General features: G+C 61.9%; 43 protein-coding genes and 1 pseudogene (1 of these 44 running past the window's edge). 25 read left to right on the forward strand and 19 right to left on the reverse strand.

Annotation, left to right across the window (positions count from 1 at the left end; genetic code table 11):
• Window positions 1-473, forward strand: the 3' portion of a protein-coding gene (locus tag C41B8_RS06450) for a hypothetical protein (RefSeq protein ID WP_037335671.1). Its footprint begins 49 nt before the window's first position; only the last 473 of its 522 coding nucleotides appear in the window; its start codon lies beyond the left edge, outside the window; it ends in the stop codon at window positions 471-473.
• 721 nt (window positions 474-1194) lie between these two features.
• Entirely contained in the window at window positions 1195-4275 is a 3081-nt protein-coding gene (locus C41B8_RS06455; protein WP_051883181.1) for an efflux RND transporter permease subunit, read from the forward strand.
• Window positions 4276-4465: 190 nt separating this feature from the next.
• Here C41B8_RS06455 and C41B8_RS06460 read toward each other — a convergent pair whose 3' ends face one another.
• Together C41B8_RS06460 and C41B8_RS06465 are read right to left on the reverse strand one after the other, a co-directional pair.
• On the reverse strand, window positions 4466-5098 hold the full coding sequence (locus C41B8_RS06460; RefSeq protein WP_037335673.1) for a glutathione S-transferase family protein: 633 nt from the start codon (window positions 5096-5098) through the stop codon (window positions 4466-4468).
• Between the two features lie 163 nt (window positions 5099-5261).
• Window positions 5262-6287 (reverse strand): restriction endonuclease, encoded by a 1026-nt coding sequence (locus tag C41B8_RS06465; protein ID WP_156962445.1) that lies wholly within the window; start codon window positions 6285-6287, stop codon window positions 5262-5264.
• A gap of 192 nt (window positions 6288-6479) precedes the next feature.
• Between C41B8_RS06465 and C41B8_RS06470 the strand changes: the two genes are divergently transcribed.
• From C41B8_RS06470 to C41B8_RS06485, 4 genes are all read left to right on the forward strand, one after another.
• Window positions 6480-7340, forward strand: coding sequence for an HNH endonuclease (locus C41B8_RS06470; RefSeq protein WP_198025079.1), 861 nt, complete (start codon window positions 6480-6482; stop codon window positions 7338-7340).
• A 216-nt stretch (window positions 7341-7556) separates the two neighbouring features.
• Window positions 7557-8828: an O-acetylhomoserine aminocarboxypropyltransferase/cysteine synthase family protein gene (locus tag C41B8_RS06475; protein ID WP_037335677.1), complete on the forward strand. Its 1272-nt coding sequence runs from the start codon at window positions 7557-7559 to the stop codon at window positions 8826-8828.
• A gap of 283 nt (window positions 8829-9111) precedes the next feature.
• Window positions 9112-9933, forward strand: a complete 822-nt coding sequence (locus C41B8_RS06480; protein ID WP_037335680.1) for a sulfurtransferase — start codon at window positions 9112-9114, stop codon at window positions 9931-9933.
• 175 nt (window positions 9934-10108) lie between these two features.
• Complete coding sequence (locus C41B8_RS06485) at window positions 10109-10321, forward strand: hypothetical protein (RefSeq protein ID WP_037335681.1); 213 nt, start codon at window positions 10109-10111, stop codon at window positions 10319-10321.
• An 82-nt stretch (window positions 10322-10403) separates the two neighbouring features.
• On the opposite strand, the gene C41B8_RS06490 is transcribed toward C41B8_RS06485, so the two are convergent.
• Window positions 10404-10778 carry an FKBP-type peptidyl-prolyl cis-trans isomerase gene (locus tag C41B8_RS06490; protein ID WP_198025088.1) on the reverse strand — a complete coding sequence of 125 codons (375 nt, stop codon included), beginning with the start codon at window positions 10776-10778 and terminating at the stop codon, window positions 10404-10406.
• A gap of 658 nt (window positions 10779-11436) precedes the next feature.
• The gene (locus C41B8_RS06495; RefSeq protein WP_037335684.1) at window positions 11437-12762 is read right to left on the reverse strand and encodes an MFS transporter; all 1326 of its coding nucleotides are present in this window, start codon (window positions 12760-12762) and stop codon (window positions 11437-11439) included.
• A gap of 292 nt (window positions 12763-13054) precedes the next feature.
• Here C41B8_RS06495 and C41B8_RS19480 point away from each other — a divergent pair, with 292 nt between their 5' ends.
• On the forward strand, window positions 13055-13819 hold the full coding sequence (locus C41B8_RS19480; RefSeq protein WP_232226007.1) for an outer membrane beta-barrel protein: 765 nt from the start codon (window positions 13055-13057) through the stop codon (window positions 13817-13819).
• 220 nt (window positions 13820-14039) lie between these two features.
• Here C41B8_RS19480 and C41B8_RS06510 read toward each other — a convergent pair whose 3' ends face one another.
• From C41B8_RS06510 to C41B8_RS06530, 5 genes are all read right to left on the reverse strand, one after another.
• Window positions 14040-14273: a DUF5062 family protein gene (locus C41B8_RS06510; protein ID WP_037335813.1), complete on the reverse strand. Its 234-nt coding sequence runs from the start codon at window positions 14271-14273 to the stop codon at window positions 14040-14042.
• A gap of 141 nt (window positions 14274-14414) precedes the next feature.
• Window positions 14415-15335: a nuclease-related domain-containing protein gene (locus tag C41B8_RS19485; RefSeq protein WP_051883185.1), complete on the reverse strand. Its 921-nt coding sequence runs from the start codon at window positions 15333-15335 to the stop codon at window positions 14415-14417.
• Window positions 15336-15961: 626 nt separating this feature from the next.
• Window positions 15962-17143 (reverse strand): C45 family autoproteolytic acyltransferase/hydolase, encoded by a 1182-nt coding sequence (locus C41B8_RS06520; protein WP_051883186.1) that lies wholly within the window; start codon window positions 17141-17143, stop codon window positions 15962-15964.
• A 52-nt stretch (window positions 17144-17195) separates the two neighbouring features.
• Entirely contained in the window at window positions 17196-17585 is a 390-nt protein-coding gene (locus C41B8_RS06525) for a hypothetical protein (protein WP_198025080.1), read from the reverse strand.
• A 367-nt stretch (window positions 17586-17952) separates the two neighbouring features.
• Window positions 17953-18795, reverse strand: a complete 843-nt coding sequence (locus tag C41B8_RS06530) for an REP-associated tyrosine transposase (RefSeq protein ID WP_037335699.1) — start codon at window positions 18793-18795, stop codon at window positions 17953-17955.
• Between the two features lie 56 nt (window positions 18796-18851).
• On the opposite strand from C41B8_RS06530, the pseudogene C41B8_RS21120 reads away from it, so the two are divergent.
• The 3 genes and pseudogenes from C41B8_RS21120 to C41B8_RS20420 form a co-directional block, all read left to right on the forward strand.
• Window positions 18852-19442: pseudogene (locus C41B8_RS21120) on the forward strand (IS30 family transposase); the annotation flags it as partial.
• 146 nt (window positions 19443-19588) lie between these two features.
• A complete protein-coding gene (locus tag C41B8_RS20055; protein ID WP_198025082.1) occupies window positions 19589-20572 on the forward strand; it encodes a DGQHR domain-containing protein in 984 nt (327 codons plus the stop codon).
• A 230-nt stretch (window positions 20573-20802) separates the two neighbouring features.
• A complete protein-coding gene (locus C41B8_RS20420) occupies window positions 20803-21411 on the forward strand; it encodes a KH domain-containing protein (RefSeq protein WP_156962446.1) in 609 nt (202 codons plus the stop codon).
• Here the strand turns inward: C41B8_RS20420 and C41B8_RS20060 are convergent.
• The 3 genes from C41B8_RS20060 to C41B8_RS06545 all read right to left on the reverse strand — a co-directional run bounded on the left by C41B8_RS20060 (window position 21408) and on the right by C41B8_RS06545 (window position 26675).
• The gene (locus tag C41B8_RS20060) at window positions 21408-22241 is read right to left on the reverse strand and encodes a DNA adenine methylase (protein ID WP_198025083.1); all 834 of its coding nucleotides are present in this window, start codon (window positions 22239-22241) and stop codon (window positions 21408-21410) included. The two genes, C41B8_RS20420 and C41B8_RS20060, sit on opposite strands and share 4 nt — an antisense overlap.
• Window positions 22242-22321: 80 nt before the next feature.
• Window positions 22322-23530, reverse strand: a complete 1209-nt coding sequence (locus C41B8_RS06540) for a ribonucleotide-diphosphate reductase subunit beta (protein ID WP_037335703.1) — start codon at window positions 23528-23530, stop codon at window positions 22322-22324.
• 139 nt (window positions 23531-23669) lie between these two features.
• Entirely contained in the window at window positions 23670-26675 is a 3006-nt protein-coding gene (locus C41B8_RS06545) for a ribonucleoside-diphosphate reductase subunit alpha (protein ID WP_051883193.1), read from the reverse strand.
• A 516-nt stretch (window positions 26676-27191) separates the two neighbouring features.
• Here C41B8_RS06545 and sixA point away from each other — a divergent pair.
• A complete protein-coding gene (gene sixA / locus C41B8_RS06550) occupies window positions 27192-27701 on the forward strand; it encodes a phosphohistidine phosphatase SixA (RefSeq protein ID WP_037335829.1) in 510 nt (169 codons plus the stop codon).
• A gap of 36 nt (window positions 27702-27737) precedes the next feature.
• On the opposite strand, the gene C41B8_RS06555 is transcribed toward sixA, so the two are convergent.
• A complete protein-coding gene (locus tag C41B8_RS06555) occupies window positions 27738-28439 on the reverse strand; it encodes a VIT1/CCC1 transporter family protein (protein WP_037335705.1) in 702 nt (233 codons plus the stop codon).
• A gap of 264 nt (window positions 28440-28703) precedes the next feature.
• Here C41B8_RS06555 and C41B8_RS06560 point away from each other — a divergent pair, with 264 nt between their 5' ends.
• Both C41B8_RS06560 and C41B8_RS06565 read left to right on the forward strand, forming a co-directional pair.
• Window positions 28704-29855, forward strand: a complete 1152-nt coding sequence (locus C41B8_RS06560) for an FAD/NAD(P)-binding protein (protein ID WP_037335707.1) — start codon at window positions 28704-28706, stop codon at window positions 29853-29855.
• A 15-nt stretch (window positions 29856-29870) separates the two neighbouring features.
• Window positions 29871-30476 (forward strand): DedA family protein, encoded by a 606-nt coding sequence (locus C41B8_RS06565; protein WP_198025084.1) that lies wholly within the window; start codon window positions 29871-29873, stop codon window positions 30474-30476.
• Between the two features lie 227 nt (window positions 30477-30703).
• Here C41B8_RS06565 and C41B8_RS06570 read toward each other — a convergent pair whose 3' ends face one another.
• The 3 genes from C41B8_RS06570 to C41B8_RS06580 all read right to left on the reverse strand — a co-directional run bounded on the left by C41B8_RS06570 (window position 30704) and on the right by C41B8_RS06580 (window position 33427).
• Window positions 30704-31861 (reverse strand): NAD(P)/FAD-dependent oxidoreductase, encoded by a 1158-nt coding sequence (locus tag C41B8_RS06570; protein WP_037335709.1) that lies wholly within the window; start codon window positions 31859-31861, stop codon window positions 30704-30706.
• A 112-nt stretch (window positions 31862-31973) separates the two neighbouring features.
• Window positions 31974-32141 (reverse strand): rubredoxin, encoded by a 168-nt coding sequence (locus C41B8_RS06575; RefSeq protein WP_037335711.1) that lies wholly within the window; start codon window positions 32139-32141, stop codon window positions 31974-31976.
• A gap of 116 nt (window positions 32142-32257) precedes the next feature.
• Window positions 32258-33427: an alkane 1-monooxygenase gene (locus C41B8_RS06580; protein WP_037335712.1), complete on the reverse strand. Its 1170-nt coding sequence runs from the start codon at window positions 33425-33427 to the stop codon at window positions 32258-32260.
• Between the two features lie 275 nt (window positions 33428-33702).
• Here C41B8_RS06580 and C41B8_RS06585 point away from each other — a divergent pair, with 275 nt between their 5' ends.
• The 7 genes from C41B8_RS06585 (at window position 33703) to C41B8_RS06615 (ending at window position 41550) form a co-directional block, all read left to right on the forward strand.
• Window positions 33703-35160 (forward strand): aldehyde dehydrogenase family protein, encoded by a 1458-nt coding sequence (locus tag C41B8_RS06585; protein ID WP_037335715.1) that lies wholly within the window; start codon window positions 33703-33705, stop codon window positions 35158-35160.
• Between the two features lie 1106 nt (window positions 35161-36266).
• A complete protein-coding gene (prpB, locus tag C41B8_RS06590; protein ID WP_037335718.1) occupies window positions 36267-37139 on the forward strand; it encodes a methylisocitrate lyase in 873 nt (290 codons plus the stop codon).
• A complete protein-coding gene (locus C41B8_RS06595) occupies window positions 37105-37827 on the forward strand; it encodes a hypothetical protein (protein ID WP_198025085.1) in 723 nt (240 codons plus the stop codon). The genes prpB and C41B8_RS06595 overlap by 35 nt, the downstream gene beginning before the upstream one ends.
• Before the next feature lie 101 nt (window positions 37828-37928).
• Window positions 37929-39146, forward strand: a complete 1218-nt coding sequence (locus tag C41B8_RS06600) for an MlaE family ABC transporter permease (protein WP_051883188.1) — start codon at window positions 37929-37931, stop codon at window positions 39144-39146.
• A complete protein-coding gene (locus C41B8_RS06605; protein ID WP_037335722.1) occupies window positions 39143-39937 on the forward strand; it encodes an ABC transporter ATP-binding protein in 795 nt (264 codons plus the stop codon). The genes C41B8_RS06600 and C41B8_RS06605 overlap by 4 nt, the downstream gene beginning before the upstream one ends.
• 1 nt (window position 39938) lies before the next feature.
• On the forward strand, window positions 39939-40850 hold the full coding sequence (locus C41B8_RS06610; RefSeq protein WP_037335725.1) for an MlaD family protein: 912 nt from the start codon (window positions 39939-39941) through the stop codon (window positions 40848-40850).
• A 10-nt stretch (window positions 40851-40860) separates the two neighbouring features.
• On the forward strand, window positions 40861-41550 hold the full coding sequence (locus C41B8_RS06615; protein WP_198025086.1) for an ABC-type transport auxiliary lipoprotein family protein: 690 nt from the start codon (window positions 40861-40863) through the stop codon (window positions 41548-41550).
• 54 nt (window positions 41551-41604) lie between these two features.
• On the opposite strand, the gene C41B8_RS06620 is transcribed toward C41B8_RS06615, so the two are convergent.
• Window positions 41605-42489: a phosphoribosylaminoimidazolesuccinocarboxamide synthase gene (locus C41B8_RS06620; protein ID WP_037335728.1), complete on the reverse strand. Its 885-nt coding sequence runs from the start codon at window positions 42487-42489 to the stop codon at window positions 41605-41607.
• A gap of 78 nt (window positions 42490-42567) precedes the next feature.
• Complete coding sequence (locus C41B8_RS06625) at window positions 42568-43023, reverse strand: CopD family protein (protein ID WP_037335731.1); 456 nt, start codon at window positions 43021-43023, stop codon at window positions 42568-42570.
• A 149-nt stretch (window positions 43024-43172) separates the two neighbouring features.
• Between C41B8_RS06625 and rpe the strand changes: the two genes are divergently transcribed.
• Window positions 43173-43877 carry a ribulose-phosphate 3-epimerase gene (gene rpe / locus C41B8_RS06630; RefSeq protein ID WP_037335734.1) on the forward strand — a complete coding sequence of 235 codons (705 nt, stop codon included), beginning with the start codon at window positions 43173-43175 and terminating at the stop codon, window positions 43875-43877.
• A gap of 38 nt (window positions 43878-43915) precedes the next feature.
• Here rpe and C41B8_RS06635 read toward each other — a convergent pair whose 3' ends face one another.
• A complete protein-coding gene (locus tag C41B8_RS06635) occupies window positions 43916-44107 on the reverse strand; it encodes a hypothetical protein (protein WP_037335737.1) in 192 nt (63 codons plus the stop codon).
• Between the two features lie 246 nt (window positions 44108-44353).
• On the opposite strand from C41B8_RS06635, the gene trpE reads away from it, so the two are divergent.
• From trpE to C41B8_RS20425, 4 genes are all read left to right on the forward strand, one after another.
• On the forward strand, window positions 44354-45889 hold the full coding sequence (gene trpE / locus C41B8_RS06640; protein WP_037335741.1) for an anthranilate synthase component I: 1536 nt from the start codon (window positions 44354-44356) through the stop codon (window positions 45887-45889).
• A 179-nt stretch (window positions 45890-46068) separates the two neighbouring features.
• Complete coding sequence (locus C41B8_RS06645) at window positions 46069-47337, forward strand: tyrosine-type recombinase/integrase (protein ID WP_037335744.1); 1269 nt, start codon at window positions 46069-46071, stop codon at window positions 47335-47337.
• A gap of 1052 nt (window positions 47338-48389) precedes the next feature.
• Window positions 48390-49142, forward strand: a complete 753-nt coding sequence (locus C41B8_RS06650) for a hypothetical protein (RefSeq protein WP_037335745.1) — start codon at window positions 48390-48392, stop codon at window positions 49140-49142.
• Window positions 49143-49260: 118 nt separating this feature from the next.
• Window positions 49261-49416, forward strand: a 156-nt coding sequence (locus C41B8_RS20425; RefSeq protein WP_156962449.1) for a MerR family transcriptional regulator, incomplete at its 3' end; no start/stop codon positions are given.

The following is a 49416-nucleotide window of genomic DNA, read 5'->3' on the forward strand; positions in this document are numbered from 1 at the left end:
TCGCCGGTCTCATGGCCGGGTGTTCATCGCCCCAGCACGGCTCATCGACCGCCCGCTCGACGAACAGCGCCTCGAGCACAGAAACGACCGATCATCCGACACCAGCGGCATCGTCGACCCAGAGCGCTGCGGATGTGCTGGCCCAATATTTCAAGGCGATAGACGCCGGGCAATTCGATCAGGCGTACGCGCTGTGGCGCACGCAAAGCCACCAGGCGCCGGCCTCGGCGGCCGCTCTGAAATCACAGTACCCGGGCGTCTCATCGATCCGGATGAAAGTCACCGGCAATACCCGCACCGAAGGCGCGGCCGGCACGATTTACGCCACGGTGCCGATCACTGTCACCGAGCACACGCGCGACGGAACCGACAAGTCGCGAACCGGACAATGCGTGCTGGCACGCTCGAACAACGTGCCGGGCAGTTCCGACAAGGCGCAGCACTGGCACCTGCACTCCTGCGATCTGTCGTAGCCTACGAATCCGGCGCACACGGATGATGTCTCGGGCTCATCACGCGAGTACGCCATCGAATGTGCACCGGAAGCCGCAAAGGCCATGGACAACATCGGATGCAGCCGGCTGTTTTGGTACCGGATTGATTAGCCGGCGACGCCGCTGCCTCCGGTTCGTCTTCGACCCGTCCACTCAAGCGGTATCAACAGCCGCGTATTCTGTCGCCGCGCGGCGACGGCGCCCGTATCTGTTTGATTCGAGGCCTTCTCTTACGAAGCTTATACGCGGTATCCGGCTAATCTAGGGCGTGTTCACACGATTGGCGCGCGCCGCGTCTTACCCGACACGATTTTGGGTAGCAACGCGGCCATGGCGGTCGGGGAAACACGCTGCAAAGGATCATGACCGTCACGATTCCGTGATTCGCCGCTAAGCGAGTCGCGCCTGGCGATGCCGGCCTGCGCCGACAAGGGCCGCCCATGCCGGCGAACGGCGAACGGCGAACGGCGAACGGCGAACGGAACAACCGAAACCGAATGCACGACACCAGACCCAACCCATTGGCTCGCGACGACGGGTATCGGCCGCGGCAGCACAACGCCGACCGGGTGCATGCATGGCGCGATCGAGCAAATCGCGCACGGTTTGACGGGCCCAACGATCTCTGCCGTGGCCATCACCTCGCGGCGACAAACCGCCACAGCCTCGGCACCGCCCGCATCGCGCCTCGTTCGGCTGCATGAATTTCGCGGCCTGGGTTCAGAACCATCGCCGCTCGGTTCTGTTTCTGCTGGCGCTGCTGACGCTCGGCGGCGCCGCCAGCCTGCTGCAATTGCCCTCGGCGCTGTTCCCGGAAGTCTCGTTCCCGCGGGTCCGGGTGAGTCTCGATGCCGGCGCGCGTCCGGCCAAGGAGATGATGCTGCAGGTGACGCGCCCGGTGGAACGGGCCGTACGCGCGGTGCCCGGCGTGCGGTCGGTGAGTTCGACCACCAGCCGCGGTTCGACCGATATCTCGGTCAACTTCGATTGGGGCCACGACATGGTCAACGCCCTGTTGCAGCTGGAATCGGCGATCAATCAGATCAAGCCCGATCTGCCGCCGGGCACGCGGTTTACCGCCAAACGCATGTATCCGGCCAACTACACCGGCGTAATCGCTTACAGCCTCACTTCGGATACGGTGAGCCAGGTCAAGCTGCGCGATCTAGCCGAACACCAGATGGTGCCCTATTTATCCAGCGTGACAGGTGTGGCCAAGGTCACCGTCCAGGGTGGCGATCGGGCCGAGTACCGGGTGAGCGTGAACCCGGCGCGGCTGAATGCGCTGGGCCTGTCGATCGACGATGTCGCCAAGGCCGTGTCGGCCGCCAATGTCCTCACCGCGGTCGGCCGTGTCCAGGATCATTACAAGCTGTATCTGACCGTTTCCGATACCCGCTTCAAGAACCTGTCGCAGATCCGCCATACCGTGCTGCGCAGCGGCTCGGACGGGCTGGTGCAACTCCAGGATGTAGCCACGGTCCGGCTGGCGACCGCACCGAAATACACACGCTTTACCGCCGACGGCAAACAGGCCGTGCTGCTCAACGTCTACCAGCAGCCCGGCGCCAACGTGATCAAACTCTCACACGATCTCAAGGCGCGCCTGGCCCAGTTCCAGCCCCACATGCCCAAAGGCGTGACGCTGCATCAATGGTACGACCAGAGCGTGCTGGTCAGTGTCTCCCGAACCAGCGTGGTCGAAGCCATCGTGATTGGGATCCTGCTCGCGGGCGTGGTGCTGTTCGTGTTCCTGCGCAGCCTCAAGATCACGCTGGTCGCCATTATCGCGGTGCCGGCCGTGCTCGCGGCGACGATGTTGCTGCTCTACGTGTTCGGCATGACGCTCAATATCATGACGCTCGGCGGCATGGCCGCGGCGGTGGGGCTGATCATCGACGACGTGATCGTGATGGTCGAGCAGGTGGTGCGCCGGGTGCAGGAGACGGGCGAACACGACACGCAACGCGTTCTGGCGGCAGCCCGGGAATTCACCCAGCCCCAGATCGGCTCGTCGGCCTCGACCATCATCATCTTCCTGCCGTTGGCGTTTCTGAGCGGCGTCACCGGGGCATTCTTCAAGGCGCTGTCGCTGACCATGGCGATCAGCCTGTTCCTGTCGTTTCTGGTGGCCTGGCTGGTGGTGCCGCTGCTGGCGGATTTCATGCTCGGGCCCAAGGATACCGAGCGCGAAAAAAGCGGCCGCTTCGGGCAGTGGTTCAATCGTCGCTATACCCGCCTTCTGATCCGGCTGATGCGCCGGCCCGCCTGGTTGCTGGTCGGCCTGATTCCCCTGCTGGCCGGTGCGTATCTGGCGTTCGGTCACGTCGGCACGGGCTTCATTCCCACGCTCGACGAAGGCGGCTTCACCATGGATTACCGCACGCCGCCGGGCACATCTCTGGCCGAAACCAACCGTCTGATGATGCAGGTCGCGGCCATTCTCAAGAAGAACCCCTATATCCAGACCTGGTCGCGCCGTCAGGGCGCCCAGCTCGGCGGCGGCATCACCGAGCCGAATACCGGCGACCTGTTTGCACGCCTGGTCCCGCCGCCCCGGCCTTCCACCGAGGCGGTCATGGCCCAGGTCCGCAAGGCCGTCGAGCAACAGGTGCCGGGGTTGGATATCGAGCTCTATCAGCTGATCGAGGATGAGATCGGCGATCTCACCTCAAATCCGCAACCGATCGCCATCCGCCTGTTCGGCAACGATACTGGCCAGCTTCGCCAGGTCGCGCATCGGGTCGCACACGCGATCGAGGGTGTGAAAGGCGTGGTCGGGGTCCAAAGCGGTGTCACCATCGCCGGCGATGCGCTGGAAATTCACGTCAACCGCGTCAAGGCCGCCATCGAAGGGCTCTCGCCCCAGGCCATCACCCATCAGCTCCAGGCTTATCTCGGCGGCATCGTGACCACCCGGGTTCGCCAGGGCGTGAACTTCATCGGCGTCCGCGTATGGATTCCCGAGTCGCTGCGTGCCCAGACGGACCAGATCGGCCAGCTCCGTCTGCGCGCCCCGGACGGGCATCTGGTACCGGTCAAACGGGTGGCCGACGTCAAAATCGTATCCGGGCAACCGCAACTGACGCGCTATAACCTGAAAACCGACGTCACGGTAACCGGACGCATCAGCGGGCGCTCGCTCGGCCAAACCGTGAGCGACGTCAAGAAAATCCTGGGCAAGCCGGGGCTGATTCCGAACGACGTGTATTATCAGCTCGGCGGCCTGTATCAGCAGCAACAACAGGCCTTTCGCGGCCTGATGGAAGTTTTTGTCGCGGCGGTCGCGCTGATATTCCTGCTGTTGTTGTTCTTGTACGAACGCTTCCGCGTGGCGCTGGCCATCCTCGTTCAGCCACTGCTGGCAGCCAGCGCGGTTTTCATCGGCCTGTGGCTGACGGGTACCGAGCTCAACATTACGGCGATGATGGGCATGACGATGGTCATCGGCATCGTCACCGAAATCGCGATTTTCTATTTTTCAGAATTACGGCTGATGGACAACCATCGGCCGCTGGCCTGGAACCTCATTCGAGCCGGCCGCAATCGTATGCGCCCGATCGTCATGAGCGCCCTCGCCTTCGCGCTCGCGCTGTTGCCTTTAGCGCTGGGGCTCGGCCAGGGCTCCGGCATGCAGCAACCGCTGGCGATCGCGATCATTTCCGGTTTGTTAGTGCAGATCCCGTTGGTCCTCGTGCTTCTGCCCGTACTGTATAAACTGCTGACCGGCCGGGCGCCGCGGCATCCGAGCCACGGCGCACCGCCCCACGCGCCCAGCTGACCGCTCTGCCTCGGGAGCCTTCGGGCCTCATGGCCGATAGCCAGCCCGCCTATCGAGTGGGCAACGCTATTCGGTATCGGTACGCCTAATAATAATCAACCAAGCCACGCCCGCCATCGCGACGGTTACGGCACAGAGACCGCCGAAGACTACCCGTATGAGCCCGCCACGTTCGCGGCGCGCGCGTTGATCATCCGATCGGAGGCGCGGGCGGCGGCATCAACGCCTCGTCCTTCGCCGTAGCCCGCTGGTAAGCCTCGCGTTCCGTTAAACGGGCGGCATACAGCTTGAAGGCATCGCGCTCGGGCAACGAGCCGAATTGCAGCCCCCAAATAACGTGGGCGCCGACATAAACATCCGCCGCGCTAAAACCGCTGTCGCTGACATAGGGGTTGGCGCTCAGCATCTGGTCCAGCACATCAACCACGAGTTCGTAGCGGCCATAGCCTGCCATACGCGCCTGCTGCTCGGTCGGCGTAACACCGAGATATCGGTTGATCTCCGCCTGCTCAAGCGGGCCGGCGGCAAAGAACAGCCAGCGGTAATATGCTGCCCGCGCCGTCACCGGCGGCGCCAGGCCGGCGTCCGGAAACACATCCGCCAAATAGGCACAGATGGCCGCGCACTCGGTCACCACCTGACCGCTATGCACAATCGCCGGCACCTTGCCCATCGGGTTGATAGCAAGATAGGCCGGCGCTTTCATGCTCGTGGCATAGTCGAGGATTTCGGTATCGTACGTCGCACCCGTTTCCTCGAGCATCCAGCGCACGATGCGGCCACGCGACATGGGGTTGGTATAGAAGATCAGATCGGCATTCATCGCGGGCCTCCCGCATGATCAGGCTCATTTATGACTAAAGAGCCCCGTTTCCCCATTCGCGTCAATATGACGATAGCCAATAACAGGCACTAATCAGGCACGCGCCGCAGCAAGAGTGCAAACCAATCCGGCCGGTCACGTCAGGCCGGCGAAGCGCGCCGAATCAAGCGTTGGCCGCCCCGGCAAAACGTTTACCTTTGCACGCCGGATAACGCGAACAGCCTCGGAAGGCTCGCCCAGACTGACGCCCGGTTCGCGCCACCATCGTGGCCCCGCATAACGGACACAGATCGCGCCGGTTGGCGGCGATTTCGTGCTGAGCGGGCATTGCCGCCGGATCGACGAACGACAGCACGCTGTCGGCATCGATGCAATAAATCGAATTCTCGTCACAGAACCGACGCGCCTCGGGCGTGAGCCGGCCGGAGGTCGCCAATATCGCCTTGCGCGCGCTTTTGGCGTGCATAACACCGAACAACTCGCGCGCGATGTTCACGCCCACCGACTGACCTGCCCAGTGCTTGCATTGAACCAGCAACACGTTATTGCGCTCGCGCAGGACGATATCGATGCCTTCGTCGGCCCCCTCGGCCGTCAGTTCCGCCGAGAAACCCTTGCGGCGAAAACCGGCCGCAATCAGTTGCTCGAACTGAAACCAGCTCAGATTGGCGATGTTCTCCTGCGTCACCGGCGCCGGTTCATTCGAAGGGTTGGACGTCGCGGCACGGGGCGTTTGCGGCGGCTCGTTCGCCGCGACCCACGGTGCCTCACGCCTGCCAGCCGATGGCGATGCTTTCCTGGCACGTCGCGGACTGCGGCTGGCGGCGGGTTTCTTGCTCGTTGCCGACCGCAGTGAAAAGCGCTGTCGAACGAACGACATCAGCGAGCCAAAACAACAAACGCCAAGAAACAACCACGCCAGCCCGGCAAGCGCGCCGCCGCGAAGCGGCTCGGCCATAGATGCCAGGAAGGGATTACTCGTGCCCGACAATGCCCAGCCCAATCCATATCGGATGGCCACAAACCCCACAACGCCCAGGATGATGCCAGCCGGCCAGGGCGCCGCCACGATCAAATCCAGGCCGCTTGCCTGCTTTCGTCTTCTTCGCCGGGACATTCGGTGTAGGTCTTTATTCCCCCCCCGTAGAGCAATATAACCGAAGCAGCCTATCTCGTAGCGGCCGAGCAATACCGGTTGCTCGGCAACTTGACCCTATCGGCACTCATAAACAGACTCATGCTCAACCCGGGGATCATCTGAACCACTTTGCGATATTGGTGGGTCAACCAGAATCAGACGTATCGGCAGGAGATAGCCGGCGGCTACCTATGGTCGCCACAGCGACGCAGTAACCAGTCGCGCAACCCTTTCTACGAGAGCATGCGCGAAGTCTCCCCCGGCGATATCGTGTTCTCTTTCGTCGCAACGCGCATGCATGCCATCGGCATCGCACAGTCATTTTGTTATGAGTGCCCGCGGCCAGACGAATTTGGCGCTATCGGCCAGCAATGGGACGAGATCGGCTGGCGCGTGGACGTCCGCTTCAAAACAGAAAGACACCCGATGCGGCCGAAAGACCATATGGCGACCTTGGCGCCTCGCCTGCCAGACCGCTATTCCCCACTCCAGCAGAATGGCAATGGTCTGCAACAGGTTTACTTAACGGAATTGCCGTTCGAGCTGGCTGAAGAACTCGCGCGACTCATGGGCCGGCCAATTCTAGACCTGGTGCGAGGGCATCGCGTCGCCGAAACGCTACCCGAAACGGGGAGCCCAAACGCTATCGCTATTTGGGAAGCTGAGCTAACCCGTCGCATCGAAACCGATCCAAGTCTCGATAACACGGTTAGGCAGACTTTAATCAATGCCCGACGCGGCCAGGGGCTCTTCCGCGAGCGCGTAATGGCGAGAGAGAAGTATTGCCGCGTCACTAAAGTTGACCGGCCGACCCACTTACGAGCCAGCCATTGCAAACCGTGGCGGGACTGCGTAACCAACGAAGAAAGGCTAGACGGCGAAAACGGGCTATTTCTGACCCCATCGATCGATCATTTATTCGATCGCGGCTTCATCTCCTTTCAAGACGATGGCGAGTTAGTTGTGTCTCCCGTCGCGCATGCGCAGTCGCTAAACAAAATGGGAGTGCCTACCGACCAACGATTGAACGTTGGACGATTTACGGATAGGCAGAGGTATTTCTTGAACTTCCACCGTGAACACGTATTGCTTCAAAGAAGTTAAAGCCGTTTTGTCTTAAATCTACCCGTGACGGTAACAGACATGGATCAGCCGGTTCGTTCACCCACTGGGTGCATAGAAGCCTGAGTACAAACCCGGCTTATACAACACACCCGCGAACCGCCGCGATTGTCCTAAACTCGGGAGGCTCGGTCATGCATACCTACACCAAGCGATCACGCCGGGCGCCGCGATTCACAAAACTCAGGAAGCCCTCGCATGAAACCCGAAACCATCGCCCTGCACGGCGGGTACACGCCGGACGAACAGCACGCCGTGGCTGTGCCGCTGCATCAGACCACGTCCTATGCATTCGACGATGCGCAGCACGCCGCCGATCTGTTCGATCTGAAAGTATCCGGCAACATCTACAGCCGCATCATGAATCCCACCTGCGCCGTACTCGAACAGCGCATCACCGCGCTGGAAGGGGGCGTCGGCGCGCTGGCCATGGCCTCCGGGATGGCGGCGATCACGGCGACGATCCAGACGATTGCCGAAGCCGGCGACAATATCGTCTCGATCAGCGAACTCTACGGCGGCACCTACAATCTGTTCGCGCATACGCTGCCGCGCCAGGGCATGAGCGTGCGCTTTGCCGACAAGGACGACCTGGAGGCCATGGCCGCGCTCATCGATGACCACACCAAGGCCATCTACTGCGAGTCGATCGGCAACCCCTCCGGCAATATCGCCGATATCGCTCGGCTGGCCGAAATCGCCCACGCACACGGCGTGCCGCTGATTGTCGATAACACGGTCGCGACCCCCACGCTGCTGCGCCCGATCGAACACGGCGCCGATATCGTCGTCCATTCCGCAACCAAGTATATCGGCGGCCACGGGACCACCATCGGCGGGCTCATCGTCGATTCCGGACGCTTCCCCTGGCTGGAACACGCCGAGCGCTTCCCGCTGCTGACCACGCCGGACCCGTCCTATCACGGCATCAACTACGCCAGGGATGTCGGCGAGGCTGCCTTCATCACCCGGGCTCGTGTCGTGCCGCTGCGCAACATGGGCGGCGCAATGAGCCCGTTCAACGCCTGGATGTTCCTGCAAGGGCTGGAAACGCTGGCCCTGCGCATGGAGCGGGTCTGCGAGAACACCCAGCGCATCGCCGAATACCTGGAAGCCCACGATCGCGTCACCTGGGTCAACTATGCCGGGTTGCCCAGCCACCGCGACCACTCGCTCGCACAGCGCTATATGAACGGCAGGGCCTCGGGCATTCTGTCCTTCGGCATCGAGGGCGGTCTGGACGCCGGCGTGAAGTTCTACAACGCGCTGAAGCTGTTTATCCGGCTGGTGAACATCGGCGACGCCAAGAGCTGTGCCGCCATGCCCGCGGCCACTACCCACAGCCAGCTCAACGAGGCCGAACTAGCAAGCGCCGGCGTCACCCCCGACATGGTGCGGCTGTCGGTTGGCATTGAACATATCGACGACCTGCTCGCCGACCTGGAGCAGGCGTTGGCGGTTACCGGCTGAGCCCCGAATCGCTGCCGAAAATCGCCTGGACCGGGCCCGCCATGGCGGCGGGCCCGGCCGCCTCTCCGGCTCCGGGACTCGTCTTGTCTTGACCTACTCAAGATACGAGAAGCCGTGTCGTGCGCGTGCCACAAGTCAGGCCCGAAGCCTATCTCGAGCTAACCGGCGCCTCGCTGTTCTCACGACGGGACCGCTCGGCGGCCGGCCACGCGCCTACTGGTGCGCCACGCGATCGACTGGCACGCTTTGGCCATAACCACTTCGAGCGCAGCCGGAACGAACCATGAAAGACGTATTGATCGATGCCGAGACGTTGGGCGACTGGCTGGCCAAAGGCCGCGATGTCGTCGTGCTCGATGCACGGGCGCGGCTGCAAGATGCCGACGCCGGACGATCGCTCTGGCGCGAGAGCCACGTGCCGGGCGCACGTCATGCCGACATGGATCGGGAGCTATCGGCCACCCCATCCGCGGAAGGCGGCCGCCATCCGCTGCCGAGCCACGAACAGTTCGGCGCCCAACTACGCGCCTGGGGCATCACGCCGCAGTGCGATGTCGTGGTCTACGACGACATGGGCGGCGCGCTCGCCGCGGCCCGTGCCTGGTGGATGCTGGTGTGGGCCGGGCACCCGTCGGTGCATGTGCTCGATGGCGGCTGGCAAGCCTGGCGCAACGGCGACTATCCCATCGAAAGCGTATCGCCCGACCCGAGCCCCAGCGATTGGCAGCCGACGTTCAACGATGACCTGATCGCCACCATCGAAGACGTTGCACGCGGCGACGCGGTGCTGATGGACGCCCGGCCCGGCGAACGCTTCCGCGGCGAGAACGAACCGATCGACCCCGCCGCCGGCCATATCCCCGGCGCGCGGAGCATACCGGCCGCATCACTGGTGGACAGCCGGGCGCGTTTCCTCTCTCCGGCGGAACTGGCCAAGGCGCTGCCGCAAGATGACAACGCCATCAGCTACTGCGGCTCGGGCATCAGTGCTTGCCAGCTCATTCTGGCCTGCGCGGTCCTGGGTCGGCCGTTGCCGCGTCTATTCCCGGGCTCGTGGAGCGCCTGGAGTAGCGATTCGTCGCGGCCGGTGGCCACCGGCGCCTAAACAAGCCGGCTGGCACATCACGCCCAACTATCGGCCCGATGTTTATGACCCGGTCTTGCGATCGATGCATATCGCAAGACCTCTACCCCTTCTGATGCCGTCTTGAAGAACCGCATCGCGGCCGAGCCCTGAGTCCGCCCGGTGCCGCGCCTGCCCGTCATTAAAGGAACAAGTAATGAAGCAAAGCACCGACCGTATTCTGACAACGCACACCGGTAGCTTGCCGCGCCCGCAAAGCCTGTCTCAATTACTGGTTCGTCGAGAAAAACGCGCCCCGTTCGATGCCGCCGCTCTGGAACGGGAGATCGCAGCCGGCGTAGTCTGGGCCAAACTGGGGGCACTCGCCGAAGGCGCAGCGATTGCCTCGAAGCGGCTATGGGGCCACTGAACCGCGGTGCCGGGCTCGCCCCCGGCCCGATTGGAAGTGCCCAAGGAATCGGTCAAGCCCGTGGATCACCACGGTCGCCGTATCACTTCTGGACTTTCTCGAGCGAAACATCGAAGACCAGCGCGGCGTTCGGCGGAATGACGCCGCCGGCGCCCCGCGCGCCATAAGCCATGTCGGCCGGAATGATGAGCGTACGCTCGCCACCCACGCGCATCCCTTTCACGCCCTGATCCCAACCTTTGATCACCTGACCAGCGCCCAGCACAAAACTGAACGGCTGGCCGTGGTCCTTCGAACTGTCGAATTCCTTTCCGCGATGCTGCTTGGCATCTGGCGCGTAAAGCCAACCCGTGTAATCCACGGTCACACGCGCCCCCGGTACGGCCACGGCGCCGTGCCCCGTCTTGGTATTGATGATCTTGAGATGGGTGACCGCATTATCGCCGGCATAGGCCATGGTGGTCGCCAGGCTCAACATGCAGAAAGCCGCCATAGCCGCCATAGCCGCCAGATTGAATTTCGCCAAAAGTCTGTACATATCAGAAACGCCCGGTCATCCGTTAGGGTAAAGCTGAACCATTCGATTCGCGCAGTATACGGCTGCGCTTACCGGCTGCCCGCACGATACCGCCCCGGCGCAATCGTTCGCTCGCAACACCGCGTTCAAGCGCCGCGCGGAACTGGGCTCGCTGGCCCTGGAATTCTCCACCTTTGCCGTTGAAGGCCTCCCGGATCTGAGCATGATCGTCTACAACCCGGTCTCGCCGACCGATGCCGAACGAATTCGCGCGTGGGTGGAGACTCGCGCCCGCCATGCGTGGCCGGGCACCGGCGATAAACGGTCCGCAGCCCGAGCAGCCCAACCGCCCAGCTGTACCCAGGAGAATCCGCAACGGCCGATAAAACCGACCAGCCTTCACGCCCCGTGCCGGTTACCGCGATAAATCAACGCGATGCCCCGCGCCATGGGCGCGGAACGGCGGGATCATTGTCGCGGCTCGGCCAATCGATCTGATCAGTCCGACCGGTCTTTGGGCCGGCCACCCGGCACAAGAAGCGCCCACGTTTATGACCCGGGCCTGCGCCGCGTGCTGCCGTAGCCGCAGATCAAAGACTCAGGCACCGCGGTTATCCGGCTTTGTGTCATTTTCGGTACCAACCGTCTGACTTTCGGCTTCCGGGTCGACCGTCTGTAGCGGCTCGCCCTCGTCGTCCTGCAGCTGGTAATCATAGGCCGCCTGGAGGCCGGTTTCAGTTTCCGGCTCGGCTACGGCTTCTTCCGGCTCGTGGTCGATGTAGCGCGGGTAAAACGGCGACAACATCGCCACCAGAATACCCAGCGCCGAGAACACGGCAAACGTATGGGCATAACCGATGTTATTCACCAGCGCACCGACGACGGGCGAGCCCGCGGCCTGGCCGAGTGAGACGGCCATAAAGGGCAGCACCGGCCCCATGGACAGCCGCCCGGGCAACAGACGGATGCCCGTCATGAGATACAGCCCCGTCAGACTCATATAGGCCAGCCCGAAGACCAACGCAGAGAACACCGTGATATCCAGCTGGCCGGGGCTAGCCGCAAGCAATGCCAGGCTCGCCGCCAGCATCATCAACATCAGGGCCTGCGTGATCGGCGGATTGTTGCGATCGGCCAGATCGGCCACCACGGCGCCGCCAAGGCCGGCGATACCTACCGCGAGCCATAACCAGCCAGTGGCGTCGGAAGTCAGGCCACCCAGCGTGACCACCAGATCGGGCGCGAAGATCCAGTACGCGGAAGACACCACGCCCATCGCGAATGAAAACAACGACAGCCGTGCAAGACGGCGCCATTGCAATCCACTGATGGGGGCCGGCGGCGCCGCGTTCGAGGGCATCACGCGCGACACGGAGGGAATGAAAAACCACGTCGCGATCACCCCGATGCCCGCCAGAACGGCAAACGAGATATACGCCGCGCGCCAGGCGTTGGCCAGAAACAGAACACTCGGCACGGCAACGATCACGCCGATGCTGGTGCCCGCATTCATCACCGAGCTCACCCGCCCATGCACCGAGCGATCCACCAGCGCCTGCATGGCCGCGGTGAGCGCCGGCATCATCAGGCCGGTACAGATGCCGCAGGCGAACACACCAATGCCCAGCGGCAATGCAGCCGCGGCCTGGCTGATCAGCCCCAGCCCGCCCACACCGAAAAGCCCGGACAGCACCGCCGTATTGCGCGCCCCCAGCCGATCGGCGGCGACGGGCGCCACCAGGGTCGCCAAAACAAAACTCACAAGAGGCAGCGCACCGATAATGCCGATAAGCGAGGGCGTCAGCTGCAGATCCGCACGAATAGGCGGCACGAACAACCCGAAGGCAAAACGCGCCAGCCCATAACTGATCGCGATCAGCGAGGCCCCCAACAGCGCAAACCCTGTCCCCGAACGAGACTCCATATCGCCTCCGTCGCCTACGCCTTGAAGAATCCAGACCGGTGCCGGCTCCGCGGCGGAGTCCTACCCGGCGATTGCCTCAATCGATCCGTTTGCCTGCCGTGTCCGACGCTACCGGCCGAACTGCTATGAGATGGTGAGCCCCGCGGCGCTACCGGGCAAACGCGCCCGGGTCTGTTGCGGTTTCGTGCGAGTCCGCGCGCTCGGCCAAACACCGGTCTATAGGCCGTTTTGTCCGTAACCGATGGGAACGCGACGAAACCGCTAGCCGCCCCCTCAGCACGCCTCTTCCCCGATGCATCGCGCAGGGCTTGCGCACACTGTTCCCCATGAAAACCCGAGTTTACCGAAGGCTCGCCGGCTCCTAGCCTCGGCCGCGATCCATCCTCGAAACCTGAACTCGATGCAAAAACGATTCCTTGCCGCAGCCATACTCCTGCCGCTGTCGGCCACAGCCGCCGCCCAGAACGCCACCGGCGCCCCCAGCTATACCTACGTGCAAGGCACCTATACCGCCTACGGGCATGCGCATGGTGTGGGCAAGGACTACAACGGCTATGGCATCAAAGGCTCGTTCGCGATAAACCCGCACGTGTTCGTCAACGCCAGCTACGACTGGCTAGACGTCAACGACCGCAACCTCGATGCCAATCGCACCAGCGTCGGCGTCGGCCTCGACGACTTCTTCGATTACGGCGGCGCCCCGGGCACCGGCCTTGGCTACTACGGCCAGGTCTCCTACGAACGGCTCGGCCTGCAGGATGTACGCTGCCATGATGATGCCAGCGGTAACGGCTTCGGCGTCGACGCCGGCCTGCGCTGGATGGTGGAACCGCGCATCGAGATCAACCCGCACGTCGGCTATGTCGACTACGGCAACGTCGACGGCGATACCAACCTCGGCGACGCCAACGGCGTTCGCTATGGCGTGCGCGTGCGCGGCTATGTCACCCCCGCCATCGCCCTCTCCGTTGGCTATCGCGGCAGCAATGCAAGTACCGACCGGCGCAACATTGGCTTCGATAACGAAGTCCGTGTCGGGGCAAGCTGGAACTTCTAGCCGGATAGGCAGGCGAATTGCTGGCAGTGGCACGCTGGTACGTCGCCAGCGTGCACGTTGATCTGCAAACCGTGATCTGCCGCCTTATGAGCCTGAAGGCCGCGAGATTTCGCGGCCTGAGAGATTCCTGCCGACCGCCGTTTTTCTCGCGTCATCGGGCGTAAACTTTTCTGTAATAGCCCCGAATGGGCCCACACTGCATCGGCCGCCCGTGCCCGCCTTATTGCCGGGCTGCCCACATCGCCAACCGATGCTGGATCGCCTTCTGCGAGACCTGCTCCGCCGGCAAAGGCTGAATAATGCCGTCGTGCACGAGCAACCGATAGATGTATTCCAGCTTATCGGTCGCAGAATCGGTCGGCTCGAACTCAACGACACCACGGTTCTCGCCATACGCCACACCCAGCGCGAGCGCTTTCTTAACGAGTTCTTTTTCGTTCTTGAGTTTTTTCATAGGGCGCTCTTTGCGTTGGTACATCCAAGATACGCCATGAACGCTTAGAGGGCTGGGCTTGATCTAAACACTAAGAGAGCGGGAGACCAAATTTAGAAGCCGTAGTCTGTGCCGTATTGCCGCTTATTACCGAACGGCTAATTATCGGCCGGCTGACCGCGGCACGAGATCTTGCCGGCATCTCTGATCAAGTTGGTGAACGATCCGCTTCATCGCCCCGTGATCAAGCGGCTGCATTGTCGGGTTACGTACTAAGCTCTTCGCTTCGCGAGGAGTGAATACGCGCGTCGACTGCTTGGTTGATCCTTTAAGCCTTTCAATCCGCCAACCAGGGATGGCAATTGCAGGTGTGGCGACTGTCCGCTCGCCGGTCGCGGAAGTCAGCCAATCGCTTAGCCACTTCGCCTGGCGCCTGGCCTGTTCCAGACACCGGCGATCACGCCACCCGGCGAAGTCAAGAACCTCGCCATCGAAGATCGCGGTGTAATCATTGTCTACGTCGTCGGTCCTTTTCTGTTTGGAACGCGTCTTGGTTTCGACTGCGAAGACCCCGGTAGGGCCCACGACTACATGATCGATGTTAAATCGCTCGCACGGTAAGTCGTGAAAGACTTCGAAGCCATCCCGCATGAGCTTGTTGAGCTCCTCAGCGGTAGCGACCTCGCCTTCCCAACCAAGCCGAAGCGCTTGCAGCTCTACAAGCAACTGTCGCAACTTCAGTCCAGCCCAAGTCGACACACCGAGTGTCGCAACGATGGCCATATAGACTAAGAAATTTGAGGCAGGTTCGCCGCTGAAATACGGAACTCCGAAGACAGTCGCCAACGCGATAAAACCGGTCATTGGACCGAACGCCATGTAATACATCACGTTCATGGCCGACTCCCGACGCTTTTCAGAAAGCGCGTGACCCGGCGGGCGGAGCATGCCCCGCGTAATCGGGTGGCGACGACCAGTCTGCTTGTCGCGAAATCCGTTCCAGTGAATCTGGGCCAGGACTATAAAAAAAGGCGGCGACACGATCGCGAGCGTGCCGACGAGCACGCCGAGCTGGATAAGCACTTCAATCCCCCGATCTAATTCACCCTAATTAAATTAGACCGTGAGCATTAGCACAGCACAAGACTTGCTGGTTACGTATTACGGGTAGATCTGCTGGGAAACGGGCCAAGCACGAGGACGCGATTAAAACTGCGCTCTGCCTCGTCATCTCTTCCCATCGGTCTACCCGGTCTTTCGCTGGAAACTCACTTTCGGGACAACGCACATTGCTAGGGCTAAACAACGCCGCCTGTGCGGACCGGGTGCAGCAGGCCATCGCCCGAATCACCGACTCATCAAGTCCAGTCGGTCACGCCGTGGACGTCGCCGAGGCAGCATGGCGCGTCCCGACCGATCCAGCTGCGCCGCTACGTATCCCAGCTCACTCCAACGCGCTCGAATGCGCACGCGAAGCCGATTGGTCGGTTTAAGGAGCCGGCCGCGTTCTATCGGGGCGTCGACCACTGACGCGATGCGGCGTTCGGCATCGGCTTAACGCCGACCGCTGAGTCCGGCCGACGCGGAGGTACAACACGGCGCTGACAAGAGCGCCGCGAACGTGCGTCGCGGCGCTTCGGGGCTGGCTAGCGATGGCTCGGCTCGACACAACGGCCGGCTCTTGCCCCGCCGGGTCGTGTCGACCGGCACTACATACGCTGCGGCGCGTGCCTCGGCCGCTCGGCGGCCGGCGGATTCATCCAGCCGTCGGCGAACAGCCGGCCGAAGGCCGCCCAGTCGGTCGTACCATCGGCACTCGCCGCGAGCCATGTATCGAACTGGCTGTGCCAGGTTTCCGGCAGGAACGGCCGCAGGAGCGCAAGCGTGGCGGCGAGGTCCGTCGTCTCGGCGGCCGGCTCGCCGTAATGCACGAGGCGGCTTCCAGGCTTGAAGTCTTCCAGCGTTTGCCGCCAGCTGTCGTCCGGCCAGTGCAGCGTCATGGCCCCGGCGGCCGGATCGTACTCGGTGGTGAACAGCGTGCCGAACCCCTGGGCGTAGTTTCGTTGAAACAACGGTTCGGCCAGGAAGGCTTCAGACAGCTGCGCGGGCGGAACGCGCGACGCAAAGAGGGCTTCGAGGCTTTCCTGACGTGCCACCGTACGCGTGAAACCGGGGCGATCGGGCGCCGGCCCGTTGTGTTGATGGTTGGTCGCAATGGACTGTTTGCGCCGGGTCAATCCCCCGCCCGGGTGCAACTCGACCGCGCAAGTATGGCCGTGGCGGTCGGCAACCACGAGGTTGTATGCCATATGCGAGGGCACACGAGCGAGCACGGCCAGCGCTTCGTCCAGATCGCGACAGGTTTCCAGCACATAGCGCAGGATCGTGGTGATGCCAAACCCTTCGCCGACCGTACCGCTACCGCCATAGGCCAAGGCCACGGACAGTCCGGCGCCGTTGATGCCATCCGACAGCCCCCAGAGGAATTCGACCATGCCCATGACCGGCATACCGGTCCATTCGGTACGCAGCAGCAACCCTTCGTTGAGTTCAGGGGAAAGATCGTAGTTACGCAGCAGCCGCACCTCGCCTTTATCGGCCCGCGCTGCAAGCGAGCAGCCGCCGAGATAGGTCGGCGGACACCACGTCGACAGAAAACGGGCGGCGCGGTCGCCGCCGCCGGCGAGCGACGTCAGGCGTGCGTGCACCGGGGCAAGTTCCGGCATGTGTTCCGCCAGCGCGGCTTCGCACGCAGCGCGCGACGGGCCGTGGTCGCCGCCCGATGCGATCCACCAGGCTTCGTAGGCGGGCCAGGAGCGGTGCCAGCGTGCTTTCCAGGCGTTGCCGGGGCGGGCTTCCGCGACGGCGTCAAATTGCAGAGAAAAGGTCATGGTGTGTCGTCGCCTTGAGAATCGGGAATATTGGGGCAGTCGCGGTTGTCGTTCAGCGCAAGCGATCGGCGAGCGCGGCTTTGACCTCCGCACTCGCCTGCAGGCTGCCGAGCACCGCCAGCGAGTCGATCGCGGCTTGTGCCAGATCGGGGGAAACATCGGATGCAATACGGGCCAGGCCGACCACGCTGATATTCAATGCGCGGCCTTCTCGGCGCGCGGCTTCCAGTTCGTCGCGTGTGATGTCGCGCACGCCCATATCCAGGCTGTGTCGCTCGATCGACCGGGCGAGTGGCTCGCGTTCGGCCACAAGTTGGCTGCGGATCGCCGTACGAATGAAATCGCTACGGTTCGCGTAAAACCCTTCTTGCACCAGCAGATCAATTCGTCCGAGATCGACCGGACCGAGATTGATCGTGAGCTTCTCATTTCCTGCAGCCACCAGACATCCAATTGCCATCCATGGGGATGGTATATGGCTGGTTAGGATGAATTGCAAGGGTCGTGTCGGCAATTCATGACTCGTCGCCGCCCCAAGGCATCGGCACACGGACCGAACCCGACCGAATCAAGATCATCGCGCTTGCGGCGCCCGTGCCGAGCTCCGGCCGACATCCGCCCGGCATGGATCATGTGGGAACCGCTGAGGTTGGCGCGGCTACAAACAAGGGACGAGTCCAGGCGCTTAATCCGCCTGCCCATGACAACCGCATCAGCTCAGCCTATGCCACCAGCCTTATCCGCGCCGAGCACCGATTAGCGAGACACCGACTCCGGGCCGTTGGCTACCGCGTTATGCCCATCAATGCCTAAGACTCGAACCGCTTGATAATCCGGCTGATCCGCGAATAGTGCAGACCGAAATATGCCCCGAGCTCCTGCATGGTGTAGCCGCCCGAGGCATAAGCGGCGACGATCGCCGCATCACGCGAGCCGGCCTCTTTCTCATAGTCGCCGATCGGGCGGGCTCGGCCGGCACGCTGGGCCCTGGGCACCTCGTCGAGCCGCGGATTCGCGTGCTCAATGCGGGCGCGCATGTCGTCAACAAAGGCGTCATCCCCTAAAAACACTTGATTCGCCACCGCATCCCAAGGCACCGGCAAGCCCCGCCCCTCGCTTACAAAGCGGCGATACGCCAGCTGCGCCTCGCGCTGGTGCGTGTCGAATGCCGACAACACCCAGTCCGTCGTCAGCCATTCCGGGATAGCCTCGCGGCCGGCCGTCGCGCGGTAACTGCTCCACGGCCAATCGCCCGCGCTACGCACCATGCCAGCCCGAACCGGGTTCAAGACGATATAGCGTGCCACCTCGAGAAGATACGACTCCTTCTGCACCAGTATCGCCTTGTAGCGCCCTTGGAACAGATGCCCGACTCGGCGATGGCGACGATTGCTGTACTGGGTATACACCCCGTTGAGTTGCCGCATGCCCTGGGAGAGGTTGCCATCCGGCGTTTCAATCAACAGATGATAGTGATTGCTCATCAAGCAATACGCATGAACAAGCCAGTTGAAGCGCCGCGCCACGCTCGCCAAGACGTTCAAGAAGGCGACGCGATCCTCGTCGTCTTCGTAAATATCTTCACGGCGGTCACCACGCGAGGTGACGTGATACAGCGCGCCGGCGAATTCGAGTCGTAAGGGTCTGGCCATGGGTTCACAATACGCCGGCGATAGCAAAAGGCAAGACCTGACCCCAACTCCCGCCCTATCTTAGACGGCGCCACAAACATCGGCGGCGTCGACGTCGGCTGTCGCAACTGACAAGCCGGCTGACCGCCCGCCTGGATATCGAGCAGCGCCCGGCCATCGTCGATCGTCGAGCGCGCTATGGCGATTGGGAAGGCGACACGATCTGGGGTAAGAACAACACGGGCGCGATCGCGACCCACGTGGAGCGTAAAAGCGGCTATCTCGTGGCCTTCAAATTGAGAAGCCGGCATTCGGAGCCGTTAGCGGATGCGACGATTGCCGCTTTCCAAAAACTCCCGCGGCGATGGCGGCATACGCTCACCTACGACAACGGCTCCGAGTTCAGCGCGTTCGCGCGCATTGCTCGGAGCACGGGTCTAACCGTGTACTTTGCGAAACCACACTCGCCTTGGCAGCGCGGGTGCAACGAGAACCTGAACGGACTTTTACGTCAATTTTTTCGCAAGGGCAGCGCGTTGAGCCAAGTCGAGCAGTCGGATGTAGACAAAGTCGTGGCTTTGCTCAACCATCGGCCACGAAAGCGTCTCAATTATCTAACGCCTCATGAAGTCCTGAAACAGGGTCGCCCTGTTGCAGTTGGGAGTTGAATCCACCTTCCTCAACGCTCGCACCTGAGTTGTCAGACAGCGATTGCGTCGAACTATGCCGATAAGATATACGTACCCTGAAACACTTTAAACTTAGCTGGCGCTTCGAGCATCGAGAGCTAGCATCCAAAACGAAGGTTCCAAAAGTGGCAAGCAGAAACTTTCCAGGCTTATTACTACAATCTGATCCCACGAAAATAGTTTTCGCAAATGTTGACGGCAGCTTTCTACTAGAGCGAACTACGCCATCCTGGCGCATAGACGATCCAGAATTGGGCTTCCAACGAACTGTCAATGAAAGCCGGGCAAAAAAAATTGCGGCAAACGTCATCGACCAGGGACGCATTTTCCCTAACACCATCGTATTAGCCACAGACACCCAAGAGCTCGAAATACATGACTCTAAAGTAGAGTTCAGCCCCGACATTAAGTTCCTGATCGTCGACGGGCAGCACCGCCTTTGGGCGCAACATTTTGCTAAGCGCGGAATAAAATACGGGTGCACGATACACTTGGGTCTATCCGAGCCCGAGATGGCCACCCTTTTCGTAGAAATTAATGATACTCAGAAGCGAGTTCCTGCTTCTCTAAGATGGGACCTAGTCAGGTTGACGCGTAGCGACAGCGATCCCGAAATGGCTCGCGCTGCAGATCTAACATATGACTTAAGCACCGATCTTTCGAGCCCGCTGTTTCAGCGTATAGACCTAACCGGGGAAGATAAAAGTAAATCTTTAACGCAGGCGTCGATTGCACCCGAAATAAAGTCTCTAATTAAAAAGAGAAATTCCCCGCTTCGCATGGGCGAAGTCGGATATGAAACACAACGGGAGCAATTAATAGCGTATTTCGACGCAATAAAATCGCTCGATAAAGCAGGCTGGATTAGCGGCGAATCCAACCTTTACCAAAACCGCGTGATCCGCGCGCTGTTACAACTATACCCTCAAGTTATAGAAGCTATAGATATTCCTGTCGGAGAGATAACACTGCAACAACTAGAAAAAGCCTTATCGCCGATTGACGTTACCGAACTGGATCAAGAGAAAATTAGAGGCCAACAGGGGACTGCTGGAATATCTCAGATTAGAACAGTTATTAGCGAAATGTTGTGGGGGGCCCGCGCCTAGTTATGGACGTATTAGACCTTACAGAGTCCTTCGCAGTGTACGCCGAGCAAGCCACGTCCCATGACCCCGCTTCACGCTCAGTGGATCAATTTCTTACTGCGAACTCAAGTCTGTCAGTAGCAAGATCAGGGACCGATAAATTCCGCTCGTTGGCCACCGCAATGAGCAATGATGCTACTCGTCATCTCGCTTTAGCTTGTAGCACATTTGCTCACGGACTCGAAGGATCCATGAAGGGCACGACGCAATGGTCGGGCGTCAGCTTTTATTACGCGTCTTTCCACGCAGCGAAGGTTGTTAGCCTAACAAGCGGGGCTTGGTTTATTAAAAAGAAGCTGTGGATCGATATAGACCGCACCAGCACTAACAAAATTGGCTTCCAAATACATCGCACTGCCCACCCCGGCATACTAGTAGGCAGGGGGCCGCATAAAGATTTCTGGTCGTTCTACCAAGTTCTTTCAAATAAAATCGCATCGGAAGTAACTTCCCAATACGAGTGGGCTGTGGTTCTTGATACGAACGAAATCGATTTGGTGCACGATTTACGTAAAGAGCTCAATTATGACCCCCAAATCGGGCTAGAGACCGCCCTTGCTCATTCTGAGACGTACACCAACGGAGAGTTTAGCAATTGGCTCCACGGAAGACCTGCGACGCTATATCAGTACGCAAGGGCATATGTCGGCTACGCTGTACATCGAGCAAAATCAATTGGGTTAAACGCGCCGGTTTTTGATGGGATATTCACTGACTGTCAGAGTTTTGCAGAAAGTCAATTCAACTGGACACGTAATCAAGCCGTAAACGACGACATAATAGAACAACTTAGACATTAATAATTCTTAATCAGCAACTCGCTTGTTTGCCTACGAAAACTTGATTTTCCAGAAATAATACTATTCCGCGATATAGGCATTAGATCAAAATCCAATTCATAAAGCTCTTTAATAGACTGATGATCTGCATTGGTTGCTAAGATTTTTACACCACGCTGACTCGCCTTCTTCAACGAACCGAAAAGCCTTTCTTGATCAGACCAAGAAAATATTTTCTCGTTGTATTTAACGAAACCGTTGTTGTTATGATTGACCGTGTACGGCGGATCCACAAACAGAAAATCCCCGTCTTCTGCTTTTGCTATGACCGGCTCAAAATCAGAATGAATTAGCTCTACTCGAGACAGCAACCGAGACGCCGCGTAAAAATCATCGGTAGGTAACAAGACCTTCGATTTGGTGCCAATTGGCACGTTGAATTTTCCTTTTTTATTTACCCTATATAGACCATTCCAGCAAGTCCTATTTAGGTAAAGAAAGCGAGCCGCCTGCTCGTATTTGCAAGACGGACTCTCATCTCGCACAGAATAATAGTATTGCTCATCATGCCTTTTTTGATGCCGCTCCAGTATTTCAATAATTTTTTTAGGATTATTTTTTATCTTTGAATAGCAGTTAATGAGTTCAGAGTTTGCGTCCGACAAAATAGCACTTTCGGGGCGAAGACTGAAAAAAACGGCGGCTCCGCCAGCGAATGGCTCAATATATCGGATTATATCTCTCGGAAACAGATCGCCGAAACGAGAAACAAACCACCTCTTACCCCCAGCCCATTTGACTACAGGGTAAACCCGGTCTATCGGTTTTTTATGAGCTAATTCGGGTAGCACGACAATTCGTTCACATATAATTTAGCGGGCGCATAGCCCGCTAAATTATCAGATTCTTAGTTCTTTTTACTACCGACTGCTTAATCCCAGCTAAGCGCCCCACCCGTCTGATACTCAATCACCCGAGTCTCAAAGAAGTTCTTCTCTTTATTGAGATCCATCATCTCACTCATCCACGGGAACGGATTCTCCGCGCCGGGATACAGCTCAGCCAGACCGATCTGCGAGCAACGCCGATTAGCGATGAACTTCATATATTCATCGAACATCGAAGCGTTCAGCCCCAGCACCCCACGCGGCATGGTGTCGTGGGCGGATTCGATCTCGAGGTGCATGGCCTCGTCGATCATGGCGCGGGCTTCTTCCTGGAAGGCCTCGGACCAGAGGTGCGGGTTTTCGATCTTGATCTGGTTGATGACGTCGATGCCGAAGTTCAGGTGCATGGACTCATCACGCATGATGTATTGCACCTGCTCGGCGGTGCCGGTCATCTTGTTGCGGCGGCCGAAGGACAGGAACTGCACGAAGCCGGCATAGAACCAGATGCCTTCGAACACGCAGTAGAAGGCGATGAGGTCGCGCAGGAACTTCTGGTCGTTTTCGGGGGTGCCGGTCTTGAAGTTCGGGTCGGACAGGGATTGCGTGTACTGCAGGGCCCAGGCGGCCTTGTTGTGCACGCTCGGCAGCTCGCGGTACATGTTGAAGATCTCGCCCTCGTCGAGGTTGAGGCTTTCCACGATGTACTGGAAGCAGTGGCCGTGCACGGCTTCCTCGAACGCCTGGCGCAGCAGGTACTGGCGGCATTCGGGGTTGGTGAGGTGCTTGAAGATGCCCAGCACCAGGTTGTTGGCCACCAGCGATTCGGAGGACGAGAAGAAGCCGAAGCCACGCTTGAGGATCAGGCGCTCGTCGTCGGTCAGGCCGTTCGGGTCGTTCCAGGTGGCGATATCCGCCGCCATGTTCACTTCCTGCGGCATCCAGTGGTTGGCGCAGGCGTTGAGGTATTTGTCCCAGGCCCAGGTGTACTTGAAGGGCACGAGCTGGTTGACGTCGGCGCGGCAGTTGATGATGGCCTTGTCGTCGACCTGTACGCGACCACCGCCGAGTTCGACCTGCTCCAGCCCGGTGACGGCGTCGCCGGCATCGGCGTGCTGCGGCGCTTCCGGCTCGCGATCGAGCGCGAACGGGTCCGGCGTGGCGCCGGCCGGGTTCGGGTTGGATACGGTGCCGTGCTTGTGGGCGTCGCGGTTCGGGATGCCCTGGCGCGGGGTGTCTTCGAAGTCAAGCATGGTGTTGTCCTGGTGCAGTCTTCGTTAGAAGCAGTGTTTGAACGGTCCGCAAATGCACGCGAATGAGTGCGAATAAAGTCGGCTTAGTCTTGTCTTCATTCGCGTCGATTCGCGTTCATTTGCGGACTGGGATCTTTTCCTACTGACAGGCCTCGCAGTCCGGATCGTCGATGGCACAGGCCATGGGCGCGGTGGGGGCCGCGGCCGGCGCCGGCTTGGCGCTGGCCGTCGGGCGGCCACCGCCGTTGCTGGCGGCCCCGCCCCCGTTGGTGGCCGAGCCGCCGTTCGCGGCGCCGGTACCACCACCCGAGCCCTTGCCTGCGTTAGCCACCGCGTTCAGTCGGTGATCGCTGATGGTGGACTTCTCGGTGTGCGTGGCACCCATGGTGCGCAGGTAGTAGGTGGTCTTCAGGCCCTTCTTCCACGCCAGCTTGTACAGCTCGTCGAGCTTGCGGCCCGACGGCTCGGCCATGTAGAGGTTCAGGCTCTGGGCCTGATCCAGCCACTTCTGGCGGCGCGAACCGGACTCGACCAGCCAGCGCGGGTCGATCTCGAAGGCGCATTTGTAGAGCACCTTGAGCTCGTCCGGGATGCGGTCGATCGCCTGCACGGAACCGTCGTAGTACTTCAGGTCGTTGGCCATGACCGCGTCCCACAGGCCGAGGTTCTTGAGGTCTTCGACCAGGTACGGGTTGGCCACGGTGAACTCGCCCGACAGGTTCGATTTGACGTACAGGTTCTGGTACGTCGGCTCGATCGACTGGCTCACACCGGTGATGTTGGCGATGGTCGCCGTGGGCGCGATGGCCATGCAATTGGAGTTGCGCATGCCGACCTGCTGCACGCGGGCCCGCAGGGTTTCCCAATCCAGCGTCTGGGTTTCGTCCTGGTCCAGATACTCTTCGCCGCGGTTCTCGCGCAGCAGCTTGATGGAATCGATCGGCAGAATGCCCTGATCCCACAGGCTGCCCTTGAACGTGCTGTAGGCGCCGCGTTCTTCGGCCAGGTTGGTGGAGGCCTGGATGGCGTAGTAGCTGATCTGCTCCATGGAGCGATCGGCGAACTCGACGGCCTCTTCCGACTCGTACGGCAGCTTCAGCTTGTACAGCGCGTCCTGGAAGCCCATCAGGCCCATGCCGACCGGGCGATGCCGCAGGTTGGAATCGCGCGCGGTCTTGACGCTGTAGTAGTTGTACTCGATGACGTTGTCGAGCATGCGCATCGCGGTGTTGATGGTGCGCTGGAGCTTCTCGGTGTTCAGCTGGCCGTTCTCGATGTGCTGCGGCAGGTTCACCGAACCCAGGTTGCAGACCGCGATTTCCTTGCCCGGCGACGTGTTAAGCGTGATCTCCGTGCACAGGTTGGAGCTGTGCACCACGCCCTTGTGCTGCTGCGGGCTACGCAGGTTGCACGGGTCCTTGAAGGTGAACCACGGGTGGCCCGTTTCGAACAGCATCGACAGCATCTTGCGCCACAGGGTGACGGCCGGAAGCGTCTTGGTGTTGGTGATCTCGCCGCGCTCGGCCTTGGCTTCGTACGCCACATAGGCCTGCTCGAACGCCTTGCCGGTCAGATCGTGCAGGTCCGGCACGTCGTTGGGCGAGAACAGGGTCCACGGCTCGTCGTTCAGGACACGCTTGACGAACAGATCGGGGATCCAGTTCGCGGTGTTCATGTCGTGGGTGCGACGGCGATCGTCGCCGGTGTTCTTGCGCAGGTCGAGGAATTCCTCGATGTCCTTGTGCCAGGTTTCCAGATAGGCACAGACCGCGCCCTTGCGCTTGCCGCCCTGGTTCACGGCCACGGCCGTGTCGTTGACCACCTTCAGGAACGGCACCACACCCTGGCTCTTGCCGTTGGTGCCCTTGATGTGGGCGCCCATGGCACGGACGTTGGTCCAGTCGTTGCCCAGGCCGCCGGCGAATTTCGACAACAGCGCGTTGTCCTGGACGGCTTCGTAGATGCCGTGCAGATCGTCGTCCACCGACGTCAGATAGCAGGAAGACAGCTGCGGGCGCAGGGTGCCGGAGTTGAACAGCGTCGGCGTGGACGACATGAAGTCGAAGCTCGACAGCAGCTTGTAGAACTCGATGGCTTTTTCTTCGCGCTCGATCTCGTTGATCGCCAGGCCCATCGCCACGCGCATGAAGAACGCCTGCGGCAGTTCGAAGCGCTTGTTGTTGTGATGGATGAAGTAGCGGTCGTAGAGCGTCTGCAGGCCGAGATAGGTAAAGCCCAGATCGCGATCGGCGATCAGCGCGTTGCCGAGCGCGTCCAGATCGTATTCGCCCAGGCGCGGATCGAGCAGCTCGTGGTGCACGCCGCGGGCGATGAAGTCCTTGAAGTAGGCGGTGTAGCCCTCGCGCATCTCGGCGTGCGTGGCATACACCACCTCGCCGTCGGCCAGGAAGGTGAGCGCTTCGTGGCGCAGCTTGTCCATCAGCAGGCGCGCGGCCACGGAGCCGTAGTTGGGCTCGGCTTCCAGGCGCTGACGCGCGGACAGAATCAGCGCGGTGGACAGCTCGTCTTCGGTGATGCCGTCGTAGGCATTCTTGAGCGTATCGGCCAGCACGGTGTCGGCGGTGACCCCTGCGATGCCTTCGCAGGCCTCGCCGATCACGCGCGTCAGGCGGTCGCGATCGAGTTCGGCGGTGCTGCCGTTGTTGAAGGTGACCTGGATATCGCCGGCGACGTTGCGGCTCTCGCCTTCGCCGGTCTCGGCCTTCTTGGCCGCACGCTCGCGGGCGCGCTCTTCGCGATAGAGCACGTAGGAGCGGGCCACCTTGTGCTCGCCAAAGCGCATCAGCGCCAGTTCGACGTAGTCCTGGATGTCTTCGATGTGCACCGCGCCGCCGCCGGGCAGGCTGCGGGTCACACCGTTGACCACCTGCTCGGTGATGTCCTTGACCGTCTGGCGGATGCGCGAAGACGCCGCGCCCTGCTGGCCTTCCACGTCGATGAACGCCTTGGTGACGGCGAGCTCGATCTTGGAGGCGTCGAACGGCGTGACCTTGCCGTTGCGACGAATGACCTTGTAAGCGCCCGGTTTGGTGGCCTCGATGGCAGCGCCGTAGCTCTGCTCGCCCGAGGTATCGCCGTGCTGCTGGCGCGTGTCGCCGCGCTCGGAAATCCCTGCCTGTTCCATCTCGTCTCCGCGCTGGTTGGCTGCGTTGCGCTGCAACGCGCCGTGGAAAATGTGCCCCCAACGGACGCGGTGGATAGCCCGGAACCGCGTCGTTGGACAAATAAGATACCCCACTAGATACTGTGGTCAAGAACCCATTTTAGGGCCCCAAATCACTACATATTGTGTGGCACCGGTGCACAACAGGTGTACAACGCTGTGGATAAACCCGGGTATAAATCCCTGGATGCGCCGATAAACAAGGCTTTGCCGCACTGGTTAATGATTCGCCGATACACGACGCCCGCCGCGTGGTCTTGTGTCTATTCGGGCCCCTCGCTCACCCCATCGATGATGACGTTCGATCGCCGCCATCCGGCCCGAGCCCTTCAACCCCAAGCTATTGCGACTGTCGGAATATCTAACAATTGTTTTTATTGTTCGCGGCGGGCTTATCGATAGCCTCGAGCCACCCTCGGCGACATGGCGCGCGCGCCATGTAATGACGCCGACACTGCAACAGGCGACAATACGGCCATGGATATCATCGTGATTCGCCACGGCATTGCGCTCGACCGGGATGAAGCCCACGGCATGGGGCTGTCCGACGCCGAGCGCCCGCTCACCGCACACGGCGAACGCCGTACCCGAGCCGCCGCGACCGGCCTGCGGGCCGCGCTGGCCGACATGCCGATCGACGACATTCTCACCAGCCCGCTACTGCGCGCGCGCCAGACGGCCGAGATCCTCGCCGGCTATCTCGACGACCCGCCGGTGGACGAGGCCGACGTGCTGGCCCCGCCGGTGGACATGGAAGCGCTGGACGCATGGCTGCACGCGCATTTCGGCGAGCGCCGCGTGATGCTGGTCGGCCACGAGCCGGATCTGGCGACGTGGGTGTCCTGGAGTTTGACGCGGCGCCGCGATCGCCTGCTGGCGTTCAAGAAAGCGGGGGCCGCGCTGCTCGAATTCCCCGGCGCGCCCGAGGGCGGCACCGGCACGCTGCGCTGGTTGCTAACGGCGCGGCAGCTGCGCGCGCTGGGCTGATCGAGGCGCCGAAGGCTCGGCGCCCCGCGTCCGAACTTACACCGCCGCGCCGAACAACAGTCCGGCCGCCGAGGTCATGCCCATGGCAATCGCGCCCCAGATCGTGACCCGGGCCGCGGACTTGAACATGGGCGCCCCGCCGGCCTTGGCCGACAAGGCGCCGAGCACCATCAGCGACAGCAGGACGCTGATCGACACCGCGGCCATCACCGCCGAACGGCTGGCCAGCAGCACCACGATCAACGGCACCGCAGCACCCACGGCAAACGACGCCGCCGAGGCGAACGCGGCCTGCAACGGGCGCGCGGCCGTAATCTCCGACATGCCGAGCTCATCTCGGGCATGGGCGCCCAGCGCATCGTGCGCCATGAGCTGGCGGGCGACCTGATCGGCCAGCGGCGCCTCCAGGCCGCGCTGGATATAGATGTTCTTGAGCTCGGTGTGTTCGGCCTCGGGGTGCGCCTCGATCTCGCGCCGCTCCATGGCCAAGTCGGCTTGTTCCGTATCGGCCTGCGAACTCACCGAGACATACTCCCCGGCCGCCATCGACAACGCGCCGGCCACCAGCCCGGCAATCCCCGCCAGCAGAATATTGTGGCCATCCGCCTGGCTGGCGGCCACACCCAGCACGAGGCTGGATACCGACACGATGCCGTCGTTGGCGCCGAGTACTGAAGCCCTCAGCCAGCCGAGCCGATGACTGTTGTGATGTTCGTGATGGTGGCGTTGCGCCGACATACCGATCGTCCTGGTTAATATCGCTTCCGATCGGCGTTGTATCACAGCGACTTTACCGATGTTTGAGCCGTTCTGATTCTGATTATCAATCCGTTGCGACACCGGACCGAGACCGATCCAGGCGGGCAATAGACGGACGGGTTGCCTCGGCGCCTGTCGTCTCGGAGACGTTTCATTGGGCGATGCTAGGATCGTCCCCATCGTGAGGGTTGGGCGAATCCGCGGATTCGATGACCACCCCATCCAGGGCTGCTGACGTATTCCATGACCGACTACGACTGTCTGATCATCGGCGGCGGCCCGCACGGCCGTTTCATTGCCGCCGCCATCACGCGCGCCGCGCCCGACACCGATCTGGCGATCGTCGACCCGCAGGCGCCCATGGCGGCCTGGCGCGCCCGGGCCGCGGCTTGTGGCATGCGCTATCTGCGGTCGTCGAACGCACATCATCTGGGCGCGCGCGCCGACAGCCTGCGCCGTTTCGCCGCGCGTCACGGCTACGACGACGCCCATGCGCTCGGCTACTATCGTCGGCCGTCGCTGGCGGTGTTCAACGAACACGCCACGGCCGAACTCGGCACGCCCCCACATATTCAACAAAGCGCGCAGCGCCTGAGCCGCACGCGTCAGGGCTGGAAGGTCGAGCTGGACGACGGGCAGCGTGCGACCGCGCGACGCGTGGTGCTCGCCACCGGTCCGAGCCGGCCTTATCGCCCGGCCGGGTTCGAGGCCGCCGAACATGTCTTCGACCCGGGCTTCGAACTCGGCGCGCCGGGCGCACCCACGGTCATCGTGGGCGGCGGCATCACTGGTGCACAGCTGGCGCTGCGCGCGGCCGAGGCCGGTCACCGCGTGTGCTGGCTCACCCGGCGACCGCCCGAGCCCGCGCACTTCGATTCCGACCCCTGCTATGCCGGCCCGCGCTGTCTGGCGCCGTTCGCCGATACGCCGCTGGCCGGCCGTACCGCGATGCTTGCGGACGCCCGGCTGCCCGGCACCCTGCCACCGGATATCCACGGTGCGATCACCACGGCGCTTGCCGACGGCACGATCGCCTGGTGCCGCGGCGAGCCGACACAAATGCGCGCGGGCGGCGTGCGGCTGGACGACGGGCGTGTGATTGCGGCCGAGCGCGTGATTCTGGCCACCGGGTTTACCCCGCATCCGGCGCCCGAAAGCCTACTGGGCCGGGCGATCACGGATTTCGGGCTCGCCACCGATACCGATGGTCATCTGCATCTGAATACCGATCTGGCCGCCCTGCCCGGCCTGCACGTGGCCGGGCGCCCGGCGAGCCTGCAACTCGGCCCGATGGCCGGCAACATCAAGGGCGCGCGGCTGGCCGGCCGCACGCTGGCCGCGGTCGCGCAGCGCCAAGCCCTATCCGAGCTCGGCGCCCTCGCGGCCCACTCGTAATTCCCGGAGAACATTGTGTCCGATGCCCTGACCTCTTTTGTCGAACACTACGGCCTGATCGCCGTTTTCGTGCTCAGCGTGCTCGAGTCGGCCTGCATCCCCATCCCGAGCGAGCTCGTGATCCCGCCGGCCGGTTTCATGGCGTATCAGGGGTCGCTATCGTTCTGGGCGGTGGTGGTCGCCGCAACACTCGCCAACGTCGTGGGCAGCTGGATCGCCTATGCCATCGGCCGGCGCGGCGGGCGGCCGCTGATCCAGCGTTATGGCCGCTATGTCTGGCTCAATGAAAAGCATCTGGACCGGGCGGAGGACTGGTTCGCCCGTTACGGCGAAGTCACCGTGTTCGTGGCGCGTCTGTTGCCGGCCTTCCGGACCTTCATCTCGTTGCCGGCCGGCATCGGCGAAATGCCGCTCGGCCGTTTTCTGCTGTATTCGCTGCTCGGCTCGCTACCCTGGAATCTGGCGCTCGCCGTGGCCGGCTACGAACTCGGCGCGCACTGGAACATGCTCGAGCAATATCTCAAGCCGGTGTCGTACGCGGCGGCCGGAGCACTGGCGCTGGTACTGATCTGGTTCTGGTTCGGCACGCGACGCGTCGTGCGCGATCGCGACGAGTCTTAGCGTGTCTTCGGGAGATGCAAGCATCACGGCGCTTGTCGTCAGGTGTAGGTCGGCTTAGGCCGAAGGCCGTAAGCCGACATGGCGCGCCGCAAGCTCTCGCAGATAGGCGTTCCTGTCGGATTACGCTTCGCTAATCCGACCTACGCCACCGCAGCGGCCGGGCATGGCAGCGTCCAGCGTTCGAGCCCATGCCCGAACTCAGTCTGCCATGCGGCGGGCCGGGCGACTCAGTCGAGCAGCGCGGGGGCTTCCTTGATGTAGTCGCGGCGTTTGTTGGTGGCTTCGTCGGTGAGTACGAAACCGCGGAGCTGGCCGTCGCCGTCGACGAACCGCCCTTCCACCGCGGTGCCGTCGCGCTCGATCTGCCATTCGCCGTGCTTGTCGACCGGCGGATAGACGATCACCGGGCAAACGTGCGTCTTGATGATGATCGGCAGGGTCGGGTACTTCACCTGGCCGGGCTCGGCATCCGCGCCGGCGGCCAGCGTCTTGCCGAGCGTGCGCGCGCACTGCATGAGCGGGCCGACGTACGGCCGCCAGTGACCGGCCACCTCGGCACAGTCGCCCAGCGCATAGATATCCGGGTCGGAGGTGACCAGCGTGCGATCGACCACGATCCCGCGATCGACGTCCAGCCCGGCCGCCTCGGCCAGTTCGGTGCCGGCCTTGAGACCGACCGCCGAGAGCACGACGTCGGCATCGATATGCGACTCGTCGTCGAGATAGACGTGGTAGCGATCGTCGCCGCCGTGGTGCACACCGGTCGCGGCATGGCCGAGATGCCAGTCGACACCGGCATGTGCGAGCGCGGTCTTGACCGCGTCGCCGGCAGCTTCCGGTACGAGCTGGGCCAGCGGCCAGCCGGCCGGGTCGGCCACCGAAACCTTGTAACCGTGCTGGATGAGATCGTTGGCGAACTCGCAGCCGATCAGACCGGCACCGAGAATCGCGACATGCGATCCGGCCGCCAGATGGTCGCGGAAGACACGATAATCCATCAGGTTATTGACCTTGTGGATGCGATCGGTCGCATCGCCGGCCAGATTCAGCACGATCGGATCAGCCCCCCAGGCCAGCACGAGCTTGGAATAGGTCAGCGTGTCGCTGGCCAGTTTCACCTGATGCGCCTCGCGGTCGATGGCTTCGACCTGTTCGTGCGTGCGCACGGTGGCATCGAGCATCTCGGCCATTTCTTCGGCCGTTTTCTGCACCAGATCGGCCGGCGTCTTGTCCTTGGCGTGAGCCTCGGAGATATCCGGCTTGTAGTAGCTCGCGCCATCGTCGCGGGTGATCAGGATCACCGGCGTTTCGGTGTCGTGCTTGCGGAATTCCCGCGCCACGCTGTAGCCGGCCAGTCCGGTGCCGATGATGATGATCGGGTCCATGCGCTCGTGCCTCATTGCATCGAAAACGGGCCGCGCGTACGGCGGCCCTGGGGTCGCGTGTCGATCCGGCCGCGCTGCGGCGAGCGTGCCTGCGACACGGCCACGGTATCGCTCAGTCCACTTCCATCATTTCGAAATCGTCCTTGGGCGCGCCGCAATCCGGGCAGGTCCAGTCGTCGGGAATGTCTTCCCACTTGGTGCCCGGCTCGATGCCTTCATCGGGCATACCTTCGGCTTCGTCGTACTCGAAACCGCAGACGATGCATTGCCACTTTTTCATTGCTCGCTCTCGCTAGACCAGACCAAAAAACAGGCGCTGCGGGAGGCAGCGCCATCACAAAGGCTTTCAAGGCTACCAAAACACCGGCGCGTCGGCGACGCACCGGTGTTCGCCCTCTACGTCGCGGGCGGCGGGTACTGGGCGAGCAGCCGGTCGCGATTGCGCGGATCGAGATTGGCGAGGCGGATATCGCCGTCGTAGTGCGCCAACACGCGATGGTCCATCACGCGATACCAGAGCCAGGGCATATAAGCGAGCACGATCATGCCGGCGTAGCCGGTCGGCAGCTCCGGCGCCTCGTCGAAATGCCGCAGCGACTGGTAGCGCCGTGTCGGATGCGCGTGGTGATCGGAATGCCGCTGCAGATGGAACAGGAAGATATTGGTCACGATGTGGTCGTTGTTCCAGGAATGCTCCGGCCGGCAGCGCTCGTAGCGCCCGTTGTCGTGCTTCTGTCGTTTCAGGCCGTAGTGCTCGCAGTAGTTCACGGCTTCCAAGAGCGACGCCCCGAGCACGGCCTGGATGATCAGAAACGGCAACAGCGCGACGCCGAAGGCGGCCATGAGGCCGATCCAGAGCACTGCTGTCATGCCCCAGGATTGCAGCACTTCATTGTGCAGCGACCAGGTCGGCCGCCCCTTGCGCGCCAGCCGGCGTTTCTCGATATGCCAGGCCGAACGCGCGCTGCCAATCACGGTGCGCGGCAGAAACCGCCAGAACGATTCGCCCAGGCGGGCACTGGCCGGGTCCTCCGGGGTGGCCACGCGCTTGTGGTGGCCGAAATTATGCTCGACGTAGAAATGCCCGTAGGCCACCGGTGCCAACGCGATCTTCGCCAGCCAGCTCTCGACGGCCGTGTTCTTGTGCCCGAGCTCATGCGCGGTATTGATGGAAATACCCGACAGCATGCCGATCGTCGACACGAACCCCAGCCACTGCCAGATCGTGAGCGGCTGCGTGCCCACGACGACACACACGGCGATGAACAGCACGAGCTGGACGAGCACGTAGATATAGGTCGAGTAACGATAGAACGGGTCGTCCTCGAGTACGTCGAGCACCCGTTCCGGCGGGTTGGTGCTGTCCTTGCCGATCATGAAGTCGAGCAACGGCACGATGCCGTACACCATGATCGGCCCGGCGAACATCAGCACCGTGATGCCGCTCAGCCAGCCGGCAACCGTGGCAGCGGCCACCAGAATGATGATCCCGAAACCCATGGGCCATAACCAGCGCTTCCGATCGTAGGCCCGGGCTTCGGCCAGCGTGATCCGTGTATCGCTCATGGCACTCCTCCAGAGACCTTATGCGCGGTGCGTACACGATGGGTTCTTGCCCATTCGCGTCGGCGTCGACCCGGTCGAAACAGGTCGCCCGAACAAATCGCCACCCACCGCTGTATTATTTACATCACTCAATGTAATTTAAGATGGCGATTCGGCCGGGTCAACTCATCGCAGCGGGTCCGGCCGTCGACCACTGGCATCGCGGCGCGTTCGACAGTCATCGAGCACACGCGTAAAACAAGAGCCATACGGCGCCATTGCACGGGGAGAAGCCCATGAACAGCGCGGCCCAGCCGACCACGCCCTTTGCCGAGACCATGGTCGAGACCGATCCCGCCCGTATCCACCGACTGTTCGAAGGCCAGCAGCCCAAGGCGCTGGCGCTTCGTGGTTCCAGCGCTGCCGAACGTATCGCCAAGCTCAAGCGCTTGCGCGAGCTGATGTTCGAGAAACGCGAGGCGATCCACGCGGCCTGTCACGCCGATTTCGCCAAGCCGGCGGCCGAGGTGGAAGTCACCGAGATCCTGCCGGTGGTGGCCGAGGCACATCATGCGATGCGCAAGCTCAAATCCTGGATGAAGCCGAAGCGCAAGCGGCCGACGCTGCTCATGTTCGGTACGAGCGCCGAGGTACGCACCGAGCCGCGCGGCGTCTGCCTGATCATTTCGCCGTGGAACTATCCGATCAATCTCTCGCTGGGGCCGCTGGTTTCGGCGATCGCCGCCGGCAACACGGTGATTCTCAAGCCCTCGGAAATGACACCGCACTGCGCGGCCTTCCTGCAGGAGTTTCTCGCCGAGCTGTTCGACGAGGACGAAGTGGCCGTGGTCCAGGGCGCCGTGCAGACCTCACAGACGCTGCTGGAACTGCCGTTCGACCATATCTTCTTCACCGGCTCGCCCGCCGTCGGGCGCATCGTGATGGGCGCGGCGGCCAAGCATCTGACTTCGGTGACGCTGGAACTCGGCGGCAAGTCGCCGGTGATCGTGGACCGTTCGGCCAAGATCAAGACCGCGGCGACGACGTTGATCTGGGGCAAATTCGCCAATAACGGGCAGACCTGCATCGCGCCCGATTATGTGTATGTACACGAGGCGATCCGCGACGAATTCATCGCGGCCTGTCGCGAGGCGCTCGATGCCCTGTATGGCCCGCGAGAGAAGCTGGCCGAGAACGACGACTACTGTCGTATCGTCAACACCAAGCACTATGAGCGCGTGCGCGGCCTTCTGGACGACGCCATCGAGCGCGGTGCCAAGCTGCCCGTGGGCACGGTGCCGGCCAACGACGATCGTTTCCTGGCACCGACGCTGCTGACCCAGGTCAACGAAGACGCCCGCATCATGGAGGAAGAGATCTTCGGCCCCCTGCTGCCGATTCTCAGCTATACCGATATCGAACAGCCCATCGCGTCCATCAACGCCCGGCCGAAACCGCTGGCGTTATATGTGTACGCGACGGACAACGACGTCATCGAAACCGTGCTGTCGCGAACCAGCGCCGGCGGCTCCTGCGTCAACCAGGCGATGATGCACTTCCTGCACGGCCAGTTGCCCTTCGGCGGCGTGAACAACTCGGGCATCGGTAACAGCCACGGCCACTACGGCTATATGGCCTTCTCGCACGAACGCAGCGTGCTGCGCGACCGTTTCTCGCTGGCGTTTTTGTTCCGGCCGCCGTACAACGCGTTTACGCGCTGGTTTATTCGGTTTGCGGTGCGGTGGTTGAGTTGAGGCGTTGCCGGCGAGTCTGCCGGGCAAACGCTGGCGGGTCGGATGGTCAGACCGGCGGGTTTGGGTTCTATTCGATTGCGGCGGCTGATGCTTTAAACCACGGGGTACGTTGAGCTCTGATTTCGCGCTGATGCGGGAGGCACGGAGCTAGAACCGGTCGATAAGTGGTTCGAATGGTTACTATCCGTGATTCCATGATCGATGGGCGATTTCTCATACCAAGGCTAGTTAAACTAAATCTTAAATGACCTGGTGGCTCAAGGTATTAGCCGCCAAAACCAACCGTCCGCGCCAGGAAAACTCGCGAGTCTGTCGTCACTTGGGGTTTCGCGCTGTAGCGCGACTCCCTTTCGTTTGCTTGTCCAAACGAAAGGAAGCAAAGGAAACGACACCCTATCTACGCGTCGATGCTGCGCATCGATGCCCTGCGCTGCTCGCCGAGCCGGGCGCAGCCGGAACTCGCTGACGCTCAAACAGCCGGCTGCTTCATCCCGTCTCGGCTGTGCTGCTCGGCGCTCCGCAAGGGAACCCAATACAGCGCGGGCCCGCGACACTTCGGTGTACTCGCGATGCTTGGGAGGTGAGTTTGTATTACGTCCCGTCTGAGGCGACGGAGACGCGCAGCGGCGACGGGTGTCCGGCGCATGCGCCGGTGCGGCCAGCCTGTCTGAGGGCCGCCAAAGCGGCCCGAGTTCTGGCCGCATCCCGTTGCCGCGAGCACCGGAGTGCACCGGCGTAGCCGGCGCCGATGCGGGTGCTCTTTTCTTGGTTCCTTCTTTTGAGCAAGCAAAAGAAGGGACTCGCACTGCAGTGCGAAACCGGAAGTTCGCCAACCCCAATATCTGAACTCAGACTCGAAGTGCAGAATTTACAACTGCCAACCGCAAAATCACGACTCTGCAGCCAATGGAGGGGTCGCACATCAGCGCGAAACCGCTCTCTGAAAAGCCCCTTGGATTAACGCCATACGCCCCGTAAGGCGCGTACGCGGCCCCTTGTCGCACTCTATCCATCTGCAAATAGCAACGAAAATGCGCCTTACCCAGCCACAACGCCCCACCCCTGCGTTAAGCTGATCCCCGCCATTCCACACTGACATCCTCACCATGATTGCACCGCAACGCTTTGCCGCCGCACTCGATGAGGAACAGCCGCTACAGATCGTCGGCGCGATCAACGCGTACAGCGCCATGCTGGCCGAGCATTCGGGCTTCAAAGCGATCTATCTATCCGGCGGCGGCGTCGCCAACTGGTCGTACGGGCTGCCCGATCTGGGCATGACAACGATGAACGACGTGCTCGAGGATGTTCGCCGCATCACCTATGTCACCGATACGCCGCTGTTGGTCGACGTGGATACCGGCTGGGGCAGCGCATTCAACATCGCCCGCTCGATCAAGCTCATGGAAGGCGCCGGCGCGGCGGCCGTGCATATCGAAGATCAGGTAGCAGCCAAGCGCTGCGGGCATCGGCCGGGCAAGGAGATCGTCTCGCAGGCGGAAATGGTCGATCGCATCAAGGCGGCGGTCGATGCCCGCGACGAGATGAAGATCATGGCCCGTACCGACGCGCTGGCCGTGGAAGGCCTGGATGCGGCGGTCGAGCGGGCCGCGGCCTGTGTGGAAGCCGGTGCGGACTATATCTTCGCCGAGGCGATGACCGATCTGGATATGTATGCCCGCTTCACCGCGCTGGGCGTGCCGGTGCTGGCGAACATCACCGAATTTGGCGCGACCGAGCTGTATACCACCGAACAACTGGCCGCCCAGGGCGTGGCGATGGTGCTGTATCCCCTGTCGGCCTCGCGCGCGATGGCCAACGCGGCCCTCGACGTTTATCGCACGATTCGCGAACACGGCACGCAAAAGCCCGCGCTACATACCATGCAGACCCGCAGCGAGCTTTATGATCATCTCGGCTACAACGCGTTCGAGGAGAAGCTCGATGCGTTGTTTGGCCAGCGACGCGATTCCGAATGACACGGCCCGACCGTTTCGCAACGAGGAGTTTCTGGTGAAGAAAGGCATCATCGCAGCGATCGCCGTGGTCGCGATCGTGATCATCGGCGCCGCGGTCTACTGGTCGGGCCCGTCCCGGCACGCCGTGCCGGCCCAAGCTACAAATCAGGCCACGAATCCGACCCCCGACACCCAGAACGGGTCGTCGACCACGCCGACATCGCCGGACAAAACCCAGAACAAAGGGAGCGGCACCACGCCTAGTGAGCAGGCCGCCACCAAGAAACCGGCCGGCTCACCCGCCGAGCGCTACTGCGCCGACAGCCACGACAAGGCGGATACGAAAGCCATCACCCAGGCCGGCGGGCTGGTGCAGATTTTCCAGCACGAAGCCGCGCTGGGCGATGCCTATGGCTGTGCCACCGCTTACCTGAAGCATGGCGGCAATGTGGACGAGGTGGATCCGCGCGCCGATTCCGATCACCTCACGCCGTTGCTGTTCGCGATCAAGCGCAACGACCCGAAGATGGTGCGTTTCATGCTCGACCACGGCGCCGATCCGAACAAGCGCGGCGGGCCGCAGAAGATCAAGCCGTACGGCTATGCCGTGTTCGAGGCGCTGCATAACCAGAGCACGAACTACAACGCGGTGATCAATATTCTGGATTCGGCCCTGGGCGACCACCCGGCGTCTTCCAACGGTTCCTGATCGGCCATCGCCACGACACACACCGCAATGAGCACAGCCCCGGCGCAATACGGATGCGGGCCGCGCCCACTCTGCGCTAGTTTTGTCGGCGTGTTTCGCGCGTGCCCCACGATCATGATGTCGCTATCTCCCGTCTCCACCGTACGGCCCGGCCGGCGCGCGGCCCGTTCGGCGCGATGACCGGCGTGGACAGCCAGAACGGCGGCGAGCCACCCAAGCTAGAGGTCGAGGACGACGCCGGGCGCCGTCGCGTGCGTCTGACGGGCTCCTGGCGGCTGTTCAACGTCAGCGATCATCGCAAGCGATTGGCCGCCGAACTCGAGGCGCTCGATTCACCTACCGAGATGACTTGGGATCTGAGTGACATCAGCGCGCTCGACAGCGCCGGCGCCTGGGTGCTGTGGCAGGCCTGGGGCGGCCAGGAGCCGGCCGAGTTGAACTGTCGCGATCCGCATCGCCAGCGCTTCGAACGCCTGGCGAACGCGCCGGAAGTGCCGCCGCGCGAGCGACGGCTGAGTCTGATTGATCTGCTCGATCGCCTCGGCGGCGATCTGATTGCCGTGGCCCGGCATGTTGGCGGCATGATCGCCCTGCTGGCCGGTGTGCTCGTCGATATCGGCACCTGTGCCGTGCGCTGGCGTCTGATTCCGTGGCGTGAAATCACGGCCGCGATCTATCGCTCGGGTGTGTCGTCAATCGTATTGCTGGGCGTGACCGGCTACGTGATCGGCGTGGTGATGAGCCTGCAGATTGGCGTGACGCTGTCGAGCTTCGGCGCCAACCAGCGCATCATCGGGCTGATGGGGCTGGCCGTGCTGCGCGAACTCGGGCCGGTGATTGCCGCGCTCATTCAAGCCGGCCGGGCGGGCTCCTCGATCACCGCGGGCATCGCGGGCATGCATCTCACTGAAGAGCTGGACGCGCTCAAGACGTTTGGCAGCTCGCCGCGGCTGCGGCTGGTCACCTCGCGCGTGATCGCCATGATGATCACCATGCCGCTGCTCGTGGTCTGGACCGACGGCGCCGAGATCATGGGCGGCGCCACCACGGCGCAGCTTGATCTGAACGTGCCGTTCGCCTTGTTCATCGCCCGCCTGCCGGAGTCGGTGCAGATGTACAACTTCTGGCTCGGGCTCGCCAAGGGCGCGATTTTCGGGCTCATCATTGCCCTCGTCGGCAGCTATTTCGGCCTGACCGCGCGCGCCAATACCGATAGCCTGAGCTCCCAGACCACCCGCTCGGTGGTCGTGGGCCTGTCTCTGATTCTGATCATCGACGCGCTCAGCGGCGCCATTCTCGCCAAGATGGGGCTGATATGAGCGCCGACGACACCCCACAATCGCAAGCCGCGGTGGAAGTCAGCGGCCTGGGCGCAAAGATCGGCAAGCGCTGGATCCTGCGCGGCCTGGACCTGGAAGTGAAGCGCGGCGAAACGCTGGCCGTGATCGGCGGCAGCGGCGGCGGCAAGTCGTTGATGCTGCGGCACCTGATCGGCCTCAACGAACCTGACGAAGGCTCGGTCGACGTGCTGGGAGTGCGCATCGAGCATCTCGATCAGTCGCGCATGCGTCAGCTCAGCCGGCGCTGGGGCGTGCTGTTCCAGCAGGGCGCGCTATTCAGTTCGTTGCCGGTGTTCGACAACATCGCGTTTCCGATGCGCGAGTTGCGCCGCGATGGCCTCGACATGCCCGAAGCGATGATCGACGATCTGGTCAGCCTCAAGCTGGCTGCGGTCGGCCTCGATCCGGAGGTCGGCAACCAGATGCCGGACGCGCTCTCCGGCGGCATGGTCAAGCGCGTCGCGCTGGCCCGGGCGCTCGCGCTCGACCCGGAACTTTTGTTTCTCGACGAGCCGACCGCCGGGCTGGACCCGGCCTCGGCCACCGATTTTCATCGACTCTATGAACACCTGCACAAGGATATGGGGCTGTCGGGTCTGATCGTGACCCACGATCGATCGACGCTCGCCTCCGTAGCCGACCGGGTGGCGATCCTCGACGAGGGCCGTATCCTGACTGTGGGAACGCTGGACGAGGTACGCCGCGTTTCACATCCGTTCATCGAGCGTTTTTTCGCCGCCGACACGGCGTCCGGCGCGCAAGAGACCTAACATGGAAAACCGTTCGCACATCGTCGCCGCCGTCATCTTCATCCTGTTCTTCGGGGGCGGTGCCGTCGGCTTCTTCTTCTGGCTGTCCACCGGCGATAACGCCCATCGGACGATGATCATCGAGACCACCCAGTCGGTGGGCGGGGTGAGCGCGGAATCGCCGGTGAAGTTCAAGGGCCTCAAGGTCGGCCATATCGAGAGCGTGAGCTTCGATCCGCAAGACGCGAATAAAGTCCGCATCGTATTCAAAGTGCGCGATTCGGTGCCGCTGACGAAATCCAGCTACGGCGAACTGGCCACCCAGGGCATCACCGGAATGTCCACGCTCACGTTGAAAACGCCGGATCCGTCGGGCCCGAAGCTGACCGGCAACCCGCCCCAGCTGCCATTGCACAAGGGCTTGCTCGGTCGGCTGAAGAGCCGCGGCCAGGCCGATCTCCACAAGGTGAGCCAGATTCTCGACCAGGTCCAGAACCTGACGGGCGGCAAGAACGCCAAACATATCAGCGATACACTGGCCCAGCTCAACCAGGCCACGCGCCAGCTCACCGAAGCCGAGAAGCAGCTGCAGCCGACATTGGCCCAGTTGCCAGAGCTCACACGCCAGCTGCGGCGTACGGTGGACAGCGTCGACCATCTGACCGACAAGGCGATCCCGGCGATCCAGAAAGCCGGCCAGGCCGCGCAGTCGGCCCAGAGCGTCGGCCAGTCGAGCCAGGACGTGATGCGCAACCTGAACAATCAGGTGCTGCCGCACATCGATGCGCTCACGCGCCAGATGCAGGATACGGCACGCCAGATTCAGAACCTGGGCGCCGAGCTCTCGGCCAAGCCGCAGAGCGTGCTCACCGGCCCGCCGGCTCGACGGCCCGGGCCCGGCGAACCCGGTTTCCATGCCACGGGCGGTCAATAAGGAATTCGATATGACGCCACAGACGCGTTTTCCACGACGGATGGCCGTGCTGGCCATCGCCCTGGCCGGCGGCACGCTCATGCTCGGCCTGGGCGGTTGCAGCGTGCTGGGCGGCGGCAGCGACAGCTACCCAACGCGCTATACACTGGACGCGGGCTCGCCGAATACGGCGGCTACGAGCGCCCCGTCGTCCGGATATACCCTGGATCTGCGACCGGTCAGCGCGCCGGACTGGCTGGGCTCCAAGCGCATGCTCTATCGGCTGGATTACGCCGATAACGCCCAGCTTTCGGCCTACACCCAATCGTCATGGGCCGACACTCCCACCAGCCTGGTCGGCAACAATCTGGGCGACGCGCTATCGCGCTCCGGCCTGTTCACGGCGGTACTCGGCGATGCCTCGGGCCGTGCCGATCTCGCCCTTCAGGTGGAACTGTCGGATTTTTCGCAGCATTTCTCGTCGAGCACGACCAGCCGCGGGCGGATCAGCGCGACCGCCACGCTGCTGCGGACCGATAACGGCGAGGTCATCGCCCAGAAACACTTCGTCAGCACGGCGCCCGCCTCGAGCGCGAACGCGGTCGGCGGCGTATCGGCCCTGGCGACGGCCGATACCCGGCTGGATCAGGATATTCGACAATGGCTGGCCGAGACGCTGGCCCATTGTGGCAACGCCTGCCCGGCCCCGAAACAAGGCTGACGCCGCCCGCTCGGAACGAGCGGGGAGGTCTTCCGCAGTCGGGCCCTCTCGGGCTCAGCTGCCGATCAGGCGGTCCCGTGCTTCGACATACTTGGCCGCGGTATTCGCAATCACGTCGGCCGGCAGACGCGGGCCAGGCGCGGTCTTGTCCCAGTCCAGCGTTTCCAGATAGTCGCGCACGTACTGCTTGTCGAAGCTGGGCGGGCTCATGCCGGTGGCGTATTCGTCGGCCGGCCAGAAGCGCGAGGAATCGGGCGTGAGCACTTCGTCGATGAGCACGAGATTGTCGTTGGCATCGATGCCGAACTCGAACTTGGTATCGGCGATGATGATGCCGCGCTCGGCCGCATAGTCGGCCGCCGAACGATAGAGACCGATCGCCACGTCGCGAATCTCGGCCGCGCGCTCGGCACCGATGATCTCGGCGGTGCGCTCGAACGAAATCGTTTCGTCGTGATCGCCGGCCTCGGCCTTGGTCGCCGGGGTGAAGATGGGCTCGGGCAGCTTCTCGGCCTGAGACAGGCCTTTCGGCAGTTCGATGCCGGAGATGGCACCCGTGGCCTGGTAGTCCTTCCAGCCCGAGCCGATGACATAGCCGCGTACGACCGCCTCGATCGGCAGCGCGTCGAGCCGGCGCACGACCATGGCCCGGCCGGAGACCTGGGCGATCTCGGCATCGTCGAGAAAACGCTCCAGCGGCATGTCGACGCGCTGGTCCGCCACCGTGCCGGCGAACCGGTCGAACCAGAAATGGGTCAGCTCGGTGAGCACCGCGCCCTTGCCCGGAATCGGGTCCGGCAGGATCACGTCGAAGGCAGACAGCCGATCGGTGGCCACGATCAGCAGATAATCGACGCCTACGGCATAGACATCGCGGACCTTGCCGCGCATGAGCAGCGGCAGGCTGTGCAGTTCGGATTCAAAAAGCGTTTCGGCCATGACGATCGAATGGTGGGCTACGCGGCCGCGTAGTTTAACAGCCGCCGCCGCGCATGCTCGTCTACAGCCGGGGATCGGCTACAACAAGCCGTAGCTGCCGCCGGTGGCAATCGCCACGATCACGAAGCCGATCCAGAGACTGACCGTGGCGAACAACCGGAGCTGATTCATCGCTCGCCCGGCATCGGCCAGCGCGCCGGCTGCCAACGCGCGGCGCACGCGCTTCCAGGGCGAGAAGAACATATGCCCGTAGAGCGCGATCATCACCCAGGCCAATGCCTGCATGACGTTGATATACGGCGGCACCACGGCGATTCCGCCCAGCAGCCCCGTCATCGCATAGCCGGTGACCAATAGCGTGAAGATCGCGATCCAGATCCACAGAAAAAAACGGCCCAGCGCGATCGACAACAACGGCAGACGCTCGCCCAGCGGTACGGACGAGGCGGCCGGGCGCAAGACGCCCACGAGAAAGAACAATCCGCCGACCCAGATGGTCGCGGCCAGCGAATGCAAAGCGATGAGATACGCCATGGGGCCCCTTATCAGACGAGTGCCGGCGACCGTGGCGACCGGGCGTTGAAAGACGGCGATCACACCCGGTCTTGACGCCGGCCCGTCCATGACAGAGCGTACCGAAGCCAGCAGGTGTAATCCACGATTATCAATCGGGCCCGTTTGTCATGAGTCGATCCCCTTTCACCCCTCTGATCGCCCCGTCGATCCTGTCTGCCGACATGGCCGCACTCGGCGACGAGTGCGAGGCCGTCATCGAGGCCGGCGCGGACTGGATCCATTTCGACGTGATGGACAACCATTACGTGCCGAACCTGACCTTTGGCCCGCCCGTGTGTGCGTCGCTGGCCAAACGCCTGGCGCGCTCGTATCCGGACGTGCCGATCGATGTGCACCTCATGTGCGAGCCGGTCGACGACCTCATCCGCGGCTTCGCCGACGCCGGCGCGGCCTCGATCACCTTCCACCCCGAGGCCACGCGCCACGTCGATCGCAGCCTGGCTCTGGCCCGCGATCTCGGCTGCAAGACCGGGCTGGTGTTCAATCCGGCGACCTCGCTGGAGTGGCTGAAATACGTGCTCGACAAGATCGACATCATTCAGATCATGTCGGTGAACCCCGGTTTCGGCGGCCAGTCGTTCATCGACGAATCGCTGGGCAAGATCGCCGAAGCGCGCGAGATCATCGATACCGTCGTGGCCGGCACCGACCGCGAAATCCGCATCGAGGTCGATGGCGGCGTTAAAATCGACAACATCGCCCAAATCGCCGATGCCGGCGCCGATACCTTCGTCGCCGGCTCGGCGATTTTCGGCCAGGACGATTACGCTCGTATCATCGATCAGATGAAAAACGCCGTCGGCCGCGACTGATACGGCGCCGGGGCCGGGCACGAGCGTCGCTGCCCGCTTTATCCGCGGCTTATTATTTTTAGCCAGACATAATCGAGCCGGCGTTTCAAGCCGGCTTCGCCGCCGAGAACCGGCACAGGTTCGTCCGACGATCCATGCCTGATTGATGTCATCGCCCGGCCTCGGCGCAGGGCCAGGCAGGCGCCCTGCAACGCATGCCCGGCGTCCTCCGCCATCTCGATCGACATCATCTGCGGCTAAACTGTCGTTATCGAGCACCGCGACGCGCCCGATGCCCGTACCCGCTTGGCAAAACGAACCAGATACGGCAGGATTTCCAGCATGACATCGAATCGATTGAAACAAGCGGTCAGCCGTGCCTTCGACGCGGCCTGGCGATGGCGAGTGAAGCGCTGGCGGGGCTAAACCCGGTCCTGTTCTGTCGCGGTGCGCGACCGTCGTACCGCTTGTTTGTTCATTCGATCGATTGATGTGCCATGTCCGAATCCGTCTCCTACGAGGCCTCGCTACTCGCCCGGCGTGAACCGCTGGTGGTCGAGGCGCTGGCCGACCTCGATACCCCGCTGTCGACTTATCTGAAAGTCGCCGACGCGCCCTATTCGTTCCTGCTGGAATCGGTGCAGGGCGGCGAGCGCTGGGGTCGCTATTCCATCATCGGCCTGCCCGCCAGCGAGCGTATCCGCGTGCGCGGGCGCCAGCTCGTGCACGAAACCGACGACGGCGTGATCGAAACGCTCGAGACCGACGATCCGCTGGCCTGGATCCAGGCCTTCAACGACGCCCGGCCACTGCCGCGTCTGCCCGAGCTGCCGCGCCTGACCGGCGGGCTGGTCGGCTACTTCGGCTACGACACGATCCGTTATATCGAACCGCGGCTGGCCGGCGGCGCCGACGACAAGGACGATCCGCTGGATCTGCCGGATATTCTGTTGCTGGTGGCCGAAGAGCTGGTGATCTTCGACAACCTGTCGGGCAAGCTCTATGTGGTTGCCCATCATCTGGAAGGCGATGCCGAGGACCGCGCCCGCGTCCAGGCCCGGGTGGAAACGATTCTGGATGCGCTCGAGGCGCCCCTGCCGGCATCGGCGGCACGTACCGGCGCCGACAATCCGGCCATCGATCCGGAGATGGACGACGGCCGTTTCGTCTCCGGGCTGACTCAGACCGGCTACGAGGATGCCGTGCGCCGCATTCGCGAATACACCCAGGCCGGCGACGTCATGCAGGTGGTGCCGAGCCAGCGCCTGTCGGCGCCATTCAACGCCGAGCCGATGTCGTTGTATCGGGCGCTGCGCAGCCTGAACCCGTCGCCGTACATGTTCTTTTTCAACTTCGGCGATCACCACGTCGTGGGCGCTTCGCCCGAGATTCTGGTGCGCGCGATGGACGGCGAGGTAACGGTCCGTCCGATCGCCGGCACTCGCAAACGCGGCATCACGCCGGCCGAGGACGAGGCGTTGGCCGAGGAGCTGCTGGAAGACCCGAAGGAGATCGCCGAGCACCTGATGCTCATCGATCTCGGCCGCAACGATGTCGGTCGCGTCAGCCAGCCGGGCACGGTCAAGCTCACCGAACGCATGGCGATTGAGCGGTATTCGCACGTCATGCATATCGTGTCGAACGTCACCGGCAAGCTGCGCGACGATCTGACGCCGATGGACGCGCTGCGCGCGGCGTTCCCGGCCGGCACGCTGTCCGGCGCGCCCAAGATCCGGGCGATGGAGATCATCGACGAGATCGAGCCGGTCAAACGCGGTGTATACGGCGGCGCGGTCGGCTATCTGGCCGGCAACGGCAGCATGGATCTGGCGATCGCGATCCGCACCGCGGTGATCAAGAACGGCGAAATCCACGTCCAGGCCGGCGGCGGCATCGTCGCCGACAGCCAACCCACCGCCGAGTGGGAAGAAACCATGAACAAGGCGCGCGCGGTCATGAAGGCCGCGGCCCTGGCCGAGCAGGGGCTGGCGACCCGGCGACCGATCGGCAGCGCACCGGAGGGCTCGGCATGATCCTGATGCTCGACAACTACGATTGGCGTCTTCCAAAGGCCAGTGAGTTCCATGATTTGTAACTAAGTTATTGATTTATATTATATCAATATCCACAGCCGTCCATTGAGCGTCAAGCTGATCCAGCGTCATTGTGTATAATGTCGTGTATAATGACTTCTTAAAGAGGCGTTATACACATGGCTCAGAACCTCCTCTCTGTCCGCAAGATTGAAGCCGCCCAGCCTCAGCCAAAGGCATACCTGCTGCGGGATGGCGGCTCTCTCTTCCTGCGCGTCCAGCCTAACGGCAGCAAGCTCTGGTGGTTTCGCTATCGGCTAGGTGGCGTGGCGCAGACTTACTCCATCGGTATTTTTCCGAAGGTCACGCTCGAAGCCGCGCGGACTGAACGTGATTGGGCCCGCGGCCTGGTGAAGAAGGGACTCGATCCCATCCTTGAGAAGAAATCCCAGATTGCTGCCCAGGTCGACAGCAACGAGCAGACGTTCGAAGTCATCGCACGCGATTGGATGCGCGCGAACTCGGACTGGAGTGACTACTACGCTAAGCAGGTTGAGAACTATCTGACGAAAGACGTGTTCCCAAAGATCGGCAGGCTTCCGATCACTTCGATCAAGGCATCACATCTGCGTCCGGTCATCAAGGTCGTGGAAGCGCGCGGGGCCCAAAGCGTGGCTATCTTGATTCGGCAATGGGTCGGGCAAATATTTAGATATGCAGCCGCAAACGGTATCTGCGAATACGATCCGACATCGCTACTGAAGGGACTAGTGAAGCGGCCGCCAGTTCGTCATAACCCGCCGCTAAAGTGGGCCGAGGTGCCTGTCTTCCTCAACAAGCTTAATGGTTGGTCAGGCTTTCGGACAACGGAAATTGCCTTGCGGCTGGTTGCGCTTACTTTTGTTCGCACGGTCGAGATCCGTAGAGCCACGTGGGATCAGTTCGACCTCGATAGCGCGATATGGGAAGTGCCCGCCAAGAACATGAAGATGCGCCGGCCTCACCTGGTATTTCTATCGAAGCAGGCTGTCGCTTTGTTGCGAGAGCTGGAAACGTTGACGGGGGCAGGACAACTACTTTTCCCAAACAACCGTCGTCCCAAAGAACCTATGTCGGCCACCACACTGAACCGCGTGCTAGAGCGGCTCGGTTATGGCGGCCAATTCTCCACACACGGTTTTCGTTCGACCGCTACAACAATCCTTGGCTTGCTAGGCTACCCTGAGAATCGTGTAGATCTGCAGCTTGCACACCAGAAAAAGAAAGATACGTCGCGCGCATCCTACGACCACACGAAGTACGTAAGTTCCAGGCGTATGATCATGCAGGATTGGGCAGACATCCTGGATGCCCTGGAACGCGGCGATTCGGTCGATAAAATCACCAAGGACTTCGGGCCAATGTCCAAACGGCGTGCCGCATTGCTCAAGATAATCGAACGTGAGTAACCGCCGGCTCGCAGCCTCCATCCTCAGGCTGTGATACGCGCTTCACGAACCAGGGTTCGCCCAGATACTGAAGATCAGCGACCGCGACACGATCACGGGCGGAGTTTCGGTACAAGCATCCAGCGCTGGCGACGCCAGATTCGTGAGAATGCCCGCATCCGAGTCGAGATCAGCTCGATCGGGTGAGCTATGTCCTGGATATCCATAAGGCGCGGCGCATCCTCTTTCCCGACAACCGTCAACGAATACGTGGATTTATCGGCCGATCAACATGCCGATTGAAATTGAACGCGATTCATCGCCATCAAGACTCTCCCCGTGTCTGTTAAGGCCTTATTATTCAAACCCGCTGGGTCATATCATGAGCCAGCTGACTTTCCGAATTAATCAAGAACGTATTTGACGTTGCCCGTCACCGGACTGCGGCTCTTGTCGCTACTAAGTATAACCCGTTCCGCCATCTCGAATTATAGATCCGAACAATCGATTGCCGTCGCACGACGAGCAGTGAATCGTTGATCGCACTCTTGCCGGCTCACCCGAGCTGACTACAGGCCGATATCTCCCCTTATCTGGACTGTGCTGCGTCTTAGTAGGCACTGATGGATAAGCACGCCTGCTCGCCTAACCAGTATCGGCTACCTATTTCTTTTTTCGTCTGCTGTAAGACCAGACTGACAACATTCAGACATAAATCTTATTTTATCTATTACTTGCATATGACAGCAATCATCGTGCATCCATGACCGGTCTGGACTGACAGCCATCCTGATATTAGTCAGGCATCAAGCCGTATTTCACTGGTCTTCACCCGGACTGTCACTTATATCGAGACTGCAAAATTCTCACTTCCAGCCATAGCCGAACGGTCTTATGTGGTCAGCGTTTCTGAACTGTTCGTGAGCCAAGACACTCATGTCACCCATGATGAATGGCGTCGTTGACAATTATGCATATGTTTTGCGCTTTTTTAGCACACAGCAGTTCAACGCCAAAAGCAGTCCACACAAACCCAACGGAGAGACGCAAACACGAAAACGAGGGAGATTCACATGCCCACGAGATCCTGGGAGACAACGGGCCAAAAGGTGTTCTACCGTCCGATCGAGGCCGGCATCCGATGGAGCGGACTGTTAGCACACGAGCAACGGATTCTCGAAGTCGTCGGCACGCGACCGCTTCTCGAGCCCAACGCGTTTCCCGAATGGCCAGCTCTTCACTTGAACACCGAACGGATCGTCGACGCCCTCGTCAACGGCGATCTGGTTTATGGGAAAAATGGCATCACGTGCCACGATCCGACGCTGATCGATTCACCCGACCTGACCGTCCGCCACGTAGATCTGAAAGCCTGGATGGCCGACTTCTATCCCGGCGAGAAACCCGCTTTTCTCTTCAGTGGTGTGGAACGCCGTCTGCATACGGCGATCAGCGCGGAGGCTGTTCAAGCGTTGCTCGCTGACCATGAGGCCTTGAAGATCCGCCTGGCCCATCAAACCGAGGCGTCGAAGCAGCTCCAGTCAGATCTTGAAACGCTTCACCAAAAGCATGAAGCAGACGTGCAGCGGACCCAACGAGCACAACAACCGAGCCGCCGCAGCGAATCAACCTATCTCAATATTGTCGCCGGTCTTTTGACTTTATTGCTTGGGCATTCACCGTCCGGCCACCCGTACTCGAGCTTCAACACCCAGGACGCCGTCATCAGCGCCATGATCGCGCATCACGGCGACCGACTCGGCATATCCCAGAGCACACTGGAGAACAAATTCGCCAAAGCGAAGCAGCACATGCAAGGCAATTGACTTGTCCAGTCCCTATCTGGGGTCGCTGATACCCCATTGACGGTTTCTTTTGCTGCTGAGATCTATTGAATGGAGGTCACGTCCGAATAACGTCAAGGAGCACCCAGGAGTGACCGTCATGTCCGACACAACCGCTTCCATCCCTACTGAGCGCCGCATCCTGCGCCGCGCCGAAGTCGAAGCTAAAACAGGCTTCAAGCGCGCCCATATCGTAAGCATCCGGCCGCTACCGCTACCGCTTGACGCGACCGGCGCCGGTCAGGCCGATGGGGCC

It is taken from the genome of Salinisphaera hydrothermalis C41B8, from assembly GCF_000732535.1.
GTDB lineage: Bacteria > Pseudomonadota > Gammaproteobacteria > Nevskiales > Salinisphaeraceae > Salinisphaera > Salinisphaera hydrothermalis.

What these genes read in the sequence shown, in the direction of transcription:
- C41B8_RS06570 (WP_037335709.1), bottom strand. Translation starts at nt 31,861, where the DNA reads ATGGACCCGATCATCATCATCGGCACCGGACTGGCCGGCTACAGCGTG.
- C41B8_RS06615 (WP_198025086.1), top strand. Translation starts at nt 40,861, where the DNA reads ATGACGCCACAGACGCGTTTTCCACGACGGATGGCCGTGCTGGCCATC.
- C41B8_RS06635 (WP_037335737.1), bottom strand. Translation starts at nt 44,107, where the DNA reads ATGATGTCGATCGAGATGGCGGAGGACGCCGGGCATGCGTTGCAGGGC.
- C41B8_RS06520 (WP_051883186.1), bottom strand. Translation starts at nt 17,143, where the DNA reads ATGACCTTTTCTCTGCAATTTGACGCCGTCGCGGAAGCCCGCCCCGGC.
- C41B8_RS06455 (WP_051883181.1), top strand. Translation starts at nt 1,195, where the DNA reads ATGAATTTCGCGGCCTGGGTTCAGAACCATCGCCGCTCGGTTCTGTTT.
- C41B8_RS06605 (WP_037335722.1), top strand. Translation starts at nt 39,143, where the DNA reads ATGAGCGCCGACGACACCCCACAATCGCAAGCCGCGGTGGAAGTCAGC.
- C41B8_RS06460 (WP_037335673.1), bottom strand. Translation starts at nt 5,098, where the DNA reads ATGAATGCCGATCTGATCTTCTATACCAACCCCATGTCGCGTGGCCGC.
- prpB (WP_037335718.1), top strand. Translation starts at nt 36,267, where the DNA reads ATGATTGCACCGCAACGCTTTGCCGCCGCACTCGATGAGGAACAGCCG.
- C41B8_RS06470 (WP_198025079.1), top strand. Translation starts at nt 6,480, where the DNA reads ATGCGCGAAGTCTCCCCCGGCGATATCGTGTTCTCTTTCGTCGCAACG.
- sixA (WP_037335829.1), top strand. Translation starts at nt 27,192, where the DNA reads ATGGATATCATCGTGATTCGCCACGGCATTGCGCTCGACCGGGATGAA.
- C41B8_RS20420 (WP_156962446.1), top strand. Translation starts at nt 20,803, where the DNA reads ATGAAGGGCACGACGCAATGGTCGGGCGTCAGCTTTTATTACGCGTCT.
- C41B8_RS06610 (WP_037335725.1), top strand. Translation starts at nt 39,939, where the DNA reads ATGGAAAACCGTTCGCACATCGTCGCCGCCGTCATCTTCATCCTGTTC.
- C41B8_RS06530 (WP_037335699.1), bottom strand. Translation starts at nt 18,795, where the DNA reads ATGGCCAGACCCTTACGACTCGAATTCGCCGGCGCGCTGTATCACGTC.
- C41B8_RS06555 (WP_037335705.1), bottom strand. Translation starts at nt 28,439, where the DNA reads ATGTCGGCGCAACGCCACCATCACGAACATCACAACAGTCATCGGCTC.
- C41B8_RS06585 (WP_037335715.1), top strand. Translation starts at nt 33,703, where the DNA reads ATGAACAGCGCGGCCCAGCCGACCACGCCCTTTGCCGAGACCATGGTC.
- C41B8_RS06580 (WP_037335712.1), bottom strand. Translation starts at nt 33,427, where the DNA reads ATGAGCGATACACGGATCACGCTGGCCGAAGCCCGGGCCTACGATCGG.
- rpe (WP_037335734.1), top strand. Translation starts at nt 43,173, where the DNA reads ATGAGTCGATCCCCTTTCACCCCTCTGATCGCCCCGTCGATCCTGTCT.
- trpE (WP_037335741.1), top strand. Translation starts at nt 44,354, where the DNA reads ATGTCCGAATCCGTCTCCTACGAGGCCTCGCTACTCGCCCGGCGTGAA.
- C41B8_RS06485 (WP_037335681.1), top strand. Translation starts at nt 10,109, where the DNA reads ATGAAGCAAAGCACCGACCGTATTCTGACAACGCACACCGGTAGCTTG.
- C41B8_RS06495 (WP_037335684.1), bottom strand. Translation starts at nt 12,762, where the DNA reads ATGGAGTCTCGTTCGGGGACAGGGTTTGCGCTGTTGGGGGCCTCGCTG.
- C41B8_RS06490 (WP_198025088.1), bottom strand. Translation starts at nt 10,778, where the DNA reads ATGGCCTATGCCGGCGATAATGCGGTCACCCATCTCAAGATCATCAAT.
- C41B8_RS06510 (WP_037335813.1), bottom strand. Translation starts at nt 14,273, where the DNA reads ATGAAAAAACTCAAGAACGAAAAAGAACTCGTTAAGAAAGCGCTCGCG.
- C41B8_RS06575 (WP_037335711.1), bottom strand. Translation starts at nt 32,141, where the DNA reads ATGAAAAAGTGGCAATGCATCGTCTGCGGTTTCGAGTACGACGAAGCC.
- C41B8_RS06625 (WP_037335731.1), bottom strand. Translation starts at nt 43,023, where the DNA reads ATGGCGTATCTCATCGCTTTGCATTCGCTGGCCGCGACCATCTGGGTC.
- C41B8_RS06545 (WP_051883193.1), bottom strand. Translation starts at nt 26,675, where the DNA reads ATGGAACAGGCAGGGATTTCCGAGCGCGGCGACACGCGCCAGCAGCAC.
- C41B8_RS06645 (WP_037335744.1), top strand. Translation starts at nt 46,069, where the DNA reads ATGGCTCAGAACCTCCTCTCTGTCCGCAAGATTGAAGCCGCCCAGCCT.
- C41B8_RS06480 (WP_037335680.1), top strand. Translation starts at nt 9,112, where the DNA reads ATGAAAGACGTATTGATCGATGCCGAGACGTTGGGCGACTGGCTGGCC.
- C41B8_RS06540 (WP_037335703.1), bottom strand. Translation starts at nt 23,530, where the DNA reads ATGCTTGACTTCGAAGACACCCCGCGCCAGGGCATCCCGAACCGCGAC.
- C41B8_RS06650 (WP_037335745.1), top strand. Translation starts at nt 48,390, where the DNA reads ATGCCCACGAGATCCTGGGAGACAACGGGCCAAAAGGTGTTCTACCGT.
- C41B8_RS06475 (WP_037335677.1), top strand. Translation starts at nt 7,557, where the DNA reads ATGAAACCCGAAACCATCGCCCTGCACGGCGGGTACACGCCGGACGAA.
- C41B8_RS06595 (WP_198025085.1), top strand. Translation starts at nt 37,105, where the DNA reads ATGCGTTGTTTGGCCAGCGACGCGATTCCGAATGACACGGCCCGACCG.
- C41B8_RS06620 (WP_037335728.1), bottom strand. Translation starts at nt 42,489, where the DNA reads ATGGCCGAAACGCTTTTTGAATCCGAACTGCACAGCCTGCCGCTGCTC.
- C41B8_RS06560 (WP_037335707.1), top strand. Translation starts at nt 28,704, where the DNA reads ATGACCGACTACGACTGTCTGATCATCGGCGGCGGCCCGCACGGCCGT.
- C41B8_RS19480 (WP_232226007.1), top strand. Translation starts at nt 13,055, where the DNA reads ATGCATCGCGCAGGGCTTGCGCACACTGTTCCCCATGAAAACCCGAGT.